The 56797-nt window shown below is 71.2% G+C and carries 48 protein-coding genes, 1 pseudogene and 1 riboswitch (1 of these 50 cut by a window edge); of the genes and pseudogenes, 25 read left to right on the forward strand and 24 right to left on the reverse strand.

Annotated elements, in window-relative coordinates; translation table 11 throughout:
* A pseudogene (locus ACWDR3_RS11685) lies at nucleotides 1-430 on the reverse strand (hypothetical protein); the annotation flags it as partial.
* 114 nt (nucleotides 431-544) lie between these two features.
* On the opposite strand from ACWDR3_RS11685, the gene ACWDR3_RS11690 reads away from it, so the two are divergent.
* The 3 genes from ACWDR3_RS11690 (at nucleotide 545) to ACWDR3_RS11700 (ending at nucleotide 4497) form a co-directional block, all read left to right on the forward strand.
* A complete protein-coding gene (locus ACWDR3_RS11690; protein WP_450352296.1) occupies nucleotides 545-3247 on the forward strand; it encodes an AAA family ATPase in 2703 nt (900 codons plus the stop codon).
* Nucleotides 3248-3364: 117 nt separating this feature from the next.
* Nucleotides 3365-3598, forward strand: a complete 234-nt coding sequence (locus ACWDR3_RS11695; protein ID WP_450352297.1) for a hypothetical protein — start codon at nucleotides 3365-3367, stop codon at nucleotides 3596-3598.
* Nucleotides 3595-4497, forward strand: a complete 903-nt coding sequence (locus tag ACWDR3_RS11700) for an alpha/beta hydrolase (protein ID WP_450352298.1) — start codon at nucleotides 3595-3597, stop codon at nucleotides 4495-4497. The genes ACWDR3_RS11695 and ACWDR3_RS11700 overlap by 4 nt, the downstream gene beginning before the upstream one ends.
* Nucleotides 4498-4549: 52 nt before the next feature.
* Here the strand turns inward: ACWDR3_RS11700 and ACWDR3_RS11705 are convergent, their stop codons facing one another.
* From ACWDR3_RS11705 to ACWDR3_RS11720, 4 genes are all read right to left on the reverse strand, one after another.
* Nucleotides 4550-5449, reverse strand: coding sequence for a hypothetical protein (locus ACWDR3_RS11705; RefSeq protein WP_450352299.1), 900 nt, complete (start codon nucleotides 5447-5449; stop codon nucleotides 4550-4552).
* A gap of 170 nt (nucleotides 5450-5619) precedes the next feature.
* Complete coding sequence (locus tag ACWDR3_RS11710) at nucleotides 5620-6546, reverse strand: SGNH/GDSL hydrolase family protein (RefSeq protein ID WP_450352300.1); 927 nt, start codon at nucleotides 6544-6546, stop codon at nucleotides 5620-5622.
* 94 nt (nucleotides 6547-6640) lie between these two features.
* Nucleotides 6641-7573: a catalase family peroxidase gene (locus ACWDR3_RS11715; protein ID WP_450352301.1), complete on the reverse strand. Its 933-nt coding sequence runs from the start codon at nucleotides 7571-7573 to the stop codon at nucleotides 6641-6643.
* A gap of 116 nt (nucleotides 7574-7689) precedes the next feature.
* Entirely contained in the window at nucleotides 7690-10848 is a 3159-nt protein-coding gene (locus ACWDR3_RS11720) for an AfsR/SARP family transcriptional regulator (protein ID WP_450352302.1), read from the reverse strand.
* A gap of 206 nt (nucleotides 10849-11054) precedes the next feature.
* On the opposite strand from ACWDR3_RS11720, the gene ACWDR3_RS11725 reads away from it, so the two are divergent.
* Entirely contained in the window at nucleotides 11055-11348 is a 294-nt protein-coding gene (locus ACWDR3_RS11725) for a winged helix-turn-helix transcriptional regulator (RefSeq protein WP_450352369.1), read from the forward strand.
* A 154-nt stretch (nucleotides 11349-11502) separates the two neighbouring features.
* Nucleotides 11503-12540 (forward strand): zinc-binding alcohol dehydrogenase family protein, encoded by a 1038-nt coding sequence (locus ACWDR3_RS11730; protein WP_450352303.1) that lies wholly within the window; start codon nucleotides 11503-11505, stop codon nucleotides 12538-12540.
* 417 nt (nucleotides 12541-12957) lie between these two features.
* Here ACWDR3_RS11730 and ACWDR3_RS11735 read toward each other — a convergent pair whose 3' ends face one another.
* From ACWDR3_RS11735 to ACWDR3_RS11750, 4 genes are all read right to left on the reverse strand, one after another.
* Nucleotides 12958-13527: a sigma-70 family RNA polymerase sigma factor gene (locus ACWDR3_RS11735; RefSeq protein ID WP_450352304.1), complete on the reverse strand. Its 570-nt coding sequence runs from the start codon at nucleotides 13525-13527 to the stop codon at nucleotides 12958-12960.
* Between the two features lie 176 nt (nucleotides 13528-13703).
* A complete protein-coding gene (locus ACWDR3_RS11740) occupies nucleotides 13704-13961 on the reverse strand; it encodes a zf-HC2 domain-containing protein (RefSeq protein ID WP_450352305.1) in 258 nt (85 codons plus the stop codon).
* Between the two features lie 49 nt (nucleotides 13962-14010).
* Entirely contained in the window at nucleotides 14011-15405 is a 1395-nt protein-coding gene (locus ACWDR3_RS11745; protein ID WP_450352306.1) for an FAD-binding oxidoreductase, read from the reverse strand.
* Nucleotides 15406-15537: 132 nt separating this feature from the next.
* Nucleotides 15538-18666: a BTAD domain-containing putative transcriptional regulator gene (locus tag ACWDR3_RS11750; protein WP_450352307.1), complete on the reverse strand. Its 3129-nt coding sequence runs from the start codon at nucleotides 18664-18666 to the stop codon at nucleotides 15538-15540.
* A gap of 213 nt (nucleotides 18667-18879) precedes the next feature.
* Here ACWDR3_RS11750 and ACWDR3_RS11755 point away from each other — a divergent pair, with 213 nt between their 5' ends.
* Together ACWDR3_RS11755 and ACWDR3_RS11760 are read left to right on the forward strand one after the other, a co-directional pair.
* Nucleotides 18880-19962, forward strand: a complete 1083-nt coding sequence (locus ACWDR3_RS11755; protein WP_450352370.1) for an NlpC/P60 family protein — start codon at nucleotides 18880-18882, stop codon at nucleotides 19960-19962.
* A gap of 4 nt (nucleotides 19963-19966) precedes the next feature.
* Complete coding sequence (locus ACWDR3_RS11760) at nucleotides 19967-20878, forward strand: hypothetical protein (RefSeq protein WP_450352308.1); 912 nt, start codon at nucleotides 19967-19969, stop codon at nucleotides 20876-20878.
* Between the two features lie 16 nt (nucleotides 20879-20894).
* Here ACWDR3_RS11760 and ACWDR3_RS11765 read toward each other — a convergent pair whose 3' ends face one another.
* From ACWDR3_RS11765 to ACWDR3_RS11795, 7 genes are all read right to left on the reverse strand, one after another.
* Nucleotides 20895-21893, reverse strand: a complete 999-nt coding sequence (locus ACWDR3_RS11765) for a hypothetical protein (protein WP_450352309.1) — start codon at nucleotides 21891-21893, stop codon at nucleotides 20895-20897.
* 58 nt (nucleotides 21894-21951) lie between these two features.
* Nucleotides 21952-23238, reverse strand: a complete 1287-nt coding sequence (locus tag ACWDR3_RS11770) for a TRAP transporter large permease subunit (RefSeq protein ID WP_450352310.1) — start codon at nucleotides 23236-23238, stop codon at nucleotides 21952-21954.
* A 3-nt stretch (nucleotides 23239-23241) separates the two neighbouring features.
* Nucleotides 23242-23862, reverse strand: coding sequence for a hypothetical protein (locus tag ACWDR3_RS11775; protein ID WP_450352311.1), 621 nt, complete (start codon nucleotides 23860-23862; stop codon nucleotides 23242-23244).
* Complete coding sequence (locus ACWDR3_RS11780) at nucleotides 23859-25988, reverse strand: hydantoinase/oxoprolinase family protein (RefSeq protein ID WP_450352312.1); 2130 nt, start codon at nucleotides 25986-25988, stop codon at nucleotides 23859-23861. Before ACWDR3_RS11780 ends, ACWDR3_RS11775 begins: the two co-directional genes overlap by 4 nt.
* 57 nt (nucleotides 25989-26045) lie before the next feature.
* Nucleotides 26046-27656: an FAD-dependent oxidoreductase gene (locus ACWDR3_RS11785; protein ID WP_450352313.1), complete on the reverse strand. Its 1611-nt coding sequence runs from the start codon at nucleotides 27654-27656 to the stop codon at nucleotides 26046-26048.
* Nucleotides 27657-27720: 64 nt separating this feature from the next.
* Entirely contained in the window at nucleotides 27721-28824 is a 1104-nt protein-coding gene (locus ACWDR3_RS11790; protein WP_450352314.1) for a LacI family DNA-binding transcriptional regulator, read from the reverse strand.
* Between the two features lie 164 nt (nucleotides 28825-28988).
* Nucleotides 28989-29834 (reverse strand): helix-turn-helix transcriptional regulator, encoded by an 846-nt coding sequence (locus ACWDR3_RS11795; RefSeq protein WP_450352315.1) that lies wholly within the window; start codon nucleotides 29832-29834, stop codon nucleotides 28989-28991.
* A 169-nt stretch (nucleotides 29835-30003) separates the two neighbouring features.
* On the opposite strand from ACWDR3_RS11795, the gene ACWDR3_RS11800 reads away from it, so the two are divergent.
* Entirely contained in the window at nucleotides 30004-30969 is a 966-nt protein-coding gene (locus tag ACWDR3_RS11800) for an alpha/beta hydrolase family esterase (RefSeq protein WP_450352316.1), read from the forward strand.
* On the opposite strand, the gene ACWDR3_RS11805 is transcribed toward ACWDR3_RS11800, so the two are convergent.
* The gene (locus ACWDR3_RS11805; protein ID WP_450352317.1) at nucleotides 30948-31886 is read right to left on the reverse strand and encodes a GlxA family transcriptional regulator; all 939 of its coding nucleotides are present in this window, start codon (nucleotides 31884-31886) and stop codon (nucleotides 30948-30950) included. The genes ACWDR3_RS11800 and ACWDR3_RS11805 overlap by 22 nt on opposite strands.
* Nucleotides 31887-32095: 209 nt before the next feature.
* Here ACWDR3_RS11805 and ACWDR3_RS11810 point away from each other — a divergent pair, with 209 nt between their 5' ends.
* Together ACWDR3_RS11810 and ACWDR3_RS11815 are read left to right on the forward strand one after the other, a co-directional pair.
* Nucleotides 32096-32785, forward strand: coding sequence for a DJ-1/PfpI family protein (locus ACWDR3_RS11810; RefSeq protein WP_450352318.1), 690 nt, complete (start codon nucleotides 32096-32098; stop codon nucleotides 32783-32785).
* A gap of 16 nt (nucleotides 32786-32801) precedes the next feature.
* The gene (locus ACWDR3_RS11815; RefSeq protein WP_450352371.1) at nucleotides 32802-33122 is read left to right on the forward strand and encodes a hypothetical protein; all 321 of its coding nucleotides are present in this window, start codon (nucleotides 32802-32804) and stop codon (nucleotides 33120-33122) included.
* 24 nt (nucleotides 33123-33146) lie between these two features.
* On the opposite strand, the gene ACWDR3_RS11820 is transcribed toward ACWDR3_RS11815, so the two are convergent.
* Nucleotides 33147-34013, reverse strand: coding sequence for an oxidoreductase (locus ACWDR3_RS11820; RefSeq protein WP_450352319.1), 867 nt, complete (start codon nucleotides 34011-34013; stop codon nucleotides 33147-33149).
* A 239-nt stretch (nucleotides 34014-34252) separates the two neighbouring features.
* Between ACWDR3_RS11820 and ACWDR3_RS11825 the strand changes: the two genes are divergently transcribed.
* Nucleotides 34253-35407: a permease gene (locus tag ACWDR3_RS11825; RefSeq protein ID WP_450352320.1), complete on the forward strand. Its 1155-nt coding sequence runs from the start codon at nucleotides 34253-34255 to the stop codon at nucleotides 35405-35407.
* 36 nt (nucleotides 35408-35443) lie between these two features.
* Here the strand turns inward: ACWDR3_RS11825 and ACWDR3_RS11830 are convergent, their stop codons facing one another.
* The gene (locus tag ACWDR3_RS11830; RefSeq protein ID WP_450352321.1) at nucleotides 35444-36292 is read right to left on the reverse strand and encodes a helix-turn-helix transcriptional regulator; all 849 of its coding nucleotides are present in this window, start codon (nucleotides 36290-36292) and stop codon (nucleotides 35444-35446) included.
* Between the two features lie 209 nt (nucleotides 36293-36501).
* On the opposite strand from ACWDR3_RS11830, the gene ACWDR3_RS11835 reads away from it, so the two are divergent.
* Nucleotides 36502-37536 carry an MDR family NADP-dependent oxidoreductase gene (locus tag ACWDR3_RS11835; RefSeq protein ID WP_450352322.1) on the forward strand — a complete coding sequence of 345 codons (1035 nt, stop codon included), beginning with the start codon at nucleotides 36502-36504 and terminating at the stop codon, nucleotides 37534-37536.
* Nucleotides 37537-37587: 51 nt separating this feature from the next.
* Entirely contained in the window at nucleotides 37588-37959 is a 372-nt protein-coding gene (locus ACWDR3_RS11840) for a MerR family transcriptional regulator (RefSeq protein ID WP_450352323.1), read from the forward strand.
* Between the two features lie 46 nt (nucleotides 37960-38005).
* On the opposite strand, the gene ACWDR3_RS11845 is transcribed toward ACWDR3_RS11840, so the two are convergent.
* From ACWDR3_RS11845 to ACWDR3_RS11855, 3 genes are all read right to left on the reverse strand, one after another.
* A complete protein-coding gene (locus ACWDR3_RS11845) occupies nucleotides 38006-39490 on the reverse strand; it encodes an MFS transporter (RefSeq protein WP_450352324.1) in 1485 nt (494 codons plus the stop codon).
* A gap of 11 nt (nucleotides 39491-39501) precedes the next feature.
* Nucleotides 39502-40779, reverse strand: a complete 1278-nt coding sequence (locus ACWDR3_RS11850; RefSeq protein ID WP_450352325.1) for a sulfite oxidase — start codon at nucleotides 40777-40779, stop codon at nucleotides 39502-39504.
* A gap of 123 nt (nucleotides 40780-40902) precedes the next feature.
* Nucleotides 40903-40986 (reverse strand): putative leader peptide, encoded by an 84-nt coding sequence (locus tag ACWDR3_RS11855; RefSeq protein WP_450352372.1) that lies wholly within the window; start codon nucleotides 40984-40986, stop codon nucleotides 40903-40905.
* A gap of 136 nt (nucleotides 40987-41122) precedes the next feature.
* A riboswitch (SAM riboswitch) is annotated at nucleotides 41123-41236 on the forward strand.
* A 19-nt stretch (nucleotides 41237-41255) separates the two neighbouring features.
* Between ACWDR3_RS11855 and ACWDR3_RS11860 the strand changes: the two genes are divergently transcribed.
* The 7 genes from ACWDR3_RS11860 (at nucleotide 41256) to ACWDR3_RS11890 (ending at nucleotide 49964) form a co-directional block, all read left to right on the forward strand.
* The gene (locus tag ACWDR3_RS11860; RefSeq protein ID WP_450352326.1) at nucleotides 41256-41366 is read left to right on the forward strand and encodes a putative leader peptide; all 111 of its coding nucleotides are present in this window, start codon (nucleotides 41256-41258) and stop codon (nucleotides 41364-41366) included.
* A gap of 221 nt (nucleotides 41367-41587) precedes the next feature.
* Entirely contained in the window at nucleotides 41588-43207 is a 1620-nt protein-coding gene (locus tag ACWDR3_RS11865) for an ABC transporter substrate-binding protein (RefSeq protein WP_450352327.1), read from the forward strand.
* A 3-nt stretch (nucleotides 43208-43210) separates the two neighbouring features.
* On the forward strand, nucleotides 43211-44170 hold the full coding sequence (locus ACWDR3_RS11870; RefSeq protein ID WP_450352328.1) for an ABC transporter permease: 960 nt from the start codon (nucleotides 43211-43213) through the stop codon (nucleotides 44168-44170).
* Complete coding sequence (locus tag ACWDR3_RS11875; protein WP_450352329.1) at nucleotides 44167-45108, forward strand: ABC transporter permease; 942 nt, start codon at nucleotides 44167-44169, stop codon at nucleotides 45106-45108. Before ACWDR3_RS11870 ends, ACWDR3_RS11875 begins: the two co-directional genes overlap by 4 nt.
* Nucleotides 45109-45218: 110 nt before the next feature.
* Complete coding sequence (locus ACWDR3_RS11880) at nucleotides 45219-46898, forward strand: dipeptide ABC transporter ATP-binding protein (protein ID WP_450352330.1); 1680 nt, start codon at nucleotides 45219-45221, stop codon at nucleotides 46896-46898.
* Between the two features lie 40 nt (nucleotides 46899-46938).
* Entirely contained in the window at nucleotides 46939-48891 is a 1953-nt protein-coding gene (locus ACWDR3_RS11885) for an alpha/beta hydrolase domain-containing protein (RefSeq protein ID WP_450352331.1), read from the forward strand.
* Between the two features lie 194 nt (nucleotides 48892-49085).
* Complete coding sequence (locus ACWDR3_RS11890; RefSeq protein ID WP_450352332.1) at nucleotides 49086-49964, forward strand: helix-turn-helix transcriptional regulator; 879 nt, start codon at nucleotides 49086-49088, stop codon at nucleotides 49962-49964.
* A 35-nt stretch (nucleotides 49965-49999) separates the two neighbouring features.
* Here ACWDR3_RS11890 and ACWDR3_RS11895 read toward each other — a convergent pair whose 3' ends face one another.
* On the reverse strand, nucleotides 50000-50476 hold the full coding sequence (locus tag ACWDR3_RS11895; protein ID WP_450352333.1) for a MarR family winged helix-turn-helix transcriptional regulator: 477 nt from the start codon (nucleotides 50474-50476) through the stop codon (nucleotides 50000-50002).
* 173 nt (nucleotides 50477-50649) lie between these two features.
* On the opposite strand from ACWDR3_RS11895, the gene ACWDR3_RS11900 reads away from it, so the two are divergent.
* The 3 genes from ACWDR3_RS11900 (at nucleotide 50650) to ACWDR3_RS11910 (ending at nucleotide 53085) form a co-directional block, all read left to right on the forward strand.
* The gene (locus ACWDR3_RS11900) at nucleotides 50650-51489 is read left to right on the forward strand and encodes an SDR family NAD(P)-dependent oxidoreductase (protein ID WP_450352334.1); all 840 of its coding nucleotides are present in this window, start codon (nucleotides 50650-50652) and stop codon (nucleotides 51487-51489) included.
* 113 nt (nucleotides 51490-51602) lie between these two features.
* Nucleotides 51603-52385, forward strand: coding sequence for an SDR family oxidoreductase (locus ACWDR3_RS11905; RefSeq protein ID WP_450352335.1), 783 nt, complete (start codon nucleotides 51603-51605; stop codon nucleotides 52383-52385).
* A gap of 148 nt (nucleotides 52386-52533) precedes the next feature.
* Nucleotides 52534-53085, forward strand: coding sequence for a dinucleotide-binding protein (locus tag ACWDR3_RS11910; protein ID WP_450352336.1), 552 nt, complete (start codon nucleotides 52534-52536; stop codon nucleotides 53083-53085).
* A 43-nt stretch (nucleotides 53086-53128) separates the two neighbouring features.
* Here ACWDR3_RS11910 and ACWDR3_RS11915 read toward each other — a convergent pair whose 3' ends face one another.
* Nucleotides 53129-53968, reverse strand: a complete 840-nt coding sequence (locus ACWDR3_RS11915; RefSeq protein ID WP_450352337.1) for a GntR family transcriptional regulator — start codon at nucleotides 53966-53968, stop codon at nucleotides 53129-53131.
* A gap of 294 nt (nucleotides 53969-54262) precedes the next feature.
* Between ACWDR3_RS11915 and ACWDR3_RS11920 the strand changes: the two genes are divergently transcribed.
* Both ACWDR3_RS11920 and ACWDR3_RS11925 read left to right on the forward strand, forming a co-directional pair.
* Entirely contained in the window at nucleotides 54263-55795 is a 1533-nt protein-coding gene (locus tag ACWDR3_RS11920) for a beta-N-acetylhexosaminidase (protein WP_450352338.1), read from the forward strand.
* A 96-nt stretch (nucleotides 55796-55891) separates the two neighbouring features.
* Nucleotides 55892-56797: the 5' portion of a cellulose binding domain-containing protein gene (locus tag ACWDR3_RS11925; RefSeq protein WP_450352339.1), read on the forward strand. 522 nt of this gene lie beyond the right edge of the window; 906 of the gene's 1428 nt are visible here — the first part of the coding sequence; the start codon lies at nucleotides 55892-55894; the stop codon falls past the right edge of the window.

Here is a 56797-nt window from a genome sequence, read left to right on the forward strand (position 1 = left end):
CTCCGGTACGGGCCTGGTCGGCGAACTCGTGCGCCGCGGTGGCGTGGCCCGGGTCGTCGGCGTAGACGCCCGGCCGGTCGCGCAGACACGCCTCGCGTGCGGCCGGCAGCGCGTCGACGCCGACGACCCGGGCCACGCCACCGCGGCGCACGAGTTCGCCGACCAGGCCCGTACCGGAGCCGACGTCGAGGACCGTCATCGAGCCCGGATCCAGCCCGAGGCGCTCGGCCGCGCGCAGGAAGCCCTCGGCCGCGACCTGCGGCGACGTGCACCGCAGCCGTTCCTGGACGACATGCTCGTAGAGCCCTGGTACGGCGTAGATCCGCGTGTACTCGTGCAGGTGCACCGTCTCGTGCCCGCTCAGCGCGATGTACTCGCCGTCTGTCTCCGGCGGGCCGAGGAGACGGACCCCCGCGAACGCATCTGTCATGTCCGCGAGCCTATGCGGGAACGGCCGCGTCGAGGGTGTGATGCCCGTCCCGGGTCCTCCCACGGCCTCGGTCGACACCGGGATGCGGTGATTCGTGTCGGCTACGCTGACCGCGTGGCTCAAGGACATGGCTCGAAGCCCCACCTGCCGGCCGCAGCGGGTTCGGGCCGCGCACCAGGACAGGGTCCGGGCCGGGGCAGACCCGGTCTCATCGACCGCCGCGAGCTGGTCGCCACCCTGGACCGCGCGGCCGAGAAGCCGGTGACGATGATCTCCGCGCCGGCCGGCAGCGGAAAGACCTCGCTCCTGCGCGCCTGGGCCGACCGGCCGGGCCGGGACCGTCGTATCGCGTTCGTGTCCGTACGGCCGAGTCAGCAGGACGCGCAGCTGTTCTGGCTCGCTCTGCTGGACGCGGTCCGCGTCGCGGCCGACGCCGAGGGTGCCGCGGAGCCGCCGCCCGTGGCCCCCGGTTTCAACGGCGGCGCCTTGATCGAGAAGGCGCTGTCCGAGCTCACGGCGTCCGGCGGACCCTTCTACCTCGTCATCGACGACCTGCACGAACTCGACTCCGCGGAAGCCACCGAACAGCTCACGGCCCTGCTGACGCGTCTCCCCCAGGGCGTGCACGCGATCGTGGCCACCCGGCACGACCTGCCACTGCGGCTGCACAGACTGCGGCTGAACGGGGAACTGGCCGAGATCCGCGCGGCCGAACTGCGCTTCACCGAGGCCGAGACCCGTGAGCTGCTCGCCGCCTGCGAAGTAGCGCTGCCCGACGATGTGGCCGGCGTGCTGCATCAGCGTGCCGAGGGCTGGGCAGCCGGGCTGCGGCTCGCGGTGCTCTCGCTGACCGGGCACCCGGATCCCGAACGGTTCGTCGCCGAGTTCTCCGGCAGTCACCGTACGGTCGCCGAGTACCTGATGGCCGAGATGCTGGAGCGCCAACCGGCCGACGTACAAAGGCTGTTGCTGCGCACCTCCCTGCTGGACCGGGTCAACGGCGAGCTGGCCGATCTGCTCACGGGCGCGGCCGGTTCGGAGCGTGTCCTGCTGGAGCTGGAGGACGCCAACGCCTTCGTCGTGTCCCTCGGCCCCGACCGCACATGGTTCCGCTACCACCGTCTGTTCGCCGACCTGCTCCGGCTGGAACTGCGCCGCACCCTCCCGCAGGCCATCCCGGAACTGCACCGACTGGCCGCGCGGTGGTTCGCCGAACACACCCAGACCGCCGACGCCGTACGGCATCTGCAGGCCGCGGGCGACTGGGCCGAGGCCGCCCGTCTGCTCACGGATCACACCGTCAGTCTCACGCTCGACGGACAGGGCGGGACGGTGGTGGCGCTGCTGCGCGGCTTCCGGGCCGGCGCCGGCGAGGACTCCCCGGAGCTGGCGCTGGTGTACGCCAACGCCGACCTGCACCAGCACCGACTGGACGAGGCCCAGGCGCACTTGGAGATCGCCAGGTCGTACGCCGCTACGACACCGCCCGACCGCCGACCCCGGCTGCGGACGGCGATCGCGTCCCTGGAGCTGCTGCTGGCCCGGCTGCGCGGGCACTTCGACGCCGTGTTCGAGCAGGCGGACGCGCTGCCCTCCCCCGCCGCCGGTCACTCCAACACCGAGGTCGCGCTCGCCGGTGACCTACGGGCCCTCGCCCTGCTGAATCTGGGGGTCACCGAGGCCTGGTCGCTGCGGCTCGCCGACAGCGAGCGGCACCTTCTGGAGGGCGCCGCGCTCGCCCATGACATCGGCCGCCCCTACCTGGAGGTCGCCTGCCGCGCCCACCTCGGGTTCGTCTCCGGCGGCCGTTCCTTCGCCCTGGTCCGGCAGCGCTGCGAGGAGGCCATCGCGCTGGCCACGCGGTACGGCTGGGACGCCGAGCCGGTGATCGCGCCCGCGCAGGTGTCCCTCGCCGGGACGTTGATCTGCGCGGGCGAGTTCGACGAAGGGGAACGGTGGCTGAACCGCGCACGGCGGGGCACCCGGTCCGAGGGCGAACCCGGCGTCCGGCTGCTGGTGCGGCTGATCTCCGCGATGCTTCCGGCGGCGCGCGGCCAACTCCGGGAGGCACTGGCCGAGTTGACCGCCGCCGAGCAGGTGCAGGCACACATGGTGGGCCGGCACGGACTCTCGTCCCGGGTGACGGCCTGGACGATGGCCACGCAGGCCCGCCTCGGGATGGTCGACCAGGCGCGGACGCTCCTCGCCGGCCTCGACGACCGGCAGGCCGCCGCCGGCGAGATCCGCACCGCGGCCGCGGTGATCCGCCTCGCCGAGAAGGACCCCGCCGCCGCTCACCGCGAGCTGCGGTCCGTCCTGGACGGCACCGCCCCCGTCAACTCCCTCCTCACCCCGATCGAGGCGCATCTCCTGGACGCACTCGCCTGCCGCGACCTGGGCGACGATCTCGCGGCGGGGGCGGCCGTCGAGCAGGCACTGCACCTGGCCGAGCCGGACCGGGTGGTCCTGCCCTTCGCGACGACCGGTGCCTGGGAACTCCTCGACGCCGTGCAGCACAGGACCTCGCACACCGCGCTGGTCTCCGACATCCTCGACGCCGTACACGGCGGCGCCCCGGCCGGGCCGGACCGGTCGGCCGCGGGACCTGCCGAGGAACTCAGCCCGAGCGAGCTGCGTGTCCTGCGCTATCTGCCGACCAACCTCACCCGGCCCGAGATCGCCGCCGAACTGTCGGTCTCGCCCAACACCGTCAACACCCACATCCGCCGGATCTACGCCAAGCTCGGCGCCAGGGACCGGTCCTCGGCGGTGCAGCGCGGCCGAGAGCTGCGGCTGCTGTCGAACGGCCGCGGCTGAGCCTCGTACGATCGCCGGAATCCGGTACCTCCCTACGATCACCGCAGTCCCGTGCCTCCGTACGATCACCGGAATCCGGTGAGGCGGATTCACCTGGCGCGCGGCGACCATCGGCACATGGGTGATGACCCTGTCCTGTATCAGATCCGGGTCGACGGCCACCTCGGCCCCACCCTGCTGACGGCGTTCCCGACGTTCGCGCCGGAGCGGCAGGGTGCCGAGACGGTGCTCACCGGGCTGCTGCCGGACGCCGCGGCGCTCTTCGGCGTGCTCTCCGAGATCGAGGCCCTCGGTCTGGATCTCCTCGAAGTCCGCAGAGTCCGGCCCCCAGCGAAGGGAGATGCTCCGTGAGCACCGAGCAGCGACAGACCCTCGACGCGATCCTGCGTCAGTCCGCCTTCCCCGTCGGCAGTTCCGTCGACGAACAACGGCGCCAGCTCCGCGAGTTGACGTCGGCGCAGCCGCTGCCGCCTGAAGTGACCGTTAAATCGGGCGAGTTGGGCAGTGTTCCGGTCTCCGAGGTCACGGTCGACGGGGTCGAACCCCGGCATGTCGTCCTGTACTTCCACGGCGGTGTCTACGTCCTCGGCGACGCGCTCAGCGCCGCGGGCCTGGCCTCGCAGGTCGGCCGACGGACCGGTGCCAGGGCCTTCTCCGTCGACTACCGGCTCGCCCCCGAACACCCGTATCCGGCAGCGGTGGACGACGCGTTGGCAGCCTACGAAGCCCTCCTGCGGGACGGCACGGCCCCCTCGGACATCGTCTTCGCGGGCGAGTCGGCCGGCGGTGGACTCGCCGTCGCCACGCTGGTCAACGCCCGCGAGCACGGACTGCCCCTGCCCGCGGCCACGTACGCCATGTCGCCGTACGCCGACCTCACGCTGGCCGGGACGAGCATCGACGCCAAGCACGACGTCGATCCGCTGCTAAGCCGGGAGCTCCTCGAACCCCGGGTCAGCGACTACACGGCGGGAGGGGACGCCGGGCTCGGCCTGATCAGCCCCGTCTTCGCGGACCTCTCCGGTCTGCCGCCCCTCCTCATCCAGGTCGGCTCCCACGAGGTCCTCCTCGACGACGCCGTACGCCTCGCCCAGCAGGCCGCCGCGGCGGACGTGGAGGTCACGCTGGAGGTCACCCCTGGGGTACCGCACGTCTTCCAGGCCTACGGTCCGCTCCTGGACGAAGCGACCGTCGCGCTGGACAGCGCCGGACGGTTCCTGACCGCGCGGCTCACCGGTGCGAACGCGTGACGTGACCGGAGAGCGCCGGGACCAGGGGTGACTCCGAACGGGTCCTGGCGGCTCAGCGCGCCGTCAGGCCGACGATCCGCCACAGCCCGTCGTTGCTGCTGCCGGCGGTGTACGCGTCCCCGGACGCCGCCAGCGAGAAGCTGAAGCTGTTGACCCCGACGAGGTTGGTGACGTGGGACTGGACGCCGGTGACGGGGTTCACGCGCTTCACTTCGTGGACCACCTGGAAGTAGACCAGGCCGTCGGGGCCGACCGAGATCGACGTGGGTTCGTAGGCCTGGGTGACCAGTGTGCGGGTCGCACCGGTGGTCACGTTCGTCTGCAGAATGCGGCCGGTCATCATGTCCGCGGTGTAGGCGAGTCCTGCCTTGTCGAACGCGAGGCCGTACGAGAACCCGAGGCCCGTGGCCACCACGCGCGCCGCCCCGCCGTCCGGGACCGCGACGATCTCTCCGTTGCCGTCGGTGACATAGGTGGTGGTGCCGACGCGTGCCACGCCGAAGAGCGAGGGCAGGCCGGAGGCCAGGGTCCGGCGGCTGCCCGTGGCGAGCGAGACCTGCTGAAGCACGCCGTCGAAGTTGGTGATGTACGCGTTGCCGTCCGCGACGGCCACTCCCCGGAGGTTGCCCAGACCGGTGGTGACCGTGGTGAGCGCTCCGGAGGCCAGGTCGAGCTTGAGCAGATCGCCTCCGGAGTACGCCAGATACAGCGACCCCGCATTGTCCGGAGCGATGGCGACCGGGGAACCGGCCCCCGGCGCGATCTGCACACACGCCGTGGACGGGCACTTGACGTCACCCGCCGCCGCAACCGCCGGAGTGGCCACGGTCATTGCGGTGCCCGTCGCCAGTAACGCGCCGAGGGCGAGCGCCACGCCCAGCGCGCGCCCGCGGCTGCCGAGAGAGCGGGCGGGTCGGTCGAGCGGGAAGCGCGTCGCGGTCCTAGATCTCATCGTTGAGTCCATCCGTTCCTGTGCGTCGACGATCGGAGGCCCACGGGATCGCCGCGGGCACTGCACTGGCTACGTACTGCTGCTCGTTGAGGTTCACGAGGCCGAGAGATTGCGGCAATTGCAAGGCGTCGGCTCTCCCCAGGACAGCCGACACCCTCCTTCCCTTCGGGTCAGCGGCGGTACGAGCGGCAGTGGAGGGCGTTCTCCACCGCGGCGGCCATGGCCTGCTGGCCCTGGGCGTTGGGGTGCGCGGGTGCGGCCGGAGCCGTCGCGACCAGGGGCTCGATCCAGCGCTCTCCGGCCGGCCGGCACATGTCGTGCCCCACGGTGGGGGTGTAGGTGTCGACGTAGCCCGCGCCGTTCGCCGAAGCCTGGCTCGCGAGCATCGAGTTGAGCTTCTTCTCGGTGTCCCGCAGATAGGCGAAGTCACCGGCCGCGATCGGTACGGCGGACCCGGTGCAGCCGACCCCGTCCTCCGGGAACAGGTCGGGATAGCCGACCACCACGACCTTGGCGTACGGCGCCCGCTCCCGGACGGCGTCCAGCGCGGCGGCGATCTTCGGAGCGATGTCGTTGACCCGCTGCTCCAGCCGGTCGGTGCCGTCGCTCGTGAAGAACGTCTGACAGGGGTGGCCCGTCGGGTCCTTGGACGTCAGGCCGGCGCAGGTGGCGAGGTTGTTGGAGAAGCCGAGGTCGTTGCCGCCGACGGTCAGGGTGACCACGTCCGTGTCGGCGCTGAGCGCGTCCAGCTGCGGCGGCTGCGCACCCTGCGGTCCGGCCAGGGCCGTCGTCGTGGCGCCCGAGCAACTGACGTCCGTCAGCTGCCAGTTCCGCGCCGCCGCGAGCAGCGACGGATAGTTCCCGTCGGACCGCGCGCACGCGGTGTCGACCTGGGTCGGGATGCCGGGGCCGGAGGCGTACGAGTCGCCCAGCGCGACATAGTCGACGGTGCGCGCGGTGGGTCGCGCGGTGGATATCGAGGCACTCGCCGCGGTCGCGCCCGCGGCGGACAGGGCCATCGCGCAACACGCCACCAGCGTGCCGCGCAGCAGGCCTCTGCGGCCGGGGGAACTCTTGGTCTGCTTGTTCAAGTCCATCCATTCGTCAAGCCCCCTGGGTGGCGGGGGCATCGTCCTGGCGAAACGTCAAACGGCTTGCGCGCCAAGGAGGTTCACCAGTTCGCGGTGACCGCTATCGGTTGTGGCTGCGCCGGAGGTGGGATTCGGCGTAGGCATGCGTGCGGAAGGCGAGGACGGGGTCGTCGGAGAGCTGGATGCCGGGGGTGATTCGGGTGGGGTTGAAGGCTTGCGTGTCCCAGGGGTCCTGGTCGTCGGCGGGTGCGGTGATCTCCAGGCGGCCGGCGGTGATCTCCTCGCGCCCGTCGGGCCAGACGGTGCTGGGATCGTGGGTGGGGTCGTCGGGGTCGGCGAGTTGCACCCGTAGGTCGAACGCCACTGGCCCGTGGACGAGTCGCCGGTGCAGTTCGTCGGTGAGGTAGTGGGCGGTGCGGGTGGCCGCCTCGTCCGGCGTCAGGTCGGCGCGTCCGGCTTCCGGTTCCCAGCGGTACCGCACGGGCTGCCTGGCGCCGGCCGCGTCGACCCAGATGAAGGCATGGATGGCCCAGTAGGCGGCGCAGGCGTAGCTGACGGGTATGGGTGGCTGCTGCGCGACGGCTTCGGCCAGGTGGGGATGGGCACCGACGAACGCGTGTACGCGGGCCGGGTCCGGCTGATGGGTCTCCGAGTCGGGCCGCAGTGCTTCGGTCAGCTCCAGGAACTCTCTGGGCGTCGAGGCGACGAACCGCGGGACGGTGAGGGCGACGAGGTCGGTGTCACTGCCGTCGTGCAGATGGAAACGAGTGGCCATGCCACGGGTGACCGGAGCGGTGTCGGGAGTGTGCGGATTCCCCTCGGAGTTCGAGAACCGTACGGTGGCCGCGACCGGCCGTGTCTGCAGATGCGCGGCCGTGGTCAGAGCGGCCGCGGCCCCGGAGGGGATGAAGGTGGCCCGGAAGCAGGCACCCCGGGCGCTGGACCGGCGATATCCCGGATGCCTCCCGCTCATGCGCTCCATGCTGTCGACGACCTGGACGGCCAGGGTCTGATCGGTGGAACTGCTCGGCATGTCATTCCTTCGAAGACGAAACACTGGCGTGTACGGGCGGACCGCCCTCCGACGAGCCCGGCGCGGGCGTCGTCACACGCGCACTACGAGCCGCTCCGGACCCCGGTTCACTCTTGTCAGCGATGCCGGCCCGGGCCGTTCAGCACTCCGCTGAAGCCGGCCGGCACGGAAGGGTTGTCGGCCAGCCAGGCCCGTACTCGATCCGCCCCGATCTCGCTGCTGGGGCCGGACTTGAAGTAGGCGTCCAGCTGGTCCAGCAGGGCGCCCACCGCGCGGCGAGCCAGCGGCTCGCGTACGCGGTCGAGTGCCTCGCGGGCGAGGTCCATCCACATCCGCGCGTCGGTGGCGGCCGAGGGCGTGGGTGGGCCGAACGTCGCCACCGCCACCAGGCCGACGGCGGACATCGCTCTGCGGTCGAGCGGCGCGGTGGGGCTGTCCCACACGCCGGCGAAGATCGCCCGCGCGTCCGGGAAGCGGCCCGCGTGGAACGCCAGGGCTCCGCGCAGGATGGCCGCCGCCGCTCGGAGGTCGTCCGCGCTCAGTTCGTCGGCGAGCCGGACCACCTCCGAGAGCCGGATCTCGGCCGTCTCGACCGCGCCCTCCGCGATGTCCAGGCACACGTTCCTGAGGGCCGCGTACGCGTACTGGCCACGCGCACCGATGGAACGGAGGATGCGCGCCGCCTCGGTCCAGTGCGCGCGGGCGTGGTCGCGGAGGCCGGCGCTCTCGTCGGCGTCGCCGCGGAGTGTGAGGGAGCATGCCGTGGCGAAGTCGTCGCCGGAGGCGCGTGCCGCGGCGACGGCGGCCTCGCCATGACCACGGGCGCCGTCGATGTCGCCGAGTTGGAGGCAGTACGTCGTCCAGTTGGTCAGAAGGATCGCTCGCTCCCAGTGGAACTCGGTGCCTGCTACGCCCTGTTCGGCCCGTACGAAGAGTTCCTCGACGTCGGTCTGTCCGTTGAGCATGGCGTGGAGCGGCTCGTAGCAGGGCCCCAGGACGGCGAGTTCGGGGTTCTTCGCCTGGCGCCAGGCCGCCTTGTACCGGTCGATGAAGTAGCTGCCCTCCGCATGCCGGCCGATCACGTGGTTGAGCCAGACGAGCCAGGCCAGGGCGTAGAAGAGGGCCCGTTCGTCCTCATCGGTGGGCGGCTCGGCCCCTTGTTCAGCTGCGGTGTCGTAGGCCCGCAGGCTGCGTTGGAGCCGGTCGATCCCTTCTTCCTCGCGGCCGCTGATGATCCAGTAGCTGCCTCGGCGGGCTTCCAGTCGCAGTGCCTGGGCCGTTCTCGACCGGGCCATCATGAGGTCCGAGGCGGCCCTGATGTTGGCGGATTCGGCGGTGTGCCGTCTGTTCCACTCGCCCTGGTCGCCGGGCGCGATTCCGTCCGTGCTCTCGGGTACGGAACTCAGGGCCCAGGCCATGAAGCGTTCCTCCGCCTCGGCGGCCCGTCCTTCCTCCCGGAGTCGGGTGAGCGCGTACTCGCGGACCGTCTCCAGCATCCGCAGCCGACTTCCGTCGGGCGTGGAGACGGTGAACAGCAGGGATTTGTCGACCAGTTGGGCCAGCACCTGGAGGATCTCGTGGTGGTCCGTCTCGGGGAGCCGGATCGTCGTCTCGGCCACGTCGAGGGAGCAACCGCCTACGTACAGGGCGAGTTCGGTCAGCACCCGCTGCTCGGTGGTGTCGAGGAGGGCGTAGCTCCAGTCGAGGACGGCGCGCAGGGTGCGGTGCCGGGCGGGAGCGGTCCGCTTTCCCTTGGCCAGCAGGGCGAAGCGGTTGTCGAGGCGGAGTTCGATCTCGCGTACCGGCAGCAACCGCACGTGTGCGGCGGCGAGTTCGACCGCGAGCGGCAGGCCGTCCAGTCGGCGGCACAGCGAGCGGATGTCGTCCATCGCCGTCTCGTCCGCGGTGAAGGACGGGTCGATCATGACGGCGCGGGTGCGGAAGAGTTCCGCTGCTTCGCCGTCGGGCAGCGGCGCCAGGGGGTACAGCGTCTCGCCCGCGACGGCCAGCGGGGCCCTGCTGGTCGCCAGAACGGTCAGTGCGGGGCACCGGCCGAGCAGGACGGCCGTGAGCGGGGCGACCGCGTCGAGCAGGTGCTCGCAGTTGTCGAGCACGAGAAGCGCCCGCCGTCCGGCGAGGAACGAGGTGAGCCGGCGCACGTAGTCGTGCGGTGGCTGGTCCGGGCGGACCGACGCGTCGGACAGGCCCAGAGCCCCGGCGATCGCCGGGAGGACGCCCGCGCCGTCGGCGGAGGCCAGATCGACCCACCACACACCGTCGTACGAGGACTCCATCAGCGCGCAGGTCTCAAGGACGAGGCGGGTCTTGCCGACACCGCCCGGTCCTACGACGGTCACCAGCCGCTCGCGGTCCAGGACCGCACGCAGTCGGCCGAGTTCCTCGGCGCGGCCGACGAACGGGCCGAGCGGGTGGTCCGGGCCGCCTGCACCGGGCGTGGGGTGGGAATCGGGGGGCGCGGGGGAAAGCCGTACGGAGTCCGCGGTCGTCGCCCTGGGGCGCGGGTCGGCTGTCAGCAACTCCTCGTGCAGGGAACGCAGTTCGGGGGACGGGTCGACGCCCAGCTCGGTTCTCAGCAGTCTGCGGCCCGTTTCGTAGACGTCCAGGGCCTCGGCGTGGCGGCCGCAGCGGTGGAGGGCGAGCATCAGGCGGGCCCGGGAGCGCTCGCGCAGGGGGGCGGCGGCGACGAGGGCCGTCAGTTCGGGGACCAGTTCCTCCGCGCGGCCGAGTTCGAGGCCCGCGGCGCCGGCGTCCTCCTGTGCGCTGTGGCGCAGTTCCTCAAGGCGCAGACGTTCGGCGTCGAAGACCCGGCCCTTGAGGTCCTCCAGCGCGCGGCCCCGCCACAGTGCCAGGCCCCGGCGGAGAGTGTCCTCCGCCCGCCGGTACGCCCCGGCCTCCAGGTGCTCGCGCCCTTCGTGGACCGCCGCCTCGAAGCGGACCGTGTCGAGGTCGTCCTCCGGTCCCAGGGCGAAGCGGTATCCGCCGTGCCTCGACTGCAGACGCCCCTCCTGGCCCCGTGCCGCGAGCGCCGCGCGCACCTTGGTCACCTGGACCTGAAGCGCGTTGACCGGGTCCTTGGCGTCTCGGTCCTCCCAGAGTTCGTCGATGAGGGTGTCGCGGCGCACGACCGCTCCCCCGGCCAGCAGCAGCCGGCCGACGACCGCGCGGGAGACGGCGCCCGGAAGCGCGATGGCGCCGCTCCCGTCGGCCAGCTCCAGACGGCCGAGCAGGCGGAGGTGCAGGGCGTCATCGTTCATGCGTCAGCCTTCATGCGTCAGCCTTCATCAGCGGTTCCGATGTTCGAATCCCAGGTCTCCGAGCATGTCCGTGACCGTACGAGACGGGGAGTGGTTACCGGCAAGGCACATTGGTACCCGTTGGGTACTGTTGCCGTATGACGAAGACATCGGGCCTCTGCGACGACCCCAAGAGCGTCTATTCGGCCGCCTGTCCCTGCCGCGACATGCTGGACCTGCTCGCCAACAAGTGGAGCGCTCTGGCACTGGGCGCACTGGAGGAGGGGCCCCAGCGTTTCGGCGCGCTGCGCGCCCGGCTGCAGGGCGTGAGCCCCAAGGTGCTCACCCAGACCCTGCGCCGCCTGGAGGACTACGGCCTGGTCGACCGGCAGATCTACGCGGAGGTGCCGCCCCGCGTCGAGTACAGCCTGACCCCGCTCGGCAAGGACGCCTGCGCGCCGCTCTCCCATCTGCGCACCTGGGTGGAGCAGAACATCGACCGGTTCCCGGAATCCGCCTGACCCCACGGCATCCTGGATGCCTCGCAACGGCCTCACCTCAATGGTTCCCATTGGGAAGTAGACTCCCTTGATGGTTACTACCTCCCGATAGGTACCGTGCGGGTCGTGGCCGCCGGTCCTCGTCGGCCCACCGCACCTGTCGAGGAGATCCGTGATGAGTGAGCCCTGGAAGTCGACGACCATGCCCGCCGTCGCCTACCGCAAGAGCCTGCCGATCGACGACACCGAGAGCCTGGTGGACGTCGAACTGCCCGTGCCGCAGCCGGGTCCGCACGATCTGCTGGTCCAGGTGGAGGCCATCGCGGTCAACCCCGTCGACTACAAGATCCGGCAGAGCAACGACCCGGGCGGCGAGCCCAAGGTGCTCGGCTGGGACGCCGCGGGCCGGGTCGTCGCGGTCGGTGACGAGGTGGAGTTGTTCGAGGTCGGCGACGAGGTCTTCTACGCCGGCGCGCTGAACCGGCCGGGCACCAACTCCCGCTTCCACGCGGTCGACGAGCGCATCGTCGGTCACAAGCCCCGCACGCTCTCCTTCGCCGAGGCGGCGGCGCTGCCGCTGACCTCCCTCACCGCCTGGGAGGGCCTGTTCGAGCGCCTCGGTCTGCGCGAGGGCGCTTCGGCGGAGACCGGCACCCTGCTGGTGACCGCTGCGGCGGGCGGTGTCGGGGCGATGGTGGCTCAACTGGCCCGCGCCCTCACGGGCTTGACCGTGATCGGCACCGCCTCCCGCCCGGAGACAGTCGAGTTCGCCCACCGGATGGGCGTGACGCACGTGGTCGACCACCACCGTCCGCTGCCCGCGCAGGTGGCCGAGGTGGCGCCCGGCGGCCTCGACCACATCTTCGGCACCGCGGGCACGGACAAGAACCTCGGCGCGTACGCCGACATGCTCAAGCCGTTCGGGCAGTTGCTCGCCATCGACGACTTCGGTCCCGTGGAGATCGGCCTGCTGAAGGCGAAGAGCATCTCCTTTCACTGGGAACTCATGTTCACGCGCTCGCTGTTCCACACTCCGGACGAGGTGACGCAGCACCACATCCTCGACCGGATCGCCGAGCTCGTGGACGAGGGCGCCCTGCGGACCACGGCCACCCAGGACCTCGGCACGATCAACGCGGCCCATCTGCGCGAGGCGCACCGGATCCTGGAGTCCGGCAGCACCATCGGCAAGGTGACGCTCACCGGATTCTGAGCCTTTCGTGAACCTCCTTGTTCTACGCCCCGTCTACAGACCGGAAGAGGAACAGGCCTTCTCGGAACCATGGAAACGTGACGAGCATGCGAGTGATGAGGTTCACGCCGGAGCAGCGAATCGGTCATCTGCTCGGCTGGGCAGCCGAATGGGACGGAACAAGGCGAGGTCGGAGCATGTGGGCGTACTCCCTGAGTCTGGGAGGCTCTCACGCCCTTCTGAACGACTGGGTCAACAACGAGAGGCTCATGAATCTCCTGACCCCGGAAGAAAGGAGCAGGGTGGACGCGGCGCGCCGGCGGGCGAATCGGCGCGAGACCGTCGCGCAGCGTGGAGCGCGGTGACGACGTATACGCGTCCGCCATTCGCCGAATTCGCCGTCCCTCGGAATCGGATCGTCGTCTCCGCGGGGCGTGCTCACGGGGTGTAGCCCCGCTTGGTCAGCGCGGCGCGGAGGGCCTTGAGGGCCAGGTGGGTCCGGGATTTGACCGTGCCCGGCGGTATGCCCAGCGTTTTCGCCGTCCGGGCCACGGACTGGTCCAGGAACTCGACGTGGACGAGGATCTCGCGATGCTGCAAGGTCAGGTCTCCCAGGGCCTCGCGCACGAGCTTCCTGGTGAGGGCCGGGTCCATGGACTCCGGACCGGGCATGTCGTTGAGCGCGGTGTCGACGGTCTCCGGCGGGCGGGCCTTGCGGGCTCGGTAGCCGTCGATGACGAGGTTGCGGACGACCGTGATGAGCCACGGCCGGAGGCCCTCGGCGTCGGGATCGAGGATGTCGGCGTTCTGCCAGGCGCGCAGGACGGCCTCCTGGACCAGGTCCTGGGCCTGGTGGCTGTCGCCCAGGAGCAGTCCGGTGGTCACTCTCAGCAGGAACACCCCGTGCTTGTCGTAGAGGGCACGGATGAACGCGTCGTCGCGCGCCCTGTCACGCGTCCCGCCGGTCCGGTCCGGCTGGGTGTCCCGGACTTCTGTGCTGTGCCTCATCGCCACGTTCCCCCGGTGCGCCGTGGGTCGAGGCACGGCGCACTCATTCGTTGAAAGCTGAACGGGGAAACTTTCGGGGGGACCTCTTGCCGACCACTTGATGTCCGCTTGCTCTTCCGGCGTCCGTGAGGACAGCCGTGGGAAAGGCGCGTGTCACCTCTGGTCGGACGGGCGTGTCACCCCTGGTCGGGGACCTGGGCCCGGGCGGCTCGGACCGCCGACTCCCGCAGTTCGGCGAGTCTGCCGGTCCAGTTGCCCAGCATGTCCTCGTCGTGTAGTCCGCGGACCGCGGCGAGCGTGGTGCGGATCCCGTCCACGTCGCCCGCGCAGACCGGGCACTGCCGTACGTGTCTGTCGACGACGACGGTCTCCGCGGGGTCGAGGGCCGCCATGGCGTAGGCGGCCAGTGCGGTGGTCTCCTGTTCGCATGTCACCGTGCGGTCTCCTGGAATCAGGTCGGTGTCCCGACGGCTCGGCGTGGTCCTATTCCGGAGCGATGGCGTGGTTGTTGACCCGGAAGAGGTTGAAAGGGTCGTACTGCCTCTTCAGGGCGCGCAGGCGCGTCAGGTCGGCGGCGGTGTAGACGTCCTCCGCCCGATCCTCACGACCGGCGAAGTTCGTGTACGCGAGGCCGGTGGCCCAGCGTCTGAGGCGCTCGATCATCCCGCCCAGCATGGCCGTCCCGGCCTCGACGACCTCCGGCGGACCGACGGTCGCTCCCCATACGTTGAACTCGGCGTCCCGGGCCGCGACGGGTGCCGCCGCGGCCGGCCGGTCCGCCAACGCCCCGCCGAGGTGCCTGAGTTCCAAGGCCGTGACGAGACCGCCGGCGGCCACCTGGGCGCTCTCCACAAGGGAGTTGACGGCCTGGGCCGGCAACTCGGCCAGCAGGGCGCCCTGTTCCTCGTACGGGAAGGGATCCGCGGGGTCGGTGTGCACGACGGCGTACGCGCTGTAGGGGTGGCGGCCGATCGTGTCGAGCACGCCCTCGCCGATGGCGCGGAAGGGCGCGATGAGTTTCTCGGCCTCCTCGTCGGAGCCGAGGTGGGTCACCCGGACGTGGGCGAGGAAGCGGCCGCGCAGTGGTGGGGGAATCTCCGGGGCCTGCGGGAAGTTGAGCAGCGCCACCGAGCAGGTGAAGGCGTCGGGCGCGTCACGGACGACTTCTGGGAAGGCGCGGAGCACGGCCTCGACGTGCTCGGCGGGGAAGTGGATCCCGCCGCCGTAGAAGGAGGTCACGGGGAAGAGCCGGATCTCCAGCTCGGTCACGACGCCGAAGTTGCTGCGACCGCCGCGCAGTCCCCAGAACAGCTCCGGTTCCACCTCCGCGGAGACGCGACGCAGCGTGCCGTCCGGGGTGACGACCTCGATCTCGACGACGTGGTCGGCGGCCCAGCCGAAGGACCGGCCCAGGAACGGGCTGAGTCCGCCGCCGAGGGTGAAGCCCACGACCCCGATCACCGGGCTGGATCCGTTCAGCGGTGCGAGGCCCGCCGCCTGGGCGGGATCCACCACGTCCGACCAGAGCGCGCCCGCGCCGACGCGGGCCACGGCACGCTCGGCGTCGATCTCGACCGTACGCATCGCGCCCGTCGTGACGAGCAGGAAGTCGTCCTCGGCGGGGAACGGCTGGTGCCCGGTGGCCATGACCCCGACGGGCAGGTCACGCGCGGCGGCGAAACCGACCGCCGCCTGCACGTCGGTGGCGGTGGCCGCCGCCACGACCAGGCAAGGCCGGTGCTGCGAACGGAGGTTGAAGCCCGCGATCGCTCCCGTGTAGCCCGTGTCGTCCGGGGTGAACACGGATCCCTCGATCCGCTCGGCCAGTTCGGCGACGGCATCCTCTCCGGGATCGGTCCGCCCCTGGTACTCGGTCATGGTGCTGTGCCTTTCGTCGGCGACGGCCGTGTGGGGAGCATGGGAAACGGCTCCTCGACGCGACCGGGTGCCGTCCGATGACTGCTACGGCGCGCACCCCGAAGAGGTTCACGATCCGCCGGCCGGGGCGGTTCAGCAGAAGGCGGCCAGTACCGAAGGGCTGCCCGCGAGCCAGTCGCGCACCTGGTCCGTCCCGCCCCGCCCGTACGCCCCCGCCCCGTCCGCCCCTGACCGGTGGTGGGTGTCCAGCCTGTCCAGCAGCACACCCACCGCGTGCCGGGCGAGCGGCTCAAGGAGTCCGGCGTGCGTCCGGCGGGCCCGGTCGGTCCAGGCCCGCGCGTCGTCGGAGGCGGTGGGGGTCGGCGGACCGAACGTCGCCAGGGCCGCGAGGCCGACGGCGGAGACCGCTCTGCGGTCGGACGGCGCGCCCGGACAGCGCCAGACACCGCGGAAGAGGTTCTCCGCGTCCGCGAAGCGGCCGTCGTGGAACGCCAGCATTCCCCGCAGGTTCGCCACGGCCGACTGGAGGTCGTCCGCGCTCACTTCGTCCGCGAGCCTGCTCACATCCGCCAACCGCCGCTCGGCCAGGGCGGATTCGCCCTCGGCGAGGTCCAGGCAGGCCAGTCTGAGCACGGCGTACGCCCAGCGGGTCCGCGCCCCGACGGCCTGGAGGATGCGGGCCGCCTCGGCCCACTGCTCGCGGGCCCGGGCGCGGAGGCCGTCGCTCTCGTCCGCGTCGCCGCAGAGGGTGAGGGAGAAGACCCGGGCGAAGTCGTCGTCGGCCGCGCGTGACGCGGCCACGGCGATCAGCCCGTGCCGGCGGGCTCCCTCGGTGTCGCCGCGTTGCAGACAGTAGGTCGACCAGTTCGTCTGCAGGACCGCCCGGTCCCAGTGGAATCCGGTCCCCACGACGGCCGCCTCCGCCGCGGTGAAGAGCTCCTCCACGTCGTCGCGCCCGTTGAGCATCGCGTGGAGCGCGTCGTAGCACGGGCCCAGGACGGCGAGGTCGGGGTGCTTCGCGTGCTGCCAGGCCGCTTGGTGCCGTGCCGCGTAGGAAGCGGCTTCCGCGTGATGTCCGGCGACGTGATGGAGCCAGGTGAGCCAGGCGATCGTGTAGAACAGCGCCCACTCGTCCTCCTCGGTGGGCTCCGCGGTCCGCGGTCCAGCCGTGGTGTCGTACGCCCGCAGGCCGCGGCGGAGGCGGTCGATGCCCTCCTCCTCACGGCCGCTGATGAACCAGAAGTAGCCCAGCCGGGCCTCCAGTTGCAGGGCCTCGGCCTCCCTGGACCCGGTCAGCATGACGTCCGCCGCCGCCCTGATGTTGGCGGACTCCTCGGTGAGCCGCCTGGCCCACTCCTTCTGGTCGCGGGAGGAGATTCCCGCGCTGCCGTCACGGACGAAGCGCGCGGCCCACGCCATGAGGCGCTCCTCGGCCTCCGGTGCCCAGCCTTCCTCCCGGAGCCGGCTGAGCGCGTACTCGCGGACCGTCTCCAGCATCCGCAGCCGGTTCCCGTGGGGCGTGGAGACCGGGACGAGGAGGGACTTGTCGACCAACTGCGCGAGTACGTGCAGCAGTTCGGCACTGTCCGCCCCGGGCTGCGGAGCGATCGCCTCGACGAGGTCGAGGGAGCAGCCGCCCACGTAGAGCGCCAGTTCCGTCAGCAGTCGCTGCTCGGTGGTGTCGAGGAGGGCGTAGCTCCAGTCGAGGACGGCACGCAGGGTGCGGTGTCTGGCCGGTGCGGTGCGTTCCCCTTTGGTCAGCAGGGTGAAGCGGTTGTCGAGGCGGGCCTCGATCTGCCGGACGGACAGCAACCGGACGTGCGCGGCGGCGAGTTCGACCGCCAGCGGCAGCCCGTCCAGCCTTCGGCACAGGGAGCGGATGTCGCGCAGGGCCGCCGCGTCCGGGGCGAAGGACGGGTCGATCATCGCGGCACGGGCGCCGAACAGGTCCGCGGCCTCGTCGTCCGGCATCGGCGCCAAGGGGTACAGCACCTCGGCGGGGACCTCCAGCGGTGATCTGCTGGTGGTGAGGACGGTCAGCGCGGGACACCGGCCCAGCAGGGTCGCCACGAGCGGGGCGACGGCGTCGAGCAGGTGCTCGCAGTTGTCGAGCGCGAGCACGGCCGGGCGTCCGGCCAGGAACGAGGTGAGACGGTGCACGTAGTCGTGCGGCGGCTGGTCCGGCCGCACGGAGGTGTCGGACAGTCCGAGCGCGGAGGCGACCACCGCGAGGACGTTCGCGTCGTCGGCCGGCGCCAGGTCGACCCACCAGACTTTGCCGCGGGAGGGCGGGACCAGCGCGCAGGCCTCCAGCGCGAGGCGCGTCTTGCCGACGCCTCCCGGTCCCAGTACGGTCACCAGCCGCTCGCGGTCGACGACTTCGCGCAGCGCGTCGAGCTCCTTGCGCCTGCCGACGAACGGGCCGAGCGGCCGGACCGGATCGCCTTCGCCGGGTGCCGGCCGGACATCGGTGCGCGTCGAGGACAGGCGGTACGAGGCTGAAGCCGGCCCCCGTAGGGACGGCTCGTGGCGGATCATCGCCGCGTGCAGGGAGCGCAGTTCCGGCGAGGGGACGACCCCCAGCTCGGACCTCAGCAGCCGACGGCCCGTCTCGTAGACCTCCAGGGCTTCCGCGAACCGCCCGCACTGGTAGAGCGCGCGCATGAGACGGGCCCGGGACCGCTCGCGCAGGGGCGCGAGGGAGACCAGGGCCTTCAGTTCGGGGACCAACTCCCCCGCACGCCCGAGTTCGAGGCCCGCGGTGGCCACGTCCTCCAGGGCGCCCAGCCGCAGTTCCTCAAGACGCGTCCGCTCGGGTTCGAAGACCCTCCTCTCCAGGCCGTCCAGGGCGCGGCCGCGCCACAGCGACAGCCCCGACCGCAGCCGGCCCTCGGCCTTTTCGTACTCCGCCGCCGCGAGGTGTTCCCGGCCTTCCCGGACCGCGGCCTCGAAGGCGGGCACGTCGACCTCGTCCTGCGGTCCCAGCACGATCCGGTACCCGCCGTGGCCGAACAGCAGGCGGGCCTCCTCGCCCTGCGCCGCGAACGCGACGCGCAACTTGGCCAGTTGGACCTGAAGCGCGTTGACCGGGTCCTTCGCCTCGCGCTCCTCCCACAGTTCCTCGATGAGGGTGTCGCGCCGTACGACCGTCCCGTGGGCGAGCAGCAGCCGTCCCACGATCGCCCGGGACATGGCGCCGGGGAGGGTGACCGAGCCGTTGCCGTTCACCAACTCCAGGCGGCCGAGCAGTCCGAAACGCATGCCCGTCATCATGCCGTGGGCACCCGAACGCCCCGAGGGGCTTGTCGGCGCGTCGCGGCTCATGACCGGGACCGGCCCCCGCACAAAAGGGCATACCCGAGGGTCACTTGGGTTCCCTCACGTGTGCCCCTTCGGCTCTTGGTCGGGATGCCGTGCCGCGGTTGTGTGGAACCGACCTCTGAAAGCGGAGCTGATGAACCTGTCGTGGAGCTGATGAACCTGTCGACCGGCGCCAGACGTTTGCAGAGTCGGGCCTCCTTGGCAACCCTCGCGTGCGCGATCGCCCTTGTGTCCGGGCCGAGTTACGCGGTCCCCGGCGAACCCCGCCCGCAGGACGACAAGACGATCGAGGGCATCCAGGACGAACTGAACGGCCTCTACCGCGCGGCGGAGGTGGCCACCGAGGCGTACAACACCGCGGACGTGAAGGCGACCGAGCAGGAGAAGCGGCTGAAGTCGCTGCGCAAAGCCCTGGCCCGGACCGAGGACCGGGTGGACACGCTGCACGATCTCGCGGGCGCCGCGGCCCGGACGCAGTACCACGGGGGCGATCTCGCCGCCACGGGCATCCAGTTGCTGCTCGGCGACCACCCCGACGAGGCCCTGGACGAAGCCTCCCAGGCCCGCCAGGCCATGCGGAACCTGGTCAACGTCTCCGAGTCCCAGAAGACCGCCCGCACGGAGCTGAGCCGGCAGACCGACGCCGCTGCCAAGGAGCTGCGGGAGCTCAACAACACCCGTGCGGACAAGGCCGAGTCGAAGCAGAAGATCGAGGGGAAGATCACCGAGGCCGAGCAGATCGAGGCGGGGCTCCAGAAGGAACAGACCCGCAAGCTGGCCCAGTTGGAGAAGGAGCAGGCGCAGGAGGCCAAGTCCCGCTGGACCGGCTCCGGTTCGGGTGGCGGCACGTCGACCGGGACCGGCTCGGGCAACGGAACGAAGGTGAGCGGCGCGGCCGGTCGGGCCGTCGCCTTCGCCAAGGCGCAGCTCGGCAAGCCGTACGTGTGGGGCGCCGTGGGCCCGTCCTCGTACGACTGCTCGGGGCTCACCTCCACGGCATGGGCGGCGGCCGGGCATCCCATCCCCCGTACCTCGCAGGCGCAGTGGCAGGGCCTGACCCGGGTCCCCCTGGCCTCCGCCCGGCCCGGGGACCTGATCATCTACTACGACGCCACGCACGTGGGCATGTACATCGGGAACGGGCAGATCGTCCACGCCCCGCGGCCCGGGCGCACGGTGACGATCGCGCCGGCCGCCTCCATGCCCATCGTCGGTGTCGTCCGACCCGGAGTATGAGCCGATGAACCACGCGCTGACACCTCGTGACGAGGGGCACAACCTGCCCGCGCTCGCCGCACACCCGCTGATCCGTCTCGACGCCTATGTGGCCGAGGACGGATCGACTGTGGTCAACGGCCATCTGCTGGAAATGGGCGGCATGCGGCAGCCCAACGAGGCGATCCTCGACGCGATCGCCATGTTCGCCCGCACCCTGCGGGCCCCGGTGGCGGCCACCGTCATCGACCGCACCGTGCAGCAGGTGGCGCGTCTGCGGGTGTATCCCGACGGTTCGAGCCGGACCATCGCCGACGAGGAGGACCTGCCGCCCGGGCGGGAACGGACCGCCGCGGAGGAGGAGGCGTTCCCGCCGCTCGCCCGCGTCGAGCGCATCCTCCAGCACGCCCAACGCGAGGAGCTGCACGCCGCGTTCGTCCTCGCCAGCGCCCTGCGGGAGCACCTCACCCTGCGCCGGGGAGCGGAGGACGAACTCTCCCTTGAGGCACGGGCGATCGAGGCGTACCTCGCCTATCTGCGCGGCGACTACATGCTCTCCACCGTCCTCGCCCTGACCGTCGCCCGCATCCGCTGCCGTACCGACCTGCCCCGGGCGGCACCGGAGGTGGCCCGCGCCACCGCCGCCTGGCAGCGGCTGCTGGACGAGGGTCAAGTGGCCACCCGGGGAACGGAGTTGCTGCACATGTGGGAACGGCTGTCGGCGGCGGACCTGCTGCTGGAACCGTCCCACCAGGCCCTGGCCCAGGCCGTCCGCAGCCGCCTCGCCCGGGGCGACCGGTCCGTACCGACCCCGTCCTCGGCACCGGCCCTGACCGCGGGCGGCGGTCCCGTCGCCCCCGAGGACACGCCCCTCAAGCCCGCGCGCCGGGGACTGCGCCGGTTCACCCGACGGCCCGGGCGGCCCACCGGGTCATGACGGGTGAACGGCTCGCTCAGCCGCGGGCCATCGCGATGGAGCCCGCGAGCCGCTCCCCCGCCTCGTAGATCATGTACGGCACTCCCCCGTCGGTGCCGAACGACGGGGCGGCGGACCGGCCGTTCTCGGGGGCGCCGCTGCGGGAGTTGTAGAAGACCCCGAGGTGGCTGCGCTTGCTGAAGTCGTTGCCCACCTCCGTGATCATCAGGTCGCCGCCGCTCTCCTTGTCCTTGTTGTAGACGACGTAGGTGCTGTTGTTGCGGTACAGCAGGTGCGGCCCGCCGACGTTGACGGCGCCGACGTCCGCGTGGCGGATCAGGGGCTGCTGGTCGTAGGTCCAGGTGCGTCCGTCGGCCGACCAACCCCAGTGGATGTCACGGTGGTTGGTGGTGTTGTTCAGCATGAAGACCATGACGTAGTGGGCACCGCGCGAGGGCAGCTCGTGCGGGAAGACACGGGCGTACGACGTCTCGGTGGTGCCGCTCGGCAGCATCGACGTGGACAGGACGACCTTGTCGTAGGTGAAGTTGATGCCGTCCTTGGAGCGGGCCAGGCGTGTGGTGGTGTTCTCGCCGTGGAAGTACAGCCACAGCTCCTTCGTGCTCGCGTGCCACATGACGTGCGGGGACGCGACGTGGCTGACGGAGTAGTGGGGCTGCCAACTGTTGGCGACGATCGGGTTGTTCGGGTATTCGGTGAACGGCCCTTCCAGGGAGTTGCCGTAGGCCAGGCAGATCCCGCCGGGCGCGTCGTGCGGCCCGTAGTACAGGTAGTAGCGGCCGAGGGGGGCGCTCAGCTTGTCGTAGACGCCCCTGACGCACGGGAAGATGATCTCGCCGGTCGGGTTGTACTTCAGTTGCGACGGCGTGAGCAGGGTGCGGACGTAGGTGTAGTCGGGGAATCCGCCGGGTGCCGCGGACGCGGCCGGGGCGGAGAGACCGCCGACGGTGACGGCGGCGCCGGTGGCGGCCGTGGCGCGCAGGAACAGGCGTCGGTCGAAACGCGGTTGAGACATGGTCGGCTCCAAGGGGGTGGAGGTCGGTCCAAGAGGGGTGACGGAAAGACGGTGAAGGTCAGAGGTAGGTGGCCGCGGTGACGCACAGCCCGCCCAGGGCGACGGCCCACACGTACGGGAGGGTGCGCACCATGACCTGCTGCGGGGAGACACCGGCGTACTGGGCGGCCCAGACCGTCTGCGTGCTGGTGGGGTCGGCGACGCCGAAGACCTGGTTGTACGAGGTGGCCATGCCCAGCACGACGGCGGCCGGGTAGATGCCCGTGGCGATGAGGACGCCGGCGATCCCGGCGCCGAGCCCGAAGACGTTCAGCGGTCCGCGGTAGAGGCAGAGCGGGACGAGCAGGGTGAAGACGAGGACGAACAGCACGGCGTTGTGCGGGCTGACCGCCTTCATCAGCGGCTCCAACGCGTCGACGGCGCCGGGCAGTTTGACCGCCGCCAGCAGGATGCCGATGGCGATGAACAGGGCGATCGGCGGGGCGGCCACCTCGAACCCGCCGTACAGGGTGCGCAGCAGCCGCTTGTTCATCTCGCGCGGTCCCGTGGTGGTGACCAGGGCGTACAGCACACCCGCCAACAGGGAGGGAATGATGGCGAGTTCGAAGCCCAGGGCGAGGATCAGGGGAACGGCGGGAGTGAGCAGCGCGTACCAGGGCGCGTCCCCGAGCCGCTTGCGGCGACTCGTCGAACTCGGCCTGTCCTGCACGGACTTGATGGACCAGGTGTGTTCCACGCCGCGGCGGCGGGACTCTATGAGCACGTAGAGGACGGCGGCGACCAGGGCGAAGGGGAACAGCTTCACCATGAAGCCGCGCACGGTCGGTACGGGCAGGTCCAGGGCCGTGGAGAAGAACTGCCACAGGGGCAGTTCGAAGGGAATGCCCACGGCGATGCCCATGAGGACGGTCCCGGCCGCGGTCACCTTGGGGATGCCGACCGCGATCATGGCGGGGATGCCGATGAGCCCGGCGAGCATCGCGGCCGGTGCCGATCCGGTGACGGTACCGACCAGCGCGGACACGGCCAGCACGCCGAGGGCCACGACGACCGGGCGGTCCCCGCCGAACTCGACGATCTTGCGGACGATGGTGCCCGCGATGCCCGTCTCCTCAAGGAGCTTGCCGAGCCAGGAACCCAGCACGATCGCGATCATCGTGGCGGCCAGGGTGGGCGCGCCCTCCTGGAGGACGGTGTCCAGCACGCTGTTCTTGCCGGTCAGGGGTGCACCGGCGAGGAAGGCGATGACGACGGCCAGGATGACGAGCGCGAAGGCCGTGGGCAGTTTGCGGGTGAGCATGGCGGCGACTCCGGCCGCCATGACGAGCAGGATGACGACACCCATGGGTCACCTCTGTCTTCCGGGTGTGTCCACCGCGGCGGCGAGCGCGGCGGTGAGCAGGAGGGGGCTGCGACCCAGGCCGCAGACGGTACGGGCGTAGGCATGCGCGGCGAGTTCGTCGGCACCGGCCACATGGCCGAGGACCCGGTGGCGGCCCAGCCGCAGTGCGATGTGTCCGAGCGCCTCCTTGAGCGCGGTCCGCGTCTCCTTGCGGTGGAGGAGGGCGTGCGCGCTCTCGTGGGCGAGGGCCGCGGCACGCACGGATCCGGCGGGATACCAGGAGCGCCAGCCGAGTTCGTCGATCAGCGTCTCGGCCCGGTCGATGGTGTCGGTGTAGAGCTCGACGGTGGCAGGGCGCGAGGTGTAGCGGGCGAGCAGCAACTGGTCGAGCCCGTCGGCACGTTCCACGATCCGGGCGCGGCACGGCGCCCCAGGGTCGAGCGCGGCGCCGAACGCGTCGGCGGCCAGGGCCCATTGGCGCAGTTCGGCGGGGGTGCGGTTCTCGTGGGTGGGCGTGGTCGCCAACAGCCGTACGGCGAGGGCCAGATCGTCCGTCGCCGGATCGACGACGGAAGCGGCGGCGGCCACGATGGCAGCCACGGCGGCCGAACCGGCAGGGCCGCTCATGACCGCACCTCCACCACGGCGACCACCGGTTCGTCCATGGCCCGGTCGCGCATCTCGCTGCGGGCCAGCGCGAGCAAGGGCTGCGGGTCGAGGACGCCGGAGAGGTCGGCGATGCGGGAGCCGAGCAGGAGTCGCAGCGCGGGGGCGCGGACGCCGCCGTCGCCGTAGGACGTGCCCTCGCGCACGAGGTGGGCGAGGAGTTCGGGCGCGGCGCCCACGGTGGTGGCGGTCACGCTCGCGTCCGAGGCGTGCAGGCGTACGACACCGTCGGCGTCGACGACCCGTACGGGACGCCGGACGGAGCGCAGCCGACGGCGTACCTCGGTGCCGTAGACCGTGTGGGCGGGTGTCTCGGCGAGGACACGGACCTCGGCGGGGTCGGTCCTGAGGCTGGTGGCGGCCGCGGTGAGGCGTTCGGTGTCGTCGGCGCTGTGCGAGCGGTCCTGGGTACGCAGTTCCGTGGCGCCGGTGGCGGTGGCGCGCACGGTGCTGGTCTGCGGGTCGACGGTCACCTCGACCTCGACGCCGTCGGGCGCGGCACCCTGGGCGACGACCGCGCGCTCGGCCTCGGCCCGGACGGCGAGGATCTGTTCCTGCCCTGCGCCGGGGATGATCCGTTCGATCTGTTCCCGCACCAGCGCGAGGGCCACGCCGATGGGGCTGATGACCTCGCTGTGTCGGGCGATGGTCCCGTTCATGCCGGTGAGCGCGGCCAGGTGAGGGGTGACGGAGGCCGCCCCGCCGCCACCGCCGACGAGGACCGCCGTGTCCGGGTCGAGGCGGTAGTCGCGGACGAGCGAGTCCACGATCTCCCGCACCCGGGCGACGCCTGCGTCGAGGACGCGGGCGGCCGCGGTCGGCACGTCCACGCCCAACTCGGCGGCGAGCGGCGCGATCGCGGCCCTCGCCACTTCCGGGTCGCAGCGCGCGAAGTCCCCGTCGGGGACCCGGCCGAGCGCGTTGGCGGCGCACGTCATGGTGAGCGCGAACCGTCCGCCCGCCGCGTCCAACACCACGTAGTCGTCCGGGTCGTCCGGCATCGGCCGCACCGTGGCGAGGGTCGCGCCCCGCAGGTCGTCGAGGTCCGCGAAGCAGGCGTAGGGCAGTCCCGCGATGTGGGCGCTGCGCGGGCCGACGGCGGTGATGCGACCCTGGGCGACGCGGACCATCGAGCCGCCGCCGACGCCGACCGTGCGCACGTCGAGCGCGTTGAGGTACGAGGCCCTGCCGAGCATCGTGGCGTGGCGGACGGCGACCTTGCCGCGCCGGACGAGGCTGATGTCGGTGGAGGTGCCGCCGGTCTCGAGGAAGAGGCCCTCGCTGATCCGTTCCTGCATGAGGGCGCCGGCGACTCCAGCGGCCGGGCCTGACAGGACGGTCAGCAGCGGGCGCCTGCGCATCTCGTCGAGGGCCATGACCCCGCCGTCGCAGCGCATGACCATGAGCGGTGCGGTGACCCCTGCCTTGGTGATGGACGCGTCGACGAGGTCGGCGGTGGCGAGCATGCGCGGCAGGATGGCCGCGTTGACGACCGCGGTGCGGGTCCTCTTGTGCAGTCCGTACAGCGAGGTGATCTCGTGCGCGGCCGTCATCGGCAGGCCTGCGGACCGGGCGGCTTCGAGCACGGCCTGCTCGCCCTCGGGCCGGTCGACGGCGAACGGCTCGGTGGCGACGAGGACTTGGGCGCCCGCGGCCGTCAACTCCCCGACCGCGGCGCGTACGGCCGCCGGGTCGTCCGGGTCGGCGACATGGGCGTAGGCGAGCGGAAGCCGCTTGCCGGGGGCGAGTTCGAGCCTGCCGAGCGCGGCGAGCCGACGGGTGAGGACGGCGCCGGGTCCGGTGCCGATGCCGATCAGGCCGACGGTGGCGACATCGCCCTCCAGCAGGGCGTTGGTGGCCTGGGTCGTGCCGTGCGCGAGGAACGCGATGTCGCCGGGGGCCCGTTCGACCTCGCGCAGCAGCCGGTCCAGGGCCTCGACGATGCCGTGCGCGACTCCGTCCTCGTGGTGGTGGCTGGTGGGGACCTTGACCTGTCCCAGCAGCCGCAGGGTCGTGGCGTCCACGGCCACGGCGTCGGTAAAGGTTCCGCCCACGTCGATGCCGACGCGGATCCGGTCGGTGGTCATGTCTGGAGCACCTCCTTGTGCTGTGTCGCTCGTGCGCGGGCGGTCGCCCCGACGCGGTCAGTAGCCGCGTACGTCGGGCCAGTGGCGCTGCACTCCGGCGCGGTCGAGGAGCCGCGCGAACTCCTCGAACCGCTTGTCCTCGCCCTGCACTTGGTGCGGTTCGAGGCCCTCGTCGAGACAGTGCGCGGCGAGCGCGCCGGCGACCTCGCCGATGTTCCACTCCACCGGGTGGAGCCGGTAACAGCCGTTGGTGATGTGGGTCGTTCCGATGTTCTTGCCGGCGGGCAGCAGATTGCGGACCCGCCGGGGCACCAGCGCCCCGAGCGGGATCTCGAAGGGCACCGACCCGATGTCGATGTAGGAGTCGCCCCCGGTCGAGGGGTGCAGGTCGATGCGGTAGCTGCCGATGCCCACGGAGTCGCGGTACTCGGTGCCCCCGTACGCGCCCACCAGGTCGATCGCCACGTCCCGTTCGGTGACGGTGGTGACGGCCTTGATACGGCGGGACTCGCGGACGTAAGGCGCCTTCGCCAGGCCGTCCGCGGTACCGGTCACGTCGGGGCGGAGCCGGAGACCGGGGAAGCCGGTGCCGCCGTCGGGTCGGGGCGCCTCGGTCTGGAGCCAGTACAGAACCGACAGCGACAACTGCCGCGCCTCGGCGACTGCTTGGGCCCCGGTCTCCGCGCCGGCTCCGATCAGCTGCTTCAACCAGTAGTCGTTGAGCGGCCAGTTGACGAGCGTGATGTCGGAGTCGAAGGCGCCGGGACGGTGCAGCCGGCGGGCCAGGATGCGGCGGAAGCCCCACAGTTCCTTGTCGCCCGCGTCGGCGCTCTGGTCGGCGCTCACGGCGAGCGGGTCGAGGTCGGGGTTGGGAACGAAGGTGCGCGGGACGGGTTCCAGGGAGCGCGGGTCGGGCGCCTGGAAGCCGAGCAGCGGGCCGGGCCAGAAGTCGGGGCGGTACGCCCGCCAGAAGTCGTAGTCGTCCGGCCGGTCGACGGTGTGGTCCTCGCCCTCGTGGTGGGAGAGCGCGAAGCACACGGTGATGCCCTGCTGGTTGAGCGGCTCCGCCCGGTCCGGGGCGTGCGGCTCGTCGAACTCGGACCGCGCCTCGGCGCCGCAGACATGCTCGACACCCGCCAGTTCCAGGAGTTCGCCCGTCTCGGTGGCGTCGATGACATAGCGGGCCGGGACAGTGACGCGCTGGCCGTCCGGGTGGTGCTCAAGGGTCACGGACCGTACGACATCGTTGTCCGCCTCGGCCGCGACGGGCCGGTGCTCGGTGAGGACGGTCAGGCGTCCGGCCGCCCGGTGGGGCGCGAGCATGGCCTCAAGAACTGCCAGCGCCACCCGTGGCTCGTGGCAGAGCTTGCTGACCCGTCCGGCGCCCGGGTTGAGGTCGGTGAGCGCGAGCGCCTCCGCCCGCAGGGGGTACCACTGCCGGTAGAACTGCCTGATTCCCTCCCGCAGTTGGCGGTACGAGGCCGTCGTCCCGAACTGCTCGACCCACGGGTGCTCGTCGGGCGGCACGGCCTGCGAGGTGAGCTGTCCGCCGACCCAGTCGGTCTCCTCGGTGAGCACGACCGTGCGTCCGGCCCGGCAGGCGGCGAGTGCGGCGGCCACACCGCCGAGGCCACCGCCCACGATGAGGATGTCGGCTTCCGGTATCACGCTTCTCCTTGCTGGTAGTTGTCGTCCCCGGAGGATGCGGTTGTACGGTGATCGGCCGCCGTGATCAGTGCTGCTCCGGCGGCCTGCCCGAGGTGTCACCGGGCCGGAAGACGCAGGCGACCAGAGGTTCCTCGGCCTCCTCACCGGCGACCCGGGCTGCGAGCAGCCGGACCGCCGCGGCGCCCAACTCGGGCCGGGGGATGTCGAATCCGGTGGCCCGCGGACCGGCGAGGAGATCGCCGGGCGGACTGCCGAGCAGGGCGAGCGACAGGTCGTCGGGGCAGCTGAGGCCGGCCTCCTCGACGGCCCCGCACAGGGCACGCCAGGCGGCCCCGGTGTCGGTCTCCTCGGCGACGAACGCGGTGACGCCCTCGGCCAGCCACTGGCGCAGTCGCTCGGGGGTGAGGTCACGCACGGGGTCGGCCGAGCGGAAGACGGCCTCGGGCCCGCCGTCGAGCCCGGCCGTCAACAGCCCTTCCAGGAAGCCCTGTTGCCGGTCGGTCGAGGCCGGGGCGTCGTCGTCCTCGCGGACCAGCACGATCCGCCGGTGCCCCAGGGCCGCCAGATGGCCGACGACCTCGGCGCTCGCGCTGACGTAGTCGGCGCCCACCCACGGCAGCCCTTCGAGTTCGTCGCGCCGCCCGAGGTGCACGACCGGGAAGCCGTCGGCGACCATCCGCTTCAGCTCCGCGACCGGAGCGTGCCGGCCGAGGAAGAGACAGCCGTCGGCGAGCCGCACCCTGCTCAGCGCGTCGGGCCGGGACGCCCCGGCGCCGCCGGAACTCGACCCCGTGAAGAGCACCAGGTCGTAGCCGCGCGCGGCGGCCTCCTGCTCCACGCCGATGAGGAAGGGGTAGTACGAGTGCTGCACGTCGGTGGGGAAGGTGGCCGTGAAGCTGAAGACGCCGAGCAGGTTGTTGCGGGCCGCGGCCAGTCGCTGCGCGGCGGGGTCCGGTACGTAGCCGAGGCTGCGGGCCGCGTCGAGCACCCGCTGCCGGGTCTCGTCCGAGATCGTCGCGCCCGTGGTCTTGTCCGACAGCACGAGCGACACCGTGGCCTGGGAGACCCCGGCCAGCCGGGCCACCTCGGCCTGCCGCGGCCGGGGCGTGCGGCCCGCCGCCGCGGGGGTACGACCGCGCCGGGACCGCTTCTTGGGCTGCTCCACCATGCTCCTCACCTGACCGGACACGACCGGCGTGCAGGCCGTTCATGCGTATCATTAATGCGTATTAGTTATGCGTATGAATGAGTACTGTGGGCGCTCCTCCGCCGTCGGTCAAGACTTCTGACAGGACTTCGTGCCGGAGCGTGGGTGAAGCGGGACCGTGGGGGTCAGGTGGGGATGTCCATGCGCTGCGTACCGATGACCTTGAGCAGTTGCAGGGTCCGGTAGGCGCGGGAGCCGGGTTCGGCGGTGAAGATGACCAGCTGCTGGTCCTGGCCCGGCACGGTCAGGACGTCGAAGTCCAGGTCGATCGGGCCGACTTGGGGGTGCTGGACCCGCTGGTGGTTGTGGTGTTCGATGCGCAGCTCGTGGGAGTTCCACAAAGCCGCGAAGTCCTCGCTGCCGGCCAGCAACTCGTCGATGAGGGCGCGGAGTTCGACGTTGTCCGGGTAGCGGGCCGAGGCGACGCGCAGATAGCTGACGGCGGCGGTCACGAACCGGTGGGGTCGGGTCATGCCGTAGGCGTGCCGCTCGGGGTGCAGGAAGTAGCGCCGGATGACGTTGCGGTCCGGTCCTGTGAGCGCGGAGAAGTCCTCGAACAGGGCTGCCGCCAGGGGATTCCAGGCCAGTACCCGGCAGGTGTTGTCGAGCACGAGGGCGCCGGCGTCGGTCAGCCGCTCCAGCAGGTTCAGCGTGCCGGGGTCCACCTCGCGGGAGGGTCCCTGGGCGGCCTCGGGCGCGGCCTCGCCTGCGAGCCGGAAGAGGTGGGTGCGTTCCTGGTCGGACAGGCGCAGCGCACGGGCGATGCCGGTCAGGACGGCGTGCGAGGGATGGCGCCCGCGGGCCTGTTCCAGCCGGCTGTAGTGGTCCACGGAGATGTGCGCGAGCTGCGCGACCTCCTCGCGGCGCAGCCCGGGAGTGCGCCGCCTGGGCCCGTGCGGCAGACCGACGTCCTCAGGTCGTACGCGTTCCCGCTTGCCGCGCAGGAACTCCGCGAGGGCGTGCTTGTCCATGGTCACCACGGTACGGCCGGGCACACCGGTCAGCCACGGACTGTCGGTCCCTGGATACCGCCGGGGCCACGACCGCAGGGTGAAAGCGCAGGCAGGACGACGTGGAAGCGCGTAGAAGCAGGTCGAACGAAGCGAGGGCAAGGCCATGCAGGCAGCAATGACGGGGTCGATGACGGCACTGGTCACGATCGGAGGGGTGGCGTTGGCGTGCGCCGTCGCGTACGGGTATTTCCTGCGCAGCCCCAAGCCGGCCGAGCCGCGGCTCAGCGCCCCGGTGACGGACGACACGATCACGGTGGACGGCCGGACACGCTCGTACCGGGCCTTCGTACCCGCGGACCTCCCGCCCGGCGCGCCGCTCCTGTTCGTCCTGCACGGCTCGCAGCAGGACGGGCGGACCATCCGCAAGGCCACCGGGTACGGCTTCGACAAGCTGGCCGAGCGGCACGGGTTCGCGGTGGTCTATCCGGACGGCTACAAGCGCGGCTGGAACGACGGCCGTACCTCCGCGGTCACCCCCGCCCGCAAGGAGGACGTCGACGACGAGGGTCTGATCGCCGCGCTCGTCGAGCGGTTCGGCCGACGCCACGGCATCGATCCCGCCCGGGTGTTCGTCACCGGTTTCTCCAACGGCGGTCAGATGGCGTTCCGTCTCGCCGCCCGGACGCCGGAGCGGATCGCCGGCATCGCGGTGATCGGGGCGGGCCTGCCCACCCCGGACCAGTGGGCCGTCACGGAGCACAAGCACCCGCTGCCGGTCCTGCTGATCGCCGGCACGAGCGACCCGATCATGCCGTACGAAGGCGGCGAGGCGAGCATCTTCGGCTTCCAGAAGCGCGGCACCGTACTGTCCGCCGAGGCCACCGCCCGCGTCTTCGCCGAGGTCAACGGCATCACCGGACCCCCGATCGACACGCGGCACACCCCGTCGGTGATCGAGACCCGCTACAGCCGGCCCGGAAAAGAACCTGTCGTTGCGTTCACGGTCTCCGGCGGCGGCCACACGATCCCCAACCCCGATTACCGCTTCCCCCGGCTCATGGGAAGGACCGACGCCACCTTCGACTCCCCGGCGGCCATCTGGGACTTCTTCAGCGAGACCATGCGGGTGGCTCAGCTGAAGGCGCGGCGATAGGCGTGCGGGCTGACGCCGGTCGTGCGCTTGAAGCGGTCGCGGAAGGCGGTGGGTGAGCCGAAGCCGACCTGGGTGCCGATGCGTTCGACGGGGTGGCTCGTGGTCTCCAGGAGGTGCTGGGCCTGCCGGATGCGGGCGCGGTGCAGCCACTGGAGCGGGGTGGTGCCGGTCTGTTCGCGGAAGCGGCGGATCAGGGTCCGGGTGCTGGTTCCGTCGTAGGCGGCGATGTCGGCGAGGGTGAGGTCGCGGGCGAGGTTGTCCTGCAGCCAGGTGAGCAGGGGTTCGAGGACGGAGCCCTGCGGGGTGGGTGTGCGGTCGTGGACGATGAACTGCGCCTGTCCGCCCTCGCGTTCCAGCGGCATGACGGACAGCCGGGCGGCATCGGCGGCGACGGCCGAGCCGTAGTCGCGCCGGATCATGTGCAGGCACAGGTCCAGCCCTGCGGCGGCACCGGCCGAGGTGAGGAACTGTCCGTTGTCGACGTACAGGACGTCCGGGTCGACGTCGATCTCTGGGTAGGCGGCGGCGAGTTGGGCGGCCGCGATCCAGTGCGTGGTCGCGCGCAGGCCGTCGAGCAGACCGGTGGCGGCCAGCGGGAAGGTGCCCGAGCAGATGGAGGCGATGCGCGTACCGTCGGCCGCGGCCGACCGCAGCGCGGCACGGACGGCGGGGTCGAGGGGAGCCTCGATGTCGGCGGTGCCGGGCACGATGATCGTGTCCGCGCCCTTGAGCCCCTCCAGTCCCCAGGGCGCGCGCAGGGTGAACGCACCCGCGTCGATCTCCGGCTTCTCCGCGCACACCCGGATCTGGTAGCCGGGGCGCCCGTCCGGGAGACGGGTCCGGGTGAAGACCTCGATCGGGGTGGACAGGTCGAACGGGATCACCCGGTCGAGCGCGAGGACGGCGACGGTGTGCATGGCAGCAAGGTACCTCTCCGCCGGCTGTCGATGTCGGCCGAGGTGGGGTCAGTGCAGGCAGTCATCACAGGTCAGAAGCCATTTACGTATCCGTGGCAATATTCCGTCGGAAGGTGTCACTAATGCCACTGGGAGGTGTCTCGGCATCCGGTTAGCGTCGGAAGCGTCCGGCGCGAAGACCGGCTCCGCCCCATCTGTGAGGTCCTGCCATGCACGCCCAGATCGTCCTGTTCGACGGCTTCGATCCGCTCGATGTCATCGCCCCCTACGAGGTGCTGTACGCCGGCGGCACCGCCTCCGGAGGCGCGGTGACCGTGGAACTGGTCTCCGCCGAGGGGGTACGCGAGGTGGTCAGCGGCACGGGTGGGCTGGCCCTGCGTGCCACCGCCGCACTCGACCCCGGGCGCGCGGGTCTGATCCTGGTTCCCGGCGCCTCGGGGCGGGTGGGCGAGCCCGGTGAAGTGCCTGATCAGGACGCGGGGGCCGGAGAACGGCAGCAGGACGAGTTCATCCCCGTACTGCTGGGCCGCACCCTGACCACCGAGCTGCCGACGCTCATGAAGGCGGCGCTGGACGATCCGGAGGTGACGGTCGCCGCGGTGTGCGGTGGTTCGCTCGTCCTGGCCATGGCCGGCCTGCTGGAGGGCCGCCACGCCACGACCCATCACCTGGGTCTGGACATGCTCGACGCCACCGGCGTGCACGCGGTCCACGCCCGCGTCGTCGACGACGGCGACCTCGTCACCGGCGCCGGTGTCACATCCGGACTCGACCTGGGGCTGTATCTGCTGGAGCGCGAGGTGGGGCCCCAGATCGCCCACGCGGTCGAGGAGTTGTTCGCCCATGAACGGCGGGGGACCGTCTGGCGTCACGAGGGCCCGATGCCCGCCGGACTGTGAGGAGGAGACCGTGAGCATGCACAACACCACGCCCGTCGAAGGCACTTGGGACCTGTCCATCTCGACCCCCATCGGCAAGATCAAGTCCGTGGTCGAACTCGACCGGCGAGACGGTGTCCTGACCGGAGTCGCCCATGGCGCGGGAGAGCGGGTCCCGCTCGACGAAGTCGCCCTCGACGGCGACCTGTTGACCTGGAAGCAGGCGATCACCAAGCCCCTGCGCCTGAACCTCGCCTTCGCGCTGACGGTCGACGGCGACACGCTCACCGGCACGTCCAAGGCCGGACGACTGCCGACCTCCAAGGTCACCGGACGCCGTCGCACGGTTCAGGCGTAGACCGCACGCCCGCGCGGCGAAGGGTCATCGCCGGCTGAGGAGCGCCATGTCGTCCTCATCGAGGGTGACGCGCGCCGCCTCCATGTTCTGTCGCAGGTGATCGAGAGAGGCGGTGCCGGGGATCTGCACGATCGACGGCGACCGTGCCAGACCCCAGGCGATGGCCACCTGGAACGGCGTGGCCGCGTTGCGTTCCGCGACGTCGAGCAGGTCACGGTCGTCGAGCCGGCTGTGGCCGCCGCCCAGCGCGAAGTACGGCATGTAGGCGATGCCTGCCTGTGCGCACTCGTCGACCAGTTCGGCGTCCTCCTGGTCCAGGACCCCGAAGCGGTTCTGCACGGCGGCGACCGGCGCGATCGAACGGGCCTCGGCGAGCTGTTCACCGGTGACGCTGCTGACTCCCAGATGTCGGATCAGTCCCTCGTCCCGCAGTTCGGCGAGGGCGGCGAAGCGGTCGCCGAGCGGGGCGGAGGTGAGCACCCGCAGATAGACGAGGTCGAGGGTGTCGAGGCCGAGTTCGGTGAGGTTGCGCTCGACTTCCGTCCGCAGTTGGGCGGGTCCGGCTTCGCCGTGCATCCGACCGTTCGGCGACCGCATCGGGCCGACCTTGGTGGCGATGGAGACGTCGGCGGGGTAGGGGTGGAGCACCGTGCGCAGGATGTCGTTGGCGCGGTTGGCACCGGTGAAGTAGAAGGCCGCGGTGTCGATATGGCTCGCGCCGAGTTCGACGGCGAGCCGCGCGACGGCCACCGCGTTCGCGCGGTCACCCGCGGGGCCACCCCAGTGGCCGGGCAGTTGCATCGCCCCGAAACCGAGCCGCGGGACGGTGAGCGTGCCGCCGAGGCGGAAGGTGCGCCGAGGCGCGTCGGCGGGGGACATCGGCGTACCCATCAGGTGGTCTCCCCATCGGATCGCTCGCTGAGTGGACCTTGGCCAGGGCAGGCTATGCACGATCCGCCCACCGCGCACTTCCACGGGTTCACGCGGACCAGATCCACCACAGGTGGACCCGCAACGACCCCAAGTGGCCACCTGACGCGGGCTGAAGCGAGTCGTCCGCAGGACACGCCCGCGCCCGGGGGCACACTGGGCTCGCGCGGGCGCAACCCCCTCGGGAAAGGTGCAGATCTGTGGCGGCGATCGGACACGCACTGTCCATTGCGGGGTCGATGACCTGGGAGGTCACCTGGGCCCTGATCCTCGGCTTCACGCTGTCCGCCGTGGTCCAGGCGGTGGTCCGCAGGTCCACGGTCGTACGGCTGCTCGGCGACGACCGGCCACGGACGCTCGCCCTGTCCGCGGGACTGGGCGCGGCCTCGTCGTCCTGCTCGTACGCGGCAGTCGCCCTTGCCCGTTCGCTGTTCCGCAAGGGCGCGGACTTCACCGCGGCGATGGCCTTCGAGATCGCCTCCACCAACCTGGTCGTCGAACTCGGCGTGATCCTGGCCCTGTTGATGGGCTGGCAGTTCACGGCCGCCGAGTTCGTCGGCGGCCCGCTCATGATCGTCGTACTCGCCGTGCTGTTCCGTCTCTTCCTGCGCGAGCGGCTGCTGCGGACGGCTCGGGAGCAGGCCGAGCGTGGGCTGGCCGGGTCGATGGAGGGGCACGCGGCGATGGACATGTCGATCGGGGGCTCGGGCGGCTTCGCGCGCAGGCTGTTCTCCCGTGACGGGTTCACGTCCGTGGCGCACATCTTCGTCATGGAGTGGGCCGCGATCCTCCGTGACCTGGTGGCCGGCCTGCTGATCGCGGGGGCGATCGCCGCCTGGGTGCCGGACGACTTCTGGCACACCTTCTTCCTGGCGGACCATCCGCTCGCCGCCAAGCTCGTCGGCCCCCTCGTCGGACCGCTGGTGGCCGTCGCGACCTTCGTCTGCTCCATCGGCAACGTGCCGCTGGCCGTGGTCCTCTGGAAGGGCGGCATCAGCTTCGGCGGCGTGATCGCCTTCCTCTACGCCGACCTGCTGATCCTCCCGATCCTGAACATCTACCGGAAGTACTACGGCGCCCGGATGGCCGCGTTCCTGCTGGTCACCTTCTTCGCCGCGATGGCCTTCGCCGGCTACGTCGTCGAGTTCGCCTTCGGCGGCCTGGGACTGATCCCCGACCAGGCCGACGCCAAGATCCCCGAAGAGGGCGTCACTTGGAACTACACGACCTGGCTCAACATCGCCTTCCTCCTCCTGGCGGCGAGCCTGCTCGTACGGTTCCTGCGCACCGGTGGTCCGGCGATGCTCCGCATGATGGGCGGGGCGCCCGAGGAGTCGCAGCACCGTCCGCATTAAGGATCGGGACGACGCGCTCGCCGGTCCCGGCCCGGGTCACCTGATCGCGTTCGCCTCGGCCCGCTTCGGCTCGGTGGCCATCGCCCTCAACTCCTCGAAGGCGGTCGCCGTCGGGCTCGCCGGTTCGGCCTGGTAGACGACCAGTTGCTGATGCGGGGCGCCGTTGACCGTGAAAGCGGCGAACGCGATGTGCAGGTCGCCGACTTCGGGGTGCTTGAGGTGCTTTCCTTCCTGGGACTTGCTCTTGACGTCGTGGAGTTGCCAGATCCCGGCGAACTCCTCGCTCTCCTCGGACAGTTCGGCGACCACCTCGGCGATGCGGGCCGATTCGGGATCGTGGCCGAACGCGGCCCTGAGTTCGGCGACACAGGAATGCGCGGCCCGCTCCCATTCCTGGTAGAACTCGCGCCCCGCCGGGTCGACGAACACATTGCGGGCGAGATTGTCGAAGGCGTCGAATCCGCTGTGCAGGGCCGTGGCAAGGGAGTTGCCCGCGAGGATGTCCAGGGCCGGGCCAAGGACGAACGCCGGGGTGTGCTCCCAGCTGTCCATCAGCTGCAGCAACTGCGCGCTGACATCGGCCTCGCCCCGGTCGTGCGGACGCTGCGAGGGCGCCAGGCAGAGGCGGTTGAGGTGGTCGGCGGACTCCGCGTCCAGCTTCAGCGCCTGCGCGACGGCTTCCAGGACCTGCGGGGACGGGCTGCTCTCGCGCCCCTGCTCCAGCCTGATGTAGTAGTCGGAGCTGACTCCGGCGAGCAGTGCGACTTCCTCCCTGCGCAATCCCGGCACCCGCCGGCGACCGTATTCCGGCAGACCGACGTCCTGAGGCTTGAGGGCCTCGCGACGGGCCCGGAGGAAATCACCCAAAGGGGTCCCATTGCTCATGCGGCAAGCCTAGATGCTTTTCCGCGGATGAGAAGTGCCGGTCGTGCGCAATTGCACCAGGTTCCCCACTGTTCACACAGAGTGACTCACCGGCGCCTGGCGTCCTGGCCTCGCCGGAACATCGCGGCTTGCCTTTGACGCGTACGTCAGGGATTAGCGTCCACGCGCGCATCTTCCGTCCCGTCTCCGACCCGTTCAGGAGTCCTGACATGGCCGCTGTCCTGCCGTCCACGACCCGCGAGATCCGACTGGCCGAAACCCCTCAAGGGCTGCCCGGGCCCGAGCACTTCACGGTCGCACGGGAACCGATCACCGCCCCCGGTGCGGGGCAAGTCCTCGTCCGCAACCGGTACTTCCTCGTGTTTCCCGGGTTGCGCACGCTGATCGGCGGCCAGGCCGACGGTGTGCCGCTGCCCCGCATCCACGCGGGCGACACACTGTTCGGTCCCGCCGTCGGGGAGGTCGTCGCGACCGGCCCGGGCAGTGCGTTGCGTGTCGGGGACACGGTCACGCATCTGCTCGGGTGGCGCGAGCACGCGCTGCCGGCGGAGGCCGACTGCACTCCCGTCGGCGACGTACTGCCCGATCCCGTCGCCCATCTGTCGTCGGGCTCGGCCCCCTACGGAGCACTGACCCGGCTCGCTCAAGTCCGGCCCGGGGACACCGTGTTCGTCACCGGCGCCGCGGGAGCCGTGGGGACGCTGACGGGCCCCGTCGCACGGCTGCTGGGCGCCACGAGGGTCGTCGGAAGCACCCGCTCACCGGCCAAGGCCGAGCGGCTGCGGGCCGAACTGGGCTACGACGCGGTCGTGGTGCCGGGCACCGGACCGCTCGACGAGCAACTGGCCGCGGCCGCGCCGGACGGCATCGACGTGCTGCTGGACACCGTCGGCGGCGAGCAGTTGGCGGCGGCGGTCCGCCTCGCGCGCCGCGGCGCCCGCTTCGCTCTGGTCGGCGCGCTCTCGGGCCAGCTGTCGCCGGACCGGGACGGGAGCAGCGCCCTCGCCGAGATCGACACGTTCCGGCTCGTCAACCTGGGCGTCTCACTGCACGGTTACAGCGGCCCGGACCATCCCGAGGTGGCGAAGGAATGGACCGAGCGCTTCGGTGGCTGGCTGCGCTCCGGCGAGATCACCTTCCCGCACGTCCGGATCGCGGGCATGGATCACGCTCCGCGGGCGTTGCAGGAACTGTTCGAGGGGCGGCACTTCGGAACCGTCGTCGTGGAGTTGCCGCCACGGTGATACGTCGTCGTGCGCTGTCGCGGCGACCGGGGCCGAGGTGCGAGGTCGAGGATGAGGATCGGGGACGCGGCGGCAGCGGCCGGGACCACCCCGCGGGCACTGCGCTTCTACGAGGAGCGCGGCCTGCTGGCACCGCCGCCGCGCACCGCCACCGGGCAGCGCGAGTACGGACCGGGCGAAGTGGCCAGAGTCCGCGTCATCCGTGAGCTGCTGGCGCTCGGACTCACCGTCGAGGACCTGCGCAGCGTCGCCGACCGGATCGACGTACTGGTCGAGAACCCCCGACGGCGATGCGGGCAGCCCGACTCCGAAGTCCCCGGCTCCGGGATCGTGGACCGCAGGATCGCGGCCCTCGACGCCGAGATCGACCGTCTGACCGGTCTGCGCACCCGCCTGGCCCGGCGGACCCTCGGCCGGCCGTGACGGCTCGGCCGACGGCCGTGTCCGTATCCGTATCCCTATCCGTCTCCTACCGTTCCTGTGGGCTGCGGTCGTCGTGGTGCCGGTCATCTCGGGGACTCCTCATGGTCAGGAACCGGGATCTCGGTGAAGGGGGTGCGGCGGCCCCGCGCAGTCGCGACAGCACCAGCGCCGCGGCGAGCAGCCCGGCGCAGACGCAGGAAGCCAGCGCGTACGCGGCTCGCGGGCCGCTGCCCGCGGACGAGCCGTCGGCGGAGTGCAGGTAGACCGCCGACACGGCACTGAGGCAGGCCGCCGCCGCGATGCGCTGGGCCATCTGAAGGATGCCGCCGCCCACCCCGGCGGCCTCGGCCGGCGCGTGCTGGAGGACCTGGGTCTGGTTGGGCGAGACGGCCAGCCCGCCGGCCGCGCCGGACATCAGCTGCGTCACGGCGAGGAGGATCGGCAGCGCGGCGGACGGCGCGAGGAGCGCGGCCACCGCCCCGGCCAGGGCGGCGCCGATGCCAAGCGCCAGGCCGACGTCGACCGTGCGCGGTCCGATCCGTCGCACCAGCCGCCACGCGAGTGCCGAGGAGACACCCATCGCGATGGCCGAGGGCAGCGAGACGGCCGCCGTGAGCAGGGCGGACAGGCCGAGCCCGTCCTGGAGGAAGACGGTGAGCACGAGGGACGCGGCGAGCGAGGAGCCGAACTGGGCCATGGCGACGGCCGTGCCCAGCAGGTACGGCTTCGACGACGCGAGCGCCGGATGGACCAGCGGCACCCGGTCCCTGCGGACCCGTAGCCGCTGGTGCACGGCGAACGCGCAGGCCAGGGCGGACACCCCGGCCGCCCACAGGAGTGTCTGTCCCCCGCTGTCCGGTGTGCTGATGAACGGCACCATCAGCGTCAGCGTGCAGCCGCAGGCCAGGACGAGGCCGAGGAGGTCCAGCCGGGAGTCGCGGGCGGTGCGCCGGGGCGGTGGCAGCCAGCGGGCCGCGAGGACCAGGGTGACCACCGCGCACGGTGCGCTCAGCAGGAGGCAGTACCGCCAGCCGGCCCCGGGTCCGAGCCCGGCGACCAGCACGCCGCCGAGCGGCGGCCCGAGTGCCGCGGCGACACCGCCCGTCACCGCGTACAGCCCCAGGGCCCGGCCGCGGTCGAGCCCGTGGAACACGTCCTGGATGGTGCCGATCACCTGGGAGTTGACGAGCCCGGCGGCGGCGCCCTGCACCAGCCGCGCACCGATCACGATGCCCGGACCGCCACCGGTCGCGGCCGTCACCCCCGCCAGGAGGAAGACGGCCATGCCGACGATGAAGAACCGCTTGCGTCCGTGCAGGTCGCCGAGGCTGCCGCCGGGCACGAGGGCCAGGCCGAAGGCGAGTGAGTAACCGGCCACGATCCACTGGACGTCCGCCGCACCGGCCCCGAGCGAGTGCCGCATGCTCGGAACGGCGATGTTCAGAACTGCCTGGTCCAGCAGGGTGGTTGCCCCTGCGGCCATGCACACCAGCAGTACGCGCCGGGTGGCGCGGTCTTGTCCCGGGAGCATTCAGACGTCCGTCACACCACGCTCACCGGATGCCGTACCACCGCGTCGAACAGGTAGCCCTGCGTGTTGGGCACGGCGAGGTCCGGTTGCGTACGGCCGGCCGTGTCCGTGGCGCGGGCCAGCAGCTGGGTGGCACCGGGTGCCTCGGGGTGCCAGTTCAGGGACCAGCGGGTCCATGTGCCGGTGCGGGGACGGTCGTGCAGGTGGGCGCGCCGCCAGTTCGCGCCGCCGTCGGTGCTGATGTCGACGTGGTCCACGGCGCCCGCGCCCGACCACGACCGCCCGTGCAGCACGTGCCGGTGTCCCGCCGCGAACGTGGCCCCGCTCGCCAGCTCGAAGGCGCTCTTGGTGGCCTGCCGGGTGAGCGGCGCGCTGCCGCCTTCCGGGTAGGACGGGCCGAACAGGCGGTAGAACGTGGTGTTCCAGGGCGAGAGGAGCGGCTGCGCGGACACCTCGATGTCGCCGACCCACTTGATCGACGCGATCCCCACCCAGGACGGCACCAGCACCCGCACCGGGTACCCGTGGTCGTACGGCAGCGGCTCGCCGTTCATCTCGTACGCGAGCAGCACGTCGTCCAGCGCCTTGGCCAGCGGCAGCGGACGGCGTACCCGGCCCAGGCTCTCGCCGCCGCTGACGTAATCGGCGTCCAGGCCCCGCGGTTGCACGTCCACGGCGTTCCGGGACAGTCCGGCCCTGCGCAGTACGTCGGCCAGGCGCACCCCGCGCCAGCGGGCGACGCCGATCGCGCCCAGGGTCCACGCGGTGCCGGTGACCGTCTCGCCCTGCTGGTTCGTGTAGTAGGAGCGGCCGTTTCCGGCGCACTCGACGAAGGCGGTACGGGTGACGGCGGGCAGGGCACGCAGGTCGTCGTACCCGAACTCCACCGGCCGGTCCTCACTGGGAGTGCCGCGCAGCCCGCTCCCCCACAGCCGCAACCGCCAGTCGTCGGCGTCCAGGACGGGGGTGGCGGTGTGGTTGCGTACGAAGAAGAGGTCGTTGGGGGTGTGGTGGCCGGTTCCGCGCAGCGCCTCCCAGCGGGTCTCGGCGTTGGTGCCGCGCTCGATGAACCACTCGGGCGGCAGGGGTTTGACGATCCCGGGGACCGCGGCGCGGGCGGGCCGGGTGCCGCCGAGCGCGGTCCCGGCGGCGGTGGCGGCGAGCAGGGTGAGCAGCCGCCGGCGGGTGACGCCGTCGGCTCTGGCCTCACCGGCCAGCCACTGGCGCAGTCTGCGGCGGTCGTAGTCCGTTTCGTGGCGGTGGCCGAGCGGGATCGCGGGTGTCGGCATGGCGTGTCCTCGTCTTGTCCGAGCGAAGCGTGCGGGCGGCACGGAGGATCGCGAGACGTGCCGGCGGATGCTCAACCGGCCTGTGCGGCACGGCTGTTGGCAGAGGTGCGAGGAGGTGCTCGATCAGCCGGTCGGTCGACACAGCGCGGCGGCGACGCGGACAAGGTCCACGGCACGGCGGCGGGTCAGCGACTGCGACAACGGCATGGCGGGATGCAAACACGCGCAGCGGAGGGTGTCAACGAGGCGTCCGCGTCAGGCCGGAACGGCAGCGCGGGGAGGGTGGTTGACGGGTGAAGGGCTCCATTGACGTACGACGACGTCGATCCGTACGATCGCGGTCGGCATCGAGTGTCAGCGTCAAGCCCTGGCTTGCTGACCGGCAACCCTCCGACGCGGTGGGGTGCTCCAGGTGAAAGCCCGGCAGGATCACCGACGATCTCTGCAAGCGCGGGACCCCGTGGCCGGGGGCGGAGATGTGGAGGACGGTCGTGCGACACAGCAGTGACCTGAACGCCTTCTCCCGGCTCTCCCGTCGGCGTCACATCGACCTTCAGCGCTTCACCAGCTGTCTCTGTCGCGGCTGACGGCTTATCTGCGTCGCAGCTGACCGCCACGACCGCGTCCGTCCGACGTCCGTCGCGGCCCGTAGCCACTCCCCCCTGACTCCCTGAACTCCCCTGCCCCGTCATCGGCGTTGCGCCGACCGGTGCGGCATGCCCGCGCGCAGCCGTGCTCCGCGGGGCGGCACACGACGGGCGACACACGACCAGTGACACGAGCAGTGACACGAGTAGGAGCACCCTCCGTGAGAGCACATCCGGATTTCCGACCCACTCGATGGACGGCACTGGCCGCCCTTCTGACCACCAGTGTCCTGTTGACCGCCTGCGGCTCCGGCGGCTCCGACAGCGGCAGCGGCAGCGGCCCGGCGAAGTCCGGTGGTTCGTTGACCTTCGCGGTGGGTTCCGACGCCGGCTGCGTGGACCCGCAGCAGGTCGGCAGCAACGACAGCATCTACTCCGTACGTCAGACCGTCGACTCGCTGACAGACCAGGACCCCCAGACCGGCAAGATCGTGCCATGGCTGGCCAAGAGCTGGGACATCAACGCCGACGCGACGACGTTCACGTTCCATCTGCGCTCGGGGGTCACCTTCAGCGACGGTTCCCAGCTGACCGCGCAGGTCGTCAAGGACAATTTCGACGCGGTGCCGAAGCTCGGCGCCCTGGGGGTACTCGCCCAGGGCTATCTGAGCGGCGTCAAGAGCACCACCGTGGTCGACCCGCTCACCGTCAAGGTGGCCTTCAAGCAGCCCAACGCCCAGTTCCTGCAGGCCACTTCGACCCACTCCCTGGGCATCGAGTCGTCGGCGAGCGTGAAGCGGACCCCGCAGCGGAAGTGCAGCCAGGGGGTGATCGGCTCCGGCCCGTTCGTACTGAAGCAGTACGTGCAGAACCAGTCGATCACCCTGGCCAAGCGCACCGGCTACGCCTGGGGCTCCTCGCTGTGGTCCAGGAAGGGCGAGGCCTACCTGGACCAGGTGGTGTTCAAGGTCGTGCCCGAGGCGGGGGTGCGGGCCGGCAGTCTCCAGTCCGGGCAGGTGGACGCGATCAGCAGCGTCGGCAAGGCCAACGAGGCGGCGCTCAAGGGCGGTTCGGTCACCCTCCTGCGCCGGGCCAACCCCGGGGTGGTGTTCGGCCTGGGACTCAACAACTCGCGGCCGCTGCTCAAGGACGTGAAAGTGCGCCAGGCGATCCTGGCCGCCGTCGACCGCAAGCAGATAGCCGACACCGTGTTCCCGACCGGCACCCAGCCGGCGACCAGCGTCCTCGCGCACACCACGCCCGACTACACCGACCTCTCCGCGGACCTGGCCTTCGACGCGGCCAAGGCGAAGTCCCTGCTGGACGCGGCCGGTTGGACGGCGGGCAGCGACGGCATCCGCGCCAAGGACGGCAAGAAGCTGAGCCTGACCATCAGCTGGTTCCCCAACTCGGCCACCAACCAGCCCGCGCTGGAACTGGTCCAGCAGCAGCTGAAGGCCGTCGGGATCGACGTGGTGCTCAAGCAGGGCCAGGTCAGTCAGTTCGCCACTACGCTCCAGGGCGGTGACTTCGACGCGGTGTGGAGCAACGTGACCCGCGCCGACCCGGACATCCTGCGCAGCTCCTTCTCCACCCAGCTGGCCAACTTCTACCGGCTGCCCGCCAGTTCACTGGACACGGCTCTGTCCGGCCAGGCCGCGACCGCGGACACCGCGAAGCGCAAGCAGTTGGTGGACGAGGCGCAGAAGTCGATCGTGGAGAACGCGTACAACGTGCCCGTGGTGGAACTCCAGACCCAGCTGGGCGTGTCGAAGAAGGTGCACGACCTCGACTTCGACTCGGGCAGCCGGATCCAGCTGCACGACACCTGGATCGGCTGACGCATGCGCCGCTATGCGATCAAACGGCTCGCCCAGGCGGTCGGTGTGCTGTGGGCGGCCTACACGGTGTCCTTCCTGGTGCTCGACTACCTGCCCGGCGATCCGGTCACGGCGATGGCCAGTGCCGGCATGGACTCGGGGCAGGTCGACCCGGCCCAACTGGCCGCACTGCGGCACGAGTACGGCTTCGACAAGCCGGTCCTGGCCCAGTACGCCGACTACCTCGGCCGGGCGGTGCGCGGGGACTTCGGCGACTCGGTCTCCACCGGTCGGCCGGTTTCCTCGACGCTGGCCGACGCGCTGCCCCAGACAGTGCAGTTGACCGGTGCCGCGCTGCTGCTCGCGGTGGTTCTCGGCGGTGGTCTGGCCGTGCTGGCGACCTACACCTCGCAGCGCTGGCTGCGCCAACTGCTGCTGTCCCTGCCGCCGTTGGGAGTGTCCGTCCCGACGTTCTGGACAGGTCTGCTGCTGGTGGAAACCTTCTCCTTCCGGCTGCACTGGTTCCCGGCCTTCGGCAACGACGGACTGCGCGGACTGGTCCTGCCGGCCGTGACACTGGCGATCCCGACCGGTGCGCAGGTGGCTCAGGTGCTGGCCAAGAGCCTGCTCACCGCGCTGGACCAGGCCTATGTGGAGACCGCGCGCGCCAAGGGCGCCGGCCGCTGGCGGGTCCATCTGCGGCACGCCCTGCGCAACGCGTCGCTGCCCGCGCTGACCGTCGTAGGACTGCTGGTGGGGCAGTTGATCGCCGGTTCGGTGGTCGTCGAGACGGTGTTCTCGCGTGACGGCCTCGGCCGGGTGACGGCCGCCGCTGTCACCGCTCAGGACATCCCGCTGGTCCAAGGGGTGGTGGTGTTCGGGGCGCTGATCTTCGTGGTGACGAACCTGATCGTCGACCTCGTGTATCCGCTGCTGGACCCGCGGATCGTGGTCGCCTCGGGCAGGAAGGCGGGACTCGCATGAGCCAGGGTCTGATCGACGACGCCGCCGCCGGCACGGCGCTCGGCCTCCCGGCCCGGCCGGTCGAACCGGGGGCCGGACCGGGGGCCGGGCCCGAATCGTCGCGTGGCGTCGACCTGCGGCGGGTCCGCCGGTTCCTGGTGCGCCGACCGGGACTGCTGCTGTCGGTCCTGATCGTCGTCCTGGTGGTGCTGGCCTCGTTCTGGCCGGACCTGTTCACCTCGCAGGATCCGCTGAAGGGGGTGCCGGCCGAGAACTTCCGCGGCCCCAGCGGCGCGCACTGGTTCGGCACCGACGAGCTGGGCCGCGATGTCTTCTCCCGAGTGGTCCACGGCGCCCAACTGTCGCTCAAGGCAACCCTCATCGCGGTCGCGGTGGCCTTCGTGGTCGGGAGTCTGATCGGTCTGGTCGCCGGGTTCGTCGGACGCTGGGTCGACGACGTGCTGATGCGCTTCGTCGACGTACTGCTGTCGATCCCGGCGCTGTTCCTGTCCCTGGCCCTGGTCACCGCGCTGGGCTACGGCACGGTGAAGGTGGCGGTCGCGGTCGGCATCGCCAGCGTCGCGGGCTTCGCGCGGGTGACGCGGTCGGAGGTGCTGCGGGTGCGGCAGGCGGTCTTCGTCGAGGCCTCGCGCTCGTGCGGGGCGCGCTGGTACTCGGTGCTCGGCCGGCACGTCCTGCCCAACGCGGCGGGCCCGGTGATCGTCCTGGCCACCCTCGACTTCGGCGCCTCGATCCTCGCCGTGTCGGCCCTGAGCTTCCTCGGCTACGGCGCCCCGCCCCCGGCGCCCGAATGGGGCACGTTGATCTCCGACGGCCGCAACTACCTCGCCAACGCCTGGTGGTTGACGGCACTGCCCGGACTGGCGATCGCCGCGACCGTGCTGGCCACCAACCGCATCGCCCGCGCGCTGGACGGCGAATGGTCACGGCAGCGATGAGCGGCGACTCGACGAACACACCTGGAACGGACGAGGACTTGAGTACGAAACCCGACCTGAGTACGACACCGTCCCTGGGTACGACACCGTCCCTGGGTACGCCATCCTCCTTGGGTACGGCACCGAGCGGCGACCCGGACCCCGGGCAGGGCGCCGCGCTGGAGATACGCGGCCTGTCGGTGTCGTACCGCACCCGCGGCGGCATCGTGGAGGCGGTGCGGGACGTCGATCTCGATGTGCGGCCGGGTGAAGTGACCGCGGTGGTGGGCGAGTCGGGGTCCGGGAAGAGCACCACCGCGCACGCGATCACTCGGCTCCTCGCACCGAACGCGACCATCGACGCAGGCACGATCCGCTTCGGCCGGCACGACCTCGCCGCGCTGTCCGAGGCGGAGTTGCGCACCGTGCGCGGCGCCCAGATCGGCCTGGTGCCCCAGGATCCGTCGGTGTCGCTCAACCCGGTCAAACGCGTCGGCGAGCAGGTCGCCGAGGTCCTGCGCATCCACGGTCTCGCGACCCGCCGCTCCGCGCCGGCGGAGGCGATCGACATCCTGGACCGGGCGGGCCTGCCCGACGCGGCCACCCGAGCTCGGCAGTACCCGCACGAACTCTCCGGCGGCATGCGGCAACGCGCCCTGATCGCCGTCGCCATCGCCGCGAACCCGAAGCTGATCATCGCGGACGAGCCGACCAGCGCGCTCGACGTCACCGTGCAGCGCGTCATCCTCGACCATCTGCAGCGCCTCACCGAGGAGTCGGGCACGGCGATCCTGCTGGTGACCCACGATCTGGGAGTCGCCGCCGACCGGGCGCAGCGGCTGGTCGTCATGTCGCAGGGGCGGGTCGTGGAGGCCGGTCCGACCCGCGAGGTCCTCGCCGATCCCCAACACGATTACACCCGACGGCTGTTGGCGAGCGCGCCGAGCCTGGCCACCGCCCGGCCGCACACCCCGGCCGCCCCGCTCGCGGAGACCGGCACGACCCCATTGGTCGAAGTCCGCAACGCGGTCAAGGAGTTCCGACTCCCCCGCACGGGCGGTGAGTCCCGGACCCTGCGCGCGGTGGACGACGTCAGCTTCACCCTGCACCGCGGCCGGACCCTGGCTCTGGTCGGCGAGTCCGGTTCGGGGAAGTCCACCACGGCCCGCCTTGTGCTCCGCCTGACCGACGCGACCGCCGGACACATCCTCTTCGACGGCACCGACATCACGACCGCCCGGGGCGCGCAGGCCCGCCAACTGCGCCGCCGGGCCCAGCACGTCTACCAGAACCCGTACGCCTCGCTGGACCCCCGTTTCTCCATCGGCGAGGTGATCACCGAGCCGTTGCGCGCGTTCAAGGTCGGCGACCGTGCCTCCCGGCTCGCCCGCGCCCGCGACCTGCTCGACCGGGTCGCGCTGCCCGCCTCGACGCTGGAGCGCCGGCCGGCGGAACTGTCGGGTGGGCAGCGCCAGCGCGTGGCGATCGCCCGGGCCCTCGCGCTCTCACCCGATCTGGTCGTCTGCGACGAGCCGGTGTCCGCGCTCGACGTCTCCGTCCAGGCCCAAGTCCTCGACCTGCTGGCCGAGTTGCAGGCCGACACGGGAGTGGCGTACCTGTTCATCTCGCACGACCTGGCCGTCGTACGCCAGATCGCGCACCAGGTGGCGGTCATGAAGTCCGGCCGCATAGTGGAAGCGGGCGCGCCCGAGGACCTCTTCACGCACCCCGCGCACGACTACACCCGTGAACTGCTCGCGGCGATCCCCGGCCGCCGTGACGACCACGACCGGAGGACGCGGACCGCATGACCGAAGGAGACGCTCCCCGGGCACAGTTGGAGGCCGCGCGATGAGTTCCGTACGACTGGACGTCCACACCCGGGAGTCGTTCGCGGACGGTCACCGCTTCGCCGAAGGCGGGGCGTACGAGGTGGTCACCGCCACGGCGCACTACGCCGTGGATCCCGAGGCAGCCGCCCACAGCTCGATCGCCGACCTGGATCTCGCACCGCGCGACAGCGACGGCGCGGTGCGGTTCAGCGGGGACGTGGAGATCCTGCGGCCGGTCGACGGCGGACGGCGGCGACTGTTCTTCGACTGGGGCAACCGTGGCAACAAGCGGGCCGTGCAGTACTTCTGCGACGCCCCGCACACCAACCGCCCGCGGACGCTCGCCGACGCAGGCAACGGATACCTGCTGCGCCGCGGGTACACGGTCGTCTTCGGTGCCTGGCAGGGTGATCTGCTGCCCGGCGACGGGCGGTTGCTGCTCGACCTGCCCGTGGCGACGCGGGGCGCGGAACCCGTACGCGCCCTGACGACGGCCGAGTTCATCGTGGAGGAGCCCGTCCGCTCGCTCCCGCTCTCCCGCTGGACGAGCACCAGGTCCTCCCCTGTCACCGAGCGCGGAGTACGCACCGCACGCCTCACCCGACGGCGGTACCCGCACAGCGAGCCCGCTGAACTCCCCCGGGACACCTGGCAGTTCGCCCGGCTCCAGGGCGGCGGGAGCGATCTGCGAGGCAGCTCCGTAGCCGTCGTACCGAGTCGCCACGACCTCCTCCTCGACGAGGGGTTCCGGCCGGGCTGGATCTACGAACTCACCTACGAGGCCGAGGAACCGCTCGTCCTCGGGCTGGGTCTCGCGGCGGTCCGCGACCTCGTCAGCCATCTCCGGTACGACCCCGCGCGGCCGGTCGGTCCGGTCGACCACGCCTACGGCTGGGGCCGTTCGCAGACCGGCCGGGCCATCCGTGACTTCATCCACCTCGGCTTCAACGAGGACATCGAGGGACGGCCGGTGTTCGACGGGCTGCTGCCGCACGTCTCCGGCGCGGGCCGGCTGGTCGCCGAGCGGTTCACCAACCTGACGGTTCCGGGCGGTCAGCAGTACGAGGACCACCTCGCCGCGGCCGACACCTTCCCGTTCGCCTACGTCGAGTCCGTGGACCATCTCACCGGCCGACGTGACGCGATCATGAAGCGCGCGAGCGATCCCAAGGTGCTGCACACGCAGACATCGACGGAGTACTGGCAGCGTCGGGGCTCCCTGACGCACACCACGACGGACGGCCGTGACCTGGGGTTTCCGCCGAACGTGCGGGGCTACCTCTGGTCGTCGAGCCAGCATGTGGCCGATCCGACGGCGGGGGCGCCCACGAAGGGGATCTGCAACCACCTGGGGAACGTGGTCGCCACGTCGGCGCTGTTCCGGGCCGTCCTGGAGGCGCTCGACGCGTGGGTGAGCGAGGGCGCGGAGCCGCCCGCGAGCGCGGTGCCCACCGTCGCCGACGGCACGCTGGTGACGATGGAGGAGTGGTCCCGGCAATTCCCGGCGGTGCCCTCGGCGTTGCGCCCGTACAGGCCCAACGAGCTGTACGCCGTGGACCGTTCGACCGTCCCTCCGGTCGCCGACCGCTCGCGCCGGTACACGGTGCTGGTCCCGGCCGTCGACGCCGACGGCAACGAGATCGCGGGCGTACGGGCCCCGATGGTGTCCGTACCCCTCGGCACCTACACCGGCTGGAACACGCGCGCCCCCGGCCAGGGTCATGGCGCGCTGCACGAGTTCAGCGGTTCCACGTTCCCGTTCGCCGCCACCGAGGACGAGCGCCTGTGCACCGGCGATCCGCGCCCCAGCGTGGAGAAACGCTACGGAGACGCGGCCGGGTACGTCGCCCGGATCAGGGCCGCGGCCGAGGATCTCGCGGCGCGACGGCTGCTGCTCGACGAGGACGTCGAACGTGCGGTGCGCGCGGCCACGGACTGGTCGGCGCCCCGCCACGACGTCGATCTGCCCTGACCACGTGGTCGGGGCGGCCCCGAGGTGAAAGTTGGGGCGGCTCCTGGGCGACGGCCAGGGCGGTCCGAGGCGAAAGCCAGGGCGGCCCGAGGCGTAGGCCAGGCCAGTCCAAGGCGAAACCCGCACCATCCTGGGTGTAACGCACCCACCGTCCACGGCCCTGCCCCGGGCGTTTTCCGCCTAGCCTCGAAGGTATGTACAAGGACACGCGCCCTGACTCCGTTGAAGGGCTGGGTCAGTTTCTCCGCTCCCGCAGGGAACGCATCAGCCCCGCCGACGCGGGGCTGCCCAGCACGGGCCGCCGCAGGGTGCCCGGGCTGCGGCGCGACGAGGTCGCGGCGCTGGCGGGGGTCAGTCCGAGCTACTACAGCCGACTTGAGCAGGGCCGCGAACTGAGCCCGTCGGTGCGGGTGTTGGACGCCATGGCCCGGGTGCTGCGCCTTGCGGACGAGGAGCGTCGGGAGCTGTTCCGGCTGGCGCGGCCGGCAGGACGTCGTACGAGGTCGCCCTCCCGGGTCGAGCGGGTCCGCCCGCATCTGCGGCAACTGATCGAGAGCTGGACCAGGACACCGGCGTTCGTCATCGGCCACGCCCAGGATCTGCTGGCCACCAACACCCTGGCCGACGCGCTCTACCGGGACTTCACCCAGCGCGACAACGTGCTGCGCATGCTCTTCCTGGACCCCGCGGCGAAGACCTTCTACCTGAGCCCGGAGCGGGCCAAGGACCGTGCGGTCGCCGATCTCCAGCAGAGCGCCGCGAGCACCCCCGAGGATCCCCGCATCCTTGAGCTGGTCGGCGAACTGTCCGTGCGCAGCGGCGAGTTCCGCTCGCTGTGGGCGCGTGAGTACACGCGGGTCCCGCCCTATGAGGTCAAGCGGATGCACCATTCCGTGGTGGGCGACCTGGAGCTGTGGCACGAGGCCCTGAGCATCCGCAGCGCGCCGGGGCAGCAGCTCATCGTTCTCCAGGCGGAACCGGGGTCGTCCTCGGCGGACGGCCTGGCCCTGCTGGGTTCTCTCAGCGCGCCCGAGGTACCGCACCGGCAGGATCCGGCGCGCGGCGCCCAGTAAATTCGCGGCCTTTCATCGGGAATTACCCCAGCCGGTCAGGAATTCCCCTCGGCAGTGGCAATGTCCACAGCACCCAGTATTCGGTCCAGCACATCCCCGAAAACACGTGTCTCGTCGGGCGTCAGCGGATCGAAAATGAGTCGTCGCACAGTCTCCACATGCTGGGGCGCGGCGGCCTCGATCGCGTCCCGGCCCTTTTCCGTGATACGCACCATCGAGCCGCGGGCATCGTCGGCGCAGGCCTCGCGCGTGACGAGTCCGCGCTTCTCCATGCGGCTGATCTGGTGGGACAGCCGGCTGCGCTCCCAGTCGACCTCGGCGCCCAGCTCCCGCGCCCGCAACACCCCGTCGGCGGACTCCGACAGCGGCGCCAGGAGGGCGTAGTCCGCCCCCGAGAGGCCCGAATCCCGCAGCAACTGCTGCTCCTGGGCCCGTTGCAGCTCGCGCCGCACCCTGCGGTACTTCGCCCAGACGTCGGCCTGGTCAGGGGTGAGCCATCGGGGTTCGGACATGGCCTCACCGTACCAGGTTGTTGACATGTCACCGACTTCGCCGACCGTCGCCCGAGCCTGGGTGTGGGACACCCAGGAAAACCGCTGCCTTCATAGGTCCGCGAGCAAGGGACAGACTCATTTACGTCAACAGGAAATCCCCCCAAGGGGAAACGACGAAAGAGGTTTTTCCCATGGCTACGTGGTTTGTCACCGGCGCCTCCCGTGGAATCGGCGCGGAAATCGCCCGGGCCGCGCTGGCAGGCGGTAACAATGTCGTGGTCGCCGTACGGAATCCGGAACGGGTGCCCGACGATCTGAAGAAGTCCGACCAGGTTTTCGCGGTCGCGCTGGACGTCACGGACAACGACAGCATCCCGCAGGCGGTCGAGGCCGCCGTGGAGCGGTTCGGCGGGATCGACGTCCTGGTGAACAACGCGGGGCGCGGTCTGCTCGGCGCGCTGGAGGAGATCAGTGACGCGGAGGCCCGCTCGCTGTTCGACCTCAACGTCTTCGGTCTGATCAACGTCACCCGCGCCGTGCTGCCCGTGATGCGCAAGCAAGGGTCCGGCAAGCTCGTGCACATCGGCTCCCGCTCGGGTTTCGAGGGCGAGCCCGGCGTCAGCCTGTACTCCGCCTCGAAGTTCGCGGTCGCCGGCATCAGTGAGGCACTCTCCGCCGAGATGGCGCCGTTCGGGATCCAGTCGATGGTGGTCGAACCGGGCGTCTTCCGCACCGACTTCCTCGACTCCAGCTCGCTCTCCGTGGCCGCGAACCGCATCGCCGACTACGACGACACCCCGGCGCACGTGACCCTGGACTGGATCGACCGCGCCAACCACGCCCAGCTCGGCGACCCGGTCCGGGGCGCGGCCCTCATCGTCGAGGTCGCCGGCACCGCGAAGCTGCCCACACACCTCTACCTGGGCCGCGACACCTTGGAGCGCCTTGACGTCAAGTACCAGCAGGTGCAGGACGACCTGGCCCCGTGGCGCGAGAAGTCCGCGGCCACCGCGCACGACGACGCCGCCTGACACACACCGTCCGGCCCACGTCGCCTGACGCACATCGCCCGGCACCCACCACCTGACACACCGTCAAACACCGTTCCCAGCAAACCTTCTCGCACAGAGATCGAGGTCTTGTGATGTCCGCTTCCACCCTGCTCACCGGTACTCCCCTGTCCGGCCGTGTCGCCGTCGTCTCCGGCGCCTCCAGCGGTATGGGTGCCGTCACCGCCGAACGCCTCGCCGAACTCGGCGCCACCGTGGTCGTTCTGGCCCGGCGCAAGGAGCGTCTTGACGGCGTCGTCAAGAACATCGAGGCCGCCGGCGGCACCGCGCTCGCCCTGGCCGTCGACGTCACCGACCGCGCCGCCGTCCAGGCCGCCGCCGATCAGGTCGCCGAACGCTTCGGCAAGGCCGACCTGGTGTTCAACAACGCCGGTGTCCAACTCATCTCCGGTATCGAGGAGTTGAAGGTCGACGACTGGCAGCGCCAGATCGACCTCAACATCAGCGGCCTGATGAACGTGATCGCCGCGTTCCTCCCCCACCTCACGGACTCCGCCGCCGCCGGTAAGCCCGCAGACTTGATCAACACCTCGTCGATCGCGGCCACCCGCATCCTCACGAAGTTCTCGGTCTACTCCGGCACCAAGGCCTACATCAGCCACCTCACCCGGCTGCTGCGGACCGAGCTCGGCCCGAAGATGGTCCGCGTGGCCACCATCGAGCCCGGCATGGTCGACACCGAGCTCCCCGACCACGTCACGGACCCCGACGCCTCGAAGCTGATGGCCGACCTCATCCACGACATCGACGTGCTGCAGAGCGCCGACGTCGCCGAGACCGTGGCCTTCATGGCCGCCGTGCCGCGCCACGTCAACCTCACCGAGATCACCATCCTGCCCACCGCGCAGGTCGTCTGAGAACCGTCCCGTCGCGGTTCCGTCAGGGCGGGGGAGGAACAGCCGGGTGCTGCTCCTCCCCCGCCCTGATGGCATTGGTTGACACGACAACATCCCTGGTGTTTTGTTGATACGTCAATGAAACTCCCGGCAGGCCGGAGGGCCCGACATGAACATCACGGTGATCGGACGAGGACACGTCGGCGGCGGCCTGGCCCGCCTCTGGGAGAAGGCCGGACACCAGGTCAGGACGCTGGGCCGGGACGGCGGTGACGCCTCGGACGCCGACGTGGTGGTCGTGGCCGTCCCGGGCACCCTCATCGCCGAGGCACTCGCGGGTGTCACCGGACTGGACGGCCAGGTGACCATCGACGCGACCAACCTCTACGCGGCCCGTGACGAGGCCTTCCCCTCGCTCGCGCACCAGGTCAAGTCGATCATCGGCGGTCCGACCGCGAAGTCGTTCAACACGGTCTTCGCCGCCTCGTACGACCAGATCGGCACCCAGCGCGTGGCCCCGAGCAATCTGTACGCCGCCGAGCCGGAGGCGAAGGAGATCACCGCGCGGCTCATCAGCGACACCGGCTTCGACCCGGTCTACGTCGGTGACCTGGACCCGGGTGCGCGGCTGCTGGAGGACAGCTCCGGGCTGGCCCGCGCGATCGCCGGCGACATCGGCGGACCGTACTTCTACCGCTACGGCCGCCCCGGGGAGCTCTAGACAGATCCCGTGAAGCCGTCACCAGCGCTCGCCCAGCGGAAGTTCACTGTGCCGACTGGATGTCCCCCCGCGTGGACGACGCGATCGTGTCGCGGTGCGCGAAGTCGCCCGGGGGGATGCCGGGGTGGTGTCCGAGCCGGTCCGGCGGTGCCGCGACCGAGGGGCCGAGGGTGAGCCGGGAGACGATGCGGTACCGGTCGCCGCGGTAGATCGAGTGGACGTATTCGACGGGTTGGCCCGTGGTGTCCGTGGTGAGCCGCTCGAAGAGCAGAGCCGGGGACAGCTCGGGCACGTCGAGCAGTTCGGCCTCGGCCCGGGTGACGACGGTCGGCTCGATCGCCTGGACGGCCTCATGGGCGTGCACACCGTGCTGTTCGCGCAGGTGCTCGTACAGGTCGCCGGTCTCCAACTCCCGGGCGGACAGGGTGGGGACCAGGTCGGCCTTGATGTGCAGGTGCTCGATGGCCATGGGGGCGCCGTCGACCAGGCGCAACCGGGCCACGTACACGATGTCCGCGGCCGGTGAGATGCGCAGCTTGCGGCCGACGCGGGCGCCTGCCGGGATGGTGGTGAACTCCAGCAGACGGCTCGACCAGGCCCCGGCGGCCTGAGGGACCGTCATGGCCTGCTGTCCGGAGACCAGTTCCTGGGTGATCTTCTCGGGTGCCACGAACATGCCGCGCCCGTGTTCCCGTATCAGCAGTCCCGCCGCGACGAGTTCGTCGACCGCCGCGCGCAGGGTCGGGCGGGATACGCCGAGTTGGGCACAGAGGGAGCGCTCGGAGGGGATCGCGTCCCCGGGGCGGTGCGACTCGACGAGGTCGAGGATGAAGTCGCGCACGCGCTCGCGCTTGAGCACCGCTCCTGGTTCGTCGGCCTTCATGTCGCAACTCCCTCATGCGTGGAATCCCCAGTCAATCACTTGACCAGTTGACCAGTGGTCACCCGCAATCGCCCAGCTGACCGGGGAAGTGTAACCACCACCGACCTGAGGTCATCCGGTTCCCCGGCGACCTGCACACCAATTCCCTTCGCGGCGCAGGGGGTTGACGCCCGCATTGGTCTATGCCACCTTCATCCCCACATCAAGAGGTGAGCTGTCCAGTGGACTTCACTGGTCAGGTGGTCAGGTCTCCACGACCTCGCGCCTCCGCGCCCCCGCTTCCGGAGACGATCCATGCCCGCACACCGGTCCGTCCTCACCCTCGTCCCCCGCCCCGCCAAGACCGTGCTGCGGCCGGGGTACTTCACGCTCGACGCCGACACCGAACTGAACATCGGCGCGGGCACCGAACCGGCCGCGGTGCTGCTGCGCACCCTGCTCGCCCCGGCCACCGGGCTGGCCCTGCGGTCGTCCCCGAGCGGGCAGTTGAAGCTGGCGATCGACGCCGGCCTCGGCAGCCTGGGCGACGAGGGATACGTCCTCACGGTCGCCCCGTACGCCGTGCTGCTGCGCGCCGCGCACCTCACCGGACTGCTGCGCGGTATCCAGACGATCCGTCAACTCCTGCCCGCGCAGGCGCTGTCGGAGACTCCGCAGGGCGACACGCCATGGCTGCTGCCGTGCTCCGAGATCACCGACCACCCGCGGCACCCCTGGCGCGGCGCGATGCTGGACGTGGCCCGCCACTTCCAGCCCGTCTCCTATCTGCGCCGGTACGTGGACCTGTTGGCCCTGCACAAGATCAGCGTGTTCCATCTGCATCTCACCGACGACCAGGGCTGGCGCATGCCCGTCGCCGCCCGGCCCAAGCTCACCGAGATCGGCGGCTGGCGCGCCGAGACCCAGCAGGGCCCGGCCGGCACCGGCAGGTACGACGGCCTCCCGCACGCCGGCTCGTACACCCGGGCCGAACTCACCGGCCTGGTGCGGTACGCGGCCGCGCGCGGTGTCACCGTCATGCCGGAGATCGAGATGCCCGGACATGTACGGGCCGCCCTCGCCGCCTACCCCGAGCTGGGCAACGACCCGGACCGCGCCCTCGACGTCTGGACGCGCTGGGGCGTGTGCGACACGGTCCTCGGAGTCCATGACGAGGTCCTCGACTTCTGCCGGACCGTCCTCGATGAGGTCATGGACGTCTTCCCCTCGCCGTACATCCACATCGGCGGCGAGGAGTGCCCCACCACGGAGTGGAGGCACAGTGCCGCCGCACGTCGACGAGCCGCCGCGGAGGGCCTGCCGAACCCCGGGTCCCTGCACGGCTGGTTCCTCGGGCAGATCGGCGAGTTCCTGGTCCGGCGCGGTCGCCGTCCGGTCGGCTGGGCCGAGACCGGTGCCGAACTGCCCCTGGACTTCACGGTGATGACCTGGCGCGACGCGTCCCACACCCGCAGCGCTGCCCGCCGCGGCCACCCGGTGATCAACGCGTACCACCGGGCGACCTACCTCGACCACGCGCAGTCCGACGCTCCCCACGAGCCGCCGGCCCAGCCCGGCACCGTCGTCGATCTGCGCACGGTGCACGCCCACGACCCCGTGCCCGAGGACGCGGACCCGGACGTGGCCGGGCGGGTGCTCGGCACCCAGGCCCAGTTGTGGACGGAGTTCGTCACCACGCCCGCCCACATCGAGTACCTCACCTACCCGCGCCTGTGCGCCCTCGCCGACCGCGCCTGGAGCGGCCCGACCGAGTGGCCGGACTTCCGTACCCGCCTCGACGCGCACACCGCTCGGCTCGACGCGCTCGGCGTCAATCGCCACCCCTGAGGCCCACCTCAGACGTTCACCCCACGCACCGCTCCTGGCACCGCTCCTGACCTGTTCGTTCCGGAATCACCCCCACCTTTCTGGAGAGGAACAACGATGAGACTCACCAAGAACCGGCTCCGCGCCACCGCGTCCGCCGCCGTCGCGGTGGCCCTGGGCGCCGCCGCCCTCACGGCGCTCCCGGCCACCGCGAGCGCGGCCGGCGACGGGCTCAGCGTCCAGTACCGCACGAGCGCCACCGGAGCCACCGCCGACCAGGCGGAGCCCTGGTTCAAGGTGAGGAACACCGGTACCACGACAGTGCAGTTGGCGAACGTCAGGATCCGGTACTACTTCAAGGCGGACTCGGCGACCGCGGCCTACCGCTTCGCCTGCTCCTGGGCCGTCAAGGGCTGCGCCAACGTCACGGGCACCTTCGGCACGCTCGCCAACCCGACCGCCACGGCCGACCGTTACCTGGAGATCGGCTTCACCTCCGGCGCGGGCTCACTCGCCCCGGGCGCGGACACCGGCGACATGCAGCTGCGCTTCTACCAGTCCAACTGGGCCTCGCTGAAGCAGAGCGACGACTACTCCTTCGGCGCCTCGCAGACCTCCTACGGCGACTGGTCCAAGGTCACGGCGCAGTTGGCCGGCGCCACCCTGTGGGGCCAGGCCCCCGCGGGCAACGACCCGACGAACCCGCCCACCGACCCGCCGACCGACCCGCCGACGGGCGGCGCCACGCTGTTCGACGACTTCAACTACAGCGGCTACAACGACCCGCGGATCTCGTCCCACGGCTGGAGCGTGCGCTCCAACTCCGGTGGCCCCGGCGTCTCCGGCGCGACCTGGGCGCCCGACAAGGTCACCTTCGCCACCACGGGCGGCAACTCCGTCATGAACCTGGAGACCTCGACCTCGGGCACCGGTGAGAGCACCAAGCAGACCGAAGTCCTCACCAACGCGCGGAAGTTCAAGAACGGCACCTACGCGGCCCGGGTCAAGTTCAACGACGCGCCC

The sequence above is a fragment of the Streptomyces sp. NPDC001002 genome, assembly GCF_053599215.1.

Bases quoted from the DNA above. Each gene is read 5' to 3' on its own strand.
- ACWDR3_RS11780 (WP_450352312.1), bottom strand. From the start codon at position 25,988: ATGACCACCGACCGGATCCGCGTCGGCATCGACGTGGGCGGAACCTTT.
- ACWDR3_RS11755 (WP_450352370.1), top strand. From the start codon at position 18,880: ATGAACCTGTCGACCGGCGCCAGACGTTTGCAGAGTCGGGCCTCCTTG.
- ACWDR3_RS11745 (WP_450352306.1), bottom strand. From the start codon at position 15,405: ATGACCGAGTACCAGGGGCGGACCGATCCCGGAGAGGATGCCGTCGCC.
- ACWDR3_RS11715 (WP_450352301.1), bottom strand. From the start codon at position 7,573: ATGCCGAGCAGTTCCACCGATCAGACCCTGGCCGTCCAGGTCGTCGAC.
- ACWDR3_RS11760 (WP_450352308.1), top strand. From the start codon at position 19,967: ATGAACCACGCGCTGACACCTCGTGACGAGGGGCACAACCTGCCCGCG.
- ACWDR3_RS11810 (WP_450352318.1), top strand. From the start codon at position 32,096: ATGCACGCCCAGATCGTCCTGTTCGACGGCTTCGATCCGCTCGATGTC.
- ACWDR3_RS11845 (WP_450352324.1), bottom strand. From the start codon at position 39,490: ATGCTCCCGGGACAAGACCGCGCCACCCGGCGCGTACTGCTGGTGTGC.
- ACWDR3_RS11895 (WP_450352333.1), bottom strand. From the start codon at position 50,476: ATGTCCGAACCCCGATGGCTCACCCCTGACCAGGCCGACGTCTGGGCG.
- ACWDR3_RS11840 (WP_450352323.1), top strand. From the start codon at position 37,588: ATGAGGATCGGGGACGCGGCGGCAGCGGCCGGGACCACCCCGCGGGCA.
- ACWDR3_RS11870 (WP_450352328.1), top strand. From the start codon at position 43,211: ATGCGCCGCTATGCGATCAAACGGCTCGCCCAGGCGGTCGGTGTGCTG.
- ACWDR3_RS11920 (WP_450352338.1), top strand. From the start codon at position 54,263: ATGCCCGCACACCGGTCCGTCCTCACCCTCGTCCCCCGCCCCGCCAAG.
- ACWDR3_RS11885 (WP_450352331.1), top strand. From the start codon at position 46,939: ATGAGTTCCGTACGACTGGACGTCCACACCCGGGAGTCGTTCGCGGAC.
- ACWDR3_RS11775 (WP_450352311.1), bottom strand. From the start codon at position 23,862: ATGAGCGGCCCTGCCGGTTCGGCCGCCGTGGCTGCCATCGTGGCCGCC.
- ACWDR3_RS11805 (WP_450352317.1), bottom strand. From the start codon at position 31,886: ATGCACACCGTCGCCGTCCTCGCGCTCGACCGGGTGATCCCGTTCGAC.
- ACWDR3_RS11905 (WP_450352335.1), top strand. From the start codon at position 51,603: ATGTCCGCTTCCACCCTGCTCACCGGTACTCCCCTGTCCGGCCGTGTC.
- ACWDR3_RS11735 (WP_450352304.1), bottom strand. From the start codon at position 13,527: ATGAGGCACAGCACAGAAGTCCGGGACACCCAGCCGGACCGGACCGGC.
- ACWDR3_RS11790 (WP_450352314.1), bottom strand. From the start codon at position 28,824: ATGGTGGAGCAGCCCAAGAAGCGGTCCCGGCGCGGTCGTACCCCCGCG.
- ACWDR3_RS11830 (WP_450352321.1), bottom strand. From the start codon at position 36,292: ATGAGCAATGGGACCCCTTTGGGTGATTTCCTCCGGGCCCGTCGCGAG.
- ACWDR3_RS11765 (WP_450352309.1), bottom strand. From the start codon at position 21,893: ATGTCTCAACCGCGTTTCGACCGACGCCTGTTCCTGCGCGCCACGGCC.
- ACWDR3_RS11750 (WP_450352307.1), bottom strand. From the start codon at position 18,666: ATGCGTTTCGGACTGCTCGGCCGCCTGGAGTTGGTGAACGGCAACGGC.
- ACWDR3_RS11910 (WP_450352336.1), top strand. From the start codon at position 52,534: ATGAACATCACGGTGATCGGACGAGGACACGTCGGCGGCGGCCTGGCC.
- ACWDR3_RS11795 (WP_450352315.1), bottom strand. From the start codon at position 29,834: ATGGACAAGCACGCCCTCGCGGAGTTCCTGCGCGGCAAGCGGGAACGC.
- ACWDR3_RS11875 (WP_450352329.1), top strand. From the start codon at position 44,167: ATGAGCCAGGGTCTGATCGACGACGCCGCCGCCGGCACGGCGCTCGGC.
- ACWDR3_RS11835 (WP_450352322.1), top strand. From the start codon at position 36,502: ATGGCCGCTGTCCTGCCGTCCACGACCCGCGAGATCCGACTGGCCGAA.
- ACWDR3_RS11855 (WP_450352372.1), bottom strand. From the start codon at position 40,986: ATGCCGTTGTCGCAGTCGCTGACCCGCCGCCGTGCCGTGGACCTTGTC.
- ACWDR3_RS11710 (WP_450352300.1), bottom strand. From the start codon at position 6,546: ATGGACTTGAACAAGCAGACCAAGAGTTCCCCCGGCCGCAGAGGCCTG.
- ACWDR3_RS11695 (WP_450352297.1), top strand. From the start codon at position 3,365: ATGGGTGATGACCCTGTCCTGTATCAGATCCGGGTCGACGGCCACCTC.
- ACWDR3_RS11850 (WP_450352325.1), bottom strand. From the start codon at position 40,779: ATGCCGACACCCGCGATCCCGCTCGGCCACCGCCACGAAACGGACTAC.
- ACWDR3_RS11800 (WP_450352316.1), top strand. From the start codon at position 30,004: ATGACGGCACTGGTCACGATCGGAGGGGTGGCGTTGGCGTGCGCCGTC.
- ACWDR3_RS11860 (WP_450352326.1), top strand. From the start codon at position 41,256: ATGTGGAGGACGGTCGTGCGACACAGCAGTGACCTGAACGCCTTCTCC.
- ACWDR3_RS11720 (WP_450352302.1), bottom strand. From the start codon at position 10,848: ATGAACGATGACGCCCTGCACCTCCGCCTGCTCGGCCGTCTGGAGCTG.
- ACWDR3_RS11900 (WP_450352334.1), top strand. From the start codon at position 50,650: ATGGCTACGTGGTTTGTCACCGGCGCCTCCCGTGGAATCGGCGCGGAA.
- ACWDR3_RS11730 (WP_450352303.1), top strand. From the start codon at position 11,503: ATGAGTGAGCCCTGGAAGTCGACGACCATGCCCGCCGTCGCCTACCGC.
- ACWDR3_RS11915 (WP_450352337.1), bottom strand. From the start codon at position 53,968: ATGAAGGCCGACGAACCAGGAGCGGTGCTCAAGCGCGAGCGCGTGCGC.
- ACWDR3_RS11815 (WP_450352371.1), top strand. From the start codon at position 32,802: ATGCACAACACCACGCCCGTCGAAGGCACTTGGGACCTGTCCATCTCG.
- ACWDR3_RS11820 (WP_450352319.1), bottom strand. From the start codon at position 34,013: ATGGGTACGCCGATGTCCCCCGCCGACGCGCCTCGGCGCACCTTCCGC.
- ACWDR3_RS11890 (WP_450352332.1), top strand. From the start codon at position 49,086: ATGTACAAGGACACGCGCCCTGACTCCGTTGAAGGGCTGGGTCAGTTT.
- ACWDR3_RS11770 (WP_450352310.1), bottom strand. From the start codon at position 23,238: ATGGGTGTCGTCATCCTGCTCGTCATGGCGGCCGGAGTCGCCGCCATG.
- ACWDR3_RS11705 (WP_450352299.1), bottom strand. From the start codon at position 5,449: ATGAGATCTAGGACCGCGACGCGCTTCCCGCTCGACCGACCCGCCCGC.
- ACWDR3_RS11725 (WP_450352369.1), top strand. From the start codon at position 11,055: ATGCTGGACCTGCTCGCCAACAAGTGGAGCGCTCTGGCACTGGGCGCA.